Here is a 57,671-nt window from a genome sequence, read left to right as displayed (position 1 = left end):
TGAGTAAATACTGTATTCCACGTTTCATTTTGGTAATCTCAAGCAGAATGAAGGCATAGCTTAACGTCTTTTAGGGGGCATTATGAAGTTATTTGGCAGTTATACCTCACCATATGTGCGTCACTGCCGTATTGTGTTGACCCAGAACAATGACAAATTTGAATTTATTCCAACCGATTACACGCAAAGCGCGCAACAATCACCCACCCAACGTGTGCCGTTTTTACATGATGGCGCGGTGCAACTGACCGACTCAGCATCTATTTTGCGTTACCTACGCGAGCGTCATCAACAGCCATTTTGCGACGATGTTGCCGACTTCGACTTATTTTGTCTCGCAAATACGGCGCTTGATGCCACGGTGAATTTATTTTTACTCGAGCGTGATAATATAACTACCGAGAACAGCCCATATTTGCAGCGCCAAAAAGATCGAGTTCACTCCATCTTAACGGAGCTCGATCAGCGTGACTGGCCACAGCGAGAAACATACAGTGATGGGCAATTACGTCTCGCATGTTTTTTAAGTTGGGCACAATTTCGAGAGCGTATAAACGTTGCCGATTACCCAAGATTACAACAGTTTTTACTAGGCATGAATCATCAGCCTTGGTTTGCAAATACGCATCCAGCGCTGAGTTAAAAAATAATAACGAGGGGAGTTAAACCACACATGAAATATCTAGCAGCTGTGGCTGGCGTTGCATTACTAAGCGCCTGTTCGCCACAACAAGAATCACACACGGAGACTGCGGTGGATGCAAATATCAGCTATCCAATGACAGTGCGCGGTAATGTTACCGATGAGTACTTCGGTACCGTTGTCGCTGACCCATACCGCTGGTTAGAAGATGACCGTTCGGCTGAAACCGAAGCGTGGGTAAAAGCGCAAAACGAAGTAACCTTTGACTATCTGGAGCAGATTCCTTATCGCGACCAAATTAAAGACCGTTTAGCTGAGCTTTGGAACTACGAAAAAGTTGGCGCACCGTTTAAAGAAGGTAAATACACCTATTTCTATAAAAATGATGGTTTGCAAAACCAGTACGTGGTGTACCGCACTGATGAAGAAGGCAACACTGAAGTATTTTTAGATCCAAATACCTTTAGTGAAGATGGCACCACCTCATTGGCAACCTTGAGCTTTTCAAATGATGGTTCACTTGCTGCTTACGCTATTTCGGAAGGCGGAAGCGACTGGCGCAAAATTATTGTGATTGACGTTGAAACCAAAGAGCAACTTGAGCCGACATTGGTTGATGTGAAATTTAGCGGTATCTCTTGGTATGGCAACGAAGGTTTCTATTATTCAAGCTATGACAAGCCAGAAGGTAGTGAGTTGTCAGCGAAAACCGATCAACACAAGCTTTATTATCACAAGCTAGGTACTGACCAAGCCGATGACAAGGTTGTATTCGGCGGTACTGAAGCTGAGAAACATCGTTATGTTGGCGGCCAAGTTACCGACGATGACCGTTTTTTAGTGATCACCGCAGCAGTTTCAACTTCTGGTAACAAGTTATTTATTAAAGACTTAACGAATCCAGAAAGTGACATGGTCACAGTTCTTGACCACACTGATTCTGATACTTACGTATTGGATAATGTGGGTACCAAACTCTATTTGGTAACGGATTTGAATGCGCCGAACAAGCGCGTTGTAACGGTTGATGCAGCGAATCCTCAGCCTGAAAACTGGGAAGACTTCATTGCCGAAACTGAGCACGTGTTAAGCCCTTCAACAGGTGCTGGCTACATTTTTGCCGAGTATATGGTTGATGCAATTGCAAAGGTAGAACAATACAACTACGACGGCGAGCGTATTCGTGAAATTGAATTGCCAGGCGTTGGTAGTGTTGGCGGCTTCAGTGCGAAGCGTGAAGACGACGTGGTGTATTACACGTTTACCAACTACAACACCCCAGGTACCATTTATGCGTATGAGCCAGACGCTGGTGAATCTGAAGTATATGCTGAATCAAAAGCACAATTTGACAGCAACGCTTATGAATCGAAGCAGGTGTTCTACACGTCAAAAGATGGCACCGAAGTACCGATGATCATTACCTATAAAAAAGGTATGGAACTGGACGGAACCAACCCGACCATTTTGTACGGTTACGGTGGCTTTAATGTTAGCCTTACCCCAAGCTTTAGCATGACCAACGCAATGTGGCTTGAGTTAGGCGGGGTTTATGCAGTTGCTAACCTTCGCGGTGGTGGTGAGTACGGTAAAGATTGGCACAATGCTGGCACCAAAATGCAAAAGCAGAACGTGTTCGATGACTTTATTGCCGCGGCTGAATACCTCATTGAAGAAGGTTACACGTCAAATGGTAAACTTGCCGTACGCGGTGGCTCAAATGGTGGTTTGTTGGTTGGTGCGGTGATGACTCAACGTCCTGACTTAATGCAAGTGGCATTGCCTGCAGTGGGTGTACTCGATATGTTGCGTTACCACACCTTCACAGCTGGCGCTGGTTGGGCATACGACTACGGCACCGCTGAAGACAGCAAAGAAATGTTCGAGTACTTAAAAGGTTACTCACCAGTGCATAACGTTGAGTCGGGTGTGCATTATCCCGCAACGATGATTACCACGGGTGATCATGATGACCGTGTGGTTCCAGCACATTCATTTAAGTTCGCAGCTGAGCTTCAAGCGAAAGACTCGGGACCGAATCCACAGCTGATTCGCATTGAGACCAATGCAGGTCACGGTGCCGGTACCCCAGTATCGAAAACCATTGAGCAGTATGCTGATATCTATGGTTTCACCTTGTGGAATATGGGCATTAAAGAACTGAATTAATTGCTAAGAGAGGCAAAACCCCGAACGTCTAGCGGCGCTCGGGGTTTTTTATTAGGGTTTTGGTTGTTCTGGGCCGTGGAGAATTTCGACACTGATGGCATCTTGCTCAATGGCACCAGGTAAGTCGGTTTCAAGTAGCTTTTGCACTTCGGCGAAAGGCTTGTTGAGCGCCATGACACCCCACGCCTGATTGCGGCCGTGAACTTTACCGGCATAAAGAACCATATCGGCAAGCTGCAATGTTTCTTCCCAATCCATTTGATTCTCATGCAAATCAGCAAACGGGTAACTAATAAAGCCAGCCGTTGCAGTTATCCAGATTTCACGGTCACCGGACTGAATTGGGGTGGAACCAATCACGTCGAGCATGCGTTTTGCCATTGCTGGCAGTTTGCTTTGCTCGGTATTGGTTAAATAAATCAAGAATTCTTCACCACCCCATCGAACAACGAGATCAGACTCTCGAGAAACTTGCAGAAGGCGTTTTGAAACTTCAACGAGCACGTCATCGCCAGCGGCATGGCCAAGGTTATCGTTAATACGTTTAAAGTGATCAACATCGAGTAATAACATCGCGTCGTGACCAACTTTATGTGGCGTTCTTAGTTTATTCTGTAAAGCGCGTCGATTTAAAAGACCGGTTAACGGGTCGCGCACGGATTGCTCAGCTAGCTTACTGTTTGCCACTTTTAATTCCCGGTTACTACGCTGCGCGGCACGATATAACAGGACAACTAAAATCATCGCAAAAACAGCAACAACAACGAAAAGCGTTAAAATGGTGCGCTTTTGACTTTCATTTTCAATAAGCTGTTGGTTGAGTTCATTTTTTTGCGATAGCAGCTCGATCTGCATGGCTTTGTCTTTGCTATCATACAGATTCTGCAATTCAGCAATGCTCTTTTGCTGATCACCCTTGTATGCTTCTTCTCGCAATTCGCGCTGCTCTATCAATACATCGATTGCTTCGTCATGTAACCCAACATGAATAAGTGCGTCGGCATACTCGCCGAGTAGCTCTTCAAATTCAGATGGTGCCCACGCCTCGCGAGCAGCATCCACAATCTGACGCATTTCATTTAAACCCTGTTCGATCTCACCCAGGAAAACATCAACATAACCTAAATTAAATTGAATAATATCGGGTTTAAATTGTTGAGGGTTCAACTTAGCAACGGTGTAAGCTTCCTCTAATACGCGTCGAGCATCTTCGTAGCGGCCGATACGAATATCGACATCGCCCATATTATTGAGGACGGTGAGATAGCTCGCGACGTTATCGGGATTGTCTTTAAGTTGATCACGCAGGCGTGCGTAAATTCCTAACGCGCGGTCGAAGTTTTTACGATCGCTTTCAATATAGGCGCGCTGCAACATGATATCCGCACCCACTTGCTTCATGAGGTCGTTTTCGTTTGCTAACTTTTCCGCATCATCGAGTTGCTCGATAGCTAAGTCATAACTTTTTTGCTGTGTGTAGAGATTCGCAATTTGCAGCTTAGTGGAAACCAGTCGAATTAGGGTTCGCGAATCATCTGTTTCAGCGACAGCATCGGCCGCATAAATGAGGTGTTCAAGTGCGCGATCAAACTGACTACGTTGCTGATAAAGATAAGCCGCGAAATTATTTACAAAATACTTCACACGAGGTATTTGCGCACTTTCAAGCGGAATTAAGGCGTCATTGAGATTTGCCATGGCTTGCGAAATTTTACCCTGCATGGCCACAATTAAGAGTGCCGTTGCTTCAACTTCAGCTATCGCGTCAGGTAAACCGCTTCGCTCAGCAATGCGACGAACCTCCTCAATTTGTTCTAATGCTTTTTCTTGGTCGCCAAGGTATGCGTAATCAAGGGCAATATAACTGAGGGTACGAACACGCGTCATTACCGGTGTTTCAGCAGTAAGGTCGTCGCGAATTTCGGTTAACTGCTGGAGTGATGTTTCTGTATTGGCGGCATTAAGCACTGCATCGAGCCGATCTTCGATGGTTTGGTCTACAGCAGGAACAGTCGCTTCTTGGGCTGAAACGGTGGTAAACGACAGACCCAACAACAGTGCTATCAGAAACAAAAATTTAGGCATCCGCCCTCCAACTAGATGTTAACTTTGCCTAAAACATCGTCAGTTTGACACAAGTGGTCGGACGTGTGTGCCCAATTGCGGCGAATGGCGCGCTATGAACGTTCGTAAGATGGCATGTTAATCTTATGTGTTATACGCTCGATGATACCTCATTTTTTGAGCAAGTGTAACAACTTGTAACACTGATTTGTTGCGCATTTAGAAATGCGCCGTATAGTTAAATTTCCATCTCCTTCGGAATAACAACATGGCTTTAAAAAACCGTTTATATACAACTAGTTTAGTTCTTTCAGCGCTCTGGTTGGCTGCGTGTAGCCCAGCTTCACAAAATACTGCAACGAACGATACGACCGCACAACCACCGATAGCGGAACAACGCCCATATGTGGTTGAGTCACCACAAGGGAATCGTCAAGATCCATACTACTGGCTACGTGATGATAGTCGCACCGACGCTGATGTACTTGCGTATTTAGAAGCTGAAAACACGTACTACGATGCTTATCGTGCGGACTACACTGAACTGACAGACACGCTCGAAAGCGAGATTATTGGCCGTATTAAACAAGACGATACTTCGGTGCCCTACCAGAAAGGTGACTACCTGTATTCGGTGAAATACGAAGCCGGTAAAGAGTATCCAATTTACGTGCGTGCTGACCAAGAAGGCACCGAGCAAGTCGTGCTCGATGTGAACAAGCTGGCTGAAGGCCAAAGCTATATGAACGTTGGCAACTTGGCGGTTAGCCCAAATCAGCAATTGATGGCGTACATGGTCGATAACACCGGCCGTCGCCAGTATGAATTGCGTATTCGTGATTTAACAACGGGTGAAGATAACGCTCAGACTTTAACTGGCTTATCCGCTTCAATTGCGTGGGCGAAAGACAATGAAACATTATTCGTGATTGAAAATGATCCGCAAACCTTATTGTCTACTCGCGTAATGAAATATCGCATTGGTGAGCCGGCAGATACCGCTGAACTGGTTTATGAAGAGAAAGACAACACGTTCTACATGTGGGTGAACAACACCACGGACGGTGAGTACATTCAGATTAACTTGGATCAAACGGTTTCAACAGAAGTGCATGTATTGGATGCGGATGAGCCTGATGGCAAATTCCAAGTATTGGCGCCGCGAGAGCGCGATTTTCAGTATAGTGCTGATCACCTCGATGGTCGGTGGATTATCCGCACGGATTTAGATGCACCGAACTTTCAAGTCATGCAAGTTGCACATGAAGAAATTGGCGATAAGACAAAATGGCAGCCTCTAGTCGAGCATCGCGATGACGTATTCATTCAAGACTTCGCCGTGTTCAGTAATTACCTCGCCATTAACGAGCGTAGCGATGGCTTGCGTCGCATTCGCATCGTGCCTTGGGATGCACCAGACGAAGCGAAGTTTATTGCTTCCGACGAAGAAGCGTACGTCACCGTGTTTGAGCGTAACGTGCAACAAGATACCGACACCTTGCGTTATACCTACAGCTCATTAACCACACCGTCGACGGTATATGCTTACGATATGTCGACCGGTGAGCAAGAGCTATTAAAGCAAAACGAAGTACCAAACTTTGATGCAAGTCTTTATGAAACTGCACGCACTTGGGCAACCGCAGAAGACGGTACAAAAATTCCGGTGTCGCTGTTGTACAAAAAAGGCTTCAAGCAAGATGGTTCTGCGCCATTATATCAATACGCCTACGGCTCATACGGTAGTAGCTCTGACCCTTATTTCCGTTCCACCATTTTCAGCCTTGTCGACCGTGGCTTTGTTTACGCCATTGCTCACATTCGAGGTGGTCAAGAAATGGGTCGTCAATGGTATGAAGACGGTAAGCTTCTGAAGAAAATTAATACGTTTACCGACTACATTGACGTAACCAAGCACCTTGTTGCCGAAAAGTATGCACACCCAGACAAAGTTTTCGGCATGGGCGGCAGTGCGGGTGGCCTATTAATGGGCGCCGTGGCGAACATGGCACCGGAACACTATCGCGGCTTAATGGCCCATGTGCCGTTTGTTGATGTGGTAACCACCATGTTAGACGAGAGCATTCCGCTTACGACCAATGAGTTTGACGAGTGGGGTAATCCAAAAAATCAACCGTATTACGACTACATGCTGTCGTATTCACCGTATGACCAAGTGAAGAAGCAGGACTATCCGGCAATTTTGGTCACCACCGGATTACACGACTCGCAAGTTCAATACTTCGAACCAGCGAAGTGGGTTGCTAAATTGCGTACCCACAAAACCGACGCAAACCCGCTGATGTTCAAAACCAATATGAGTGCAGGGCATGGTGGTAGTAGCGGTCGGTTTGCGCGAATGAAGGAAATTGCAGAAGAATACGCCTTCATCCTAAATCTACTGCAAGAGCGCAATTAGCTATTAGATATTAGCTATTAGAAAAAACGCCGAAACGAAAAAGGCGAGCTTAGAATTTCCAAGCTCGCCTTTCTTATATCCAATATCTAATAACGAATATCGTCGTTGCTCTTTACCACTGGGCGTTGTGGTAGACGTTTTGAACGTCGTCACAATCATTCAGCATATCCAGCAACTTCTCCATCTGCGCAATATCTTCCTCACTTGTCAGGTCAGTCATCATTTGCGGCAGATACTGAACTTCGTCGACTTCAAACTCGATACCGTCGAAGGCGTCTTGTAACGCAACTTTCGCTTTATGTGATTCGGTGTGCGGTGTGAATACGGTAATAAAGCCTTCGTCTGTTTCAATGTCGGTCACATCAACATCGGCCATCATCAGGGTTTCAAGCGCCGCGTCTTCATCGTCGCCAGCGAATCGCAAGATAGCGCAGTGATCAAACATGTGGGAAACGCTACCCGGTGCGCCGAGCTTGCACTTGGTTTTGGTGAAGCAGTTACGTACTTCACCAATGGTGCGGTTCGGGTTATCTGTAAGTGCGTCAACCATAACCATACAATTGCCTGGACCAAAGCCTTCATACATGGCTGGCGAGTAATCTTCACCGGCACCGCCTTTGGCTTTATCAATCGCTTTTTCGATAACGTGTGCGGGAACTTGGTCCTTCTTGGCGTTATCAATCAAGCTACGTAACTGCAAGTTCGCATCGGGGTCGACTCCGCCTTGCTTTGCCACGACATAAATTTGACGACCGTACTTGCTGTAAACTTTGCTTTTTGCAGCGGCCGTTTTGGCTATCGAATCTTTTCGGTTTTGATACGCGCGACCCATAAATTGCTCTCAATCATGTTTGGTTATAAATGAAGTTGGCAATTTTATACCCAGTTACAGGTGATAATCCAGCTTAAACCAGAAAGTACGACCTGGTTCGTTGACCTGTGTGGTTTGTTCGAACCCGGCAACCATGGCACCGGCAGTGCTTAAGTGCTCGGCATAAAGCTTATCCAGTACGTTATCAACACCAAAGCTAATCCGCCAACTGTTCGAAATGCGCCAGTGGGCATTGAGTGCTAAAGTGCCAAAGCCCGCTGTTTCTTTGAAGTCATTGCCAACAATATTGCCCTGGCCAATGGCAACTCGGTGTTGATTATCAACCACGCGCCACAAGCCAGCAAATGTCCAATCGTGGTATTTGTATTCTGCGCCAAGCTTTAGTTCTAGCGGTGGCTGCTGTGCCAACGGGCGTTCATCAGTTAAATTGCTACCGTGAGTGTATGCAAAGCTTGCATCCAGTAACCAACTTGCTGACGGCCGGTAAGTGATCATGGCTTCACCGCCCCAGCTTTCGGCGTTAATTGCCCGAACCAAATCAGGGTTCATCATCATGCCGTTTTCAATCAGAATAAAATCATCGACGCGGTTATAGAAGCCACTGAGAATCCATTCAACTTCACTCTGGCGGTAGTGGTAACCCACGTCGAGCTGATGGGTAAGCTCCGAGCTAGTATGAAAAGAGCTGGCGCTCGTGGTGCTCATGTTTTGATTACCGATCAGCTCCCAGAAGTCAGGAAACCGCTCGGCACGACCAATACCGGCATACCACTGATGCGCGTCAACGGTATATTCATAGCGAACAAAGGCACTGATTAAGTCATCATCGCGACGTTCGTCCATGGTCGGATTCGGACGTGGTGCATGCATCATGCCTAAAAACTGGCGTTGATCTTGTGCCTTCCAATTATCTAAGCGCACGCCACCAAACAACTTGCTACGGACGGTTGGCGCAAAACTTGCTTCGGCAAACAGCCCGGTTTGCTCAATAACGGCATCGGCAAGGCGCGAACGTTCTTCATAAGGTTTAACTGGTTGATTCATAGTCATGCGTTCGCGATGACTATGATATTGGTGGTCGATACCAAGTTGAAGCTTCGACCAAAAATCGCTGTCAATAGTAGCCACCATGCGACCGCCGCGGGTATAGCGGTCTGGGTTTTTCACGCTTGGATTAGGCATTGCCATGGTTGGCGTAAAGGTTCGTAAACTGTAGTTATCCATTACATGGTCGACATAACCAAAGTACACTTGCGTATCGAGTTCGGCGAGCCAGCTCACAGGGTAACTTTCGCGCCAACGCAAACTGGCGCTGGTGCGGTCGAATAGCGCACCATCCATAGCACGGTCCGCGTAGGCGGCTTCTGCGCCGCTTTGGCCAAGGGTCAGCAAAACCACTGTATCATCATCCGGTGTCCAACCAACTTGCGTATCAACGCCCCAACGTTGATAAGCGCTATTCACTTCAACACCAGCACCATCTTCGTAGTTGTCGGCTTCACTGTAACTGGCGTTGAGGCGCCAAAAACCATTGTCATTGCCGGCGGTATAGTCGGCAGTGCCTTCGAGTCGCCCCCAAGAACCACCGACGACACTGACTTGCCCTGGGCTCTGGTTAGGCTCAAATTGATAGCTGGTGCGTTCAAATAACACTGTGCCTGCCGCAGGACCATACAGCACGGTTTGCGGCCCTTTAATGATGCGGATCTGATCATAGTTTTGTGGATTGATATAGGCTGTTGGCGGGTCCATACGACCAGAGCAGCCACCAAGTACCATTTGGTCATCGCTATTAATGGTTAAGCGTGAACCGGCCGCGCCCCGAAAAACTGGGTCGCCACTAGTTCCGCCTTTGCGAATCAGCGAAAAGCCAGGAATGGCCTTTAAATAGTCTCCGCCATCATGCGCAGGTAAAGGCTGCTGCGGCGCTTTCGGATCTTTTACCAATTCAGTTGAGCTTAACGGGCGAGCGCCGGTAACAACAATGCGCTCTAGTTCGGTTTGGTCAACGTCTTGTTGGCTGAGTAACAACATTAAGGAGAGTGTGGTGAGCATAACGGCATTCCTTGTAAATAGTGAATGCGCGAATTATCAACTGATTGATTTCAAAAAGGATGTGGCAAAGTGTCGCAGCTGGAATTCTTGTCAATCTGATGCATACTTAAGAGGTACTTAAGAAGGAGCTAAAACATTTGACCATACGGGATATTTTAACGGCATTCATATTACTGTTCATCACAATGCTCGCTAACAGCTTTATCTGGCTGAATGGCGCGGCAACCAACCCCTACGCCGTATTGATTCTAGTCCCGATGGCGGCTGCCATGTTGCTATTACCTTTTCGTTTAGCCTGGTTGGTCATTGTTGTAGGCGTGGTTGGTCAACTGATGCAACTGCAGGCGCCACTACCCACTCATCATCAGATGGATACCCACTATAGGGCAATGGTGTATGGTCAAATTTTCGCTGGCTTGCTCCTTGGGGTGACCTTACATATCTTGCGCGTGCGCATTGTGCGTCAGCAACAAGCCTTACGAGCCTTGCATCAGCGCCAACATCGCGACGAACAATTGGTAACTATTGGTACCGCTGCGGCGCAATTCAGTCATGAGGTTGCCACGCCCATCCAGACCATACAGTTTATGCTTGAAGATGTGCGGCAACGCTATCCAAACGATGAAGACTTGCAGCGAGCAGAGCAGCAAATTAAGCGTATTCACAACTTGCTATTAGATTGGCGGCAAGTGGCCGAAGATGTTCGGACTCACCGTGTACTTGAGCTGCAAGTAAACGAACTCGTTGAGCAGGTTCGCGATGCATTGCTGATTGCCCGTCCCGATATTCGTGTGCATTGGCATGACGATGAACAGCCTGGCTGTGTTATTCAAGCAGATCGAACATTAATCCCAGCCATTTTAAGCTTGTTGCACAACGCTGCCGATGCAGCGCCGCTCGATTCGAAAATCGACGTTAAAACGCAAGTTGTTGAGAACACTTGGCAGATGATTATTCGTAATGAGGGCGAGCCACTTGATGCTCCTCGAAAGCGTGGGTTAGGGCGAGAGCTGCTGCCAAGTAGCCGTGGTGTTGGCGCTGGCGCGATGTTGAGTTATGCAACCTTTGAGCGGTTCGGCGGTACTGTAAGTTGGCATGTTGAGTCGGGGCACACCGTGACTGAGATTTGTATGCCAGTGGAGGCTCGTCATGGCTGACACCGTGCTGATTATTGATGATGACATTAACCTGCTGCAGGCGCTGAGTAGTCGGCTGGAACGTGCGGGCTATCAAGTGGTGACAGCAGCGACGAAAGCCGAGCTCGATATGCAGCCTTGTGCGCAAGTCGATCATATTCTTTTAGATTTAAAGTTCGGTGAAACGAACGGTTTAGAGCTAATCAAACCATTGAAAATGCGGTTTAATCCTAAGAATCTAGTGATTTTAACTGGCTATGCGAGCCTTGCCACATCAGTAGCAGCGATTAAGGCTGGAGCGACCGATTATCTTGCCAAGCCAATACAAACGCAGGTTTTGCTGCAAACCCTGGCAACAGACGAGGAATTGCCGCCTGAGTTGAGTGACCAGCCACTGACCCCAGCCCAATTAGAGTGGGAACACATTCAACGTGTTATGCAAGAACACCAAGGTAATATTTCTGCCACCGCAAGGGCGCTCGGTATGCACCGCCGCACTTTGCAACGCAAATTAAGCAAGCATTCACCCCTAAAGCAGTGAGGTACCGATTATGAAACGAACAATCTTAGCATTAGCCGTTAGTTTATTGAGCACCACCGTGCTTGCCGATGATCGTCAAACGATTGAAAAGTCGCGTCAATTATCACAAGCATTGCAGCAACAACTTGGCGCTGAGCTAATGGCAGCTATGAAAGCACAAGGGCCTGTTCATGCCATTCAAGTTTGTAATGAAAAAGCACCTCAAATTGCTCAATCACTAAGTACTGAAAGTGTTATTGTTGCTCGTACTGCATTGCGTGTGAGAAACCCAAAAAACGCGCCAACCGGGGAACAAAAGGCCGTGATGAAGTACTTTGCTGAGCGACTAGCTAAAGAGCCAAGCCAAGTACCAGAAGTGCTTTACACCACAAGCAACGGTGAACAACAGTACATGCGTGCAATCGTTATGCAACCCCAGTGTGCCGCGTGCCATGGCAGCGCAGTTAATCCTGAGGTGAAACAGGCGGTGCTTGAGAACTATCCGAACGATGCGGCAACAGGTTTTGAAGTTGGTGATCTGCGCGGCTCGTTCGTCGTAACTTGGCTTGAGTAGTATCTGAACCAAACGGGTTTAACCCGCGTAAAAAGTAGTTTAGTATTTACTAAATTAATCAATTTTCTTGATGAGGTTGAGTGATGTCAGCAGTACAAGTGAAAGCATTTTTGGACGATGACAGCGAAACGTTTAGCTATGTGGTTTACCGTGAGGATGAACGAAAAGCCGTTGTTATTGATCCGGTCTTAGATTTTGACTACAAGTCGGGTCGTACGAGCACACGCGGCGCTCAACGCTTAGTTGATTTTGTCAAAGCTGAAAAATTGCAAGTAGAATGGGTGTTGGAAACGCATGCGCATGCCGATCACTTATCTGCAGCTCCGTTTGTGAAAGAGCAGGTTGGTGGCCAAATTGGCATTGGCGAGCACATCAAAGATGTGCAGAAAATTTTCAAAGATGTGTTTAACCTCGAAAAAGAATTCCTACCGAATGGTCATCAGTTTGATCATCTATTCAAGGATGGTGAAACGTTTAAAGTCGGCTCGATGACGTTTCGTGTCATGCATACTCCAGGGCATACCCCAGCAGATTTGTGTTACATCGTCGATGAAGAGAAAATTTTTGTGGGCGATACGTTATTTATGCCTGATGTTGGTACCGCGCGTTGCGATTTCCCTGGCGGAAGCGCAAGCACACTGTATCAATCGATTCAGAAAATTTTGGCATTACCTGAAACAACGGAAATTTATATTTGCCATGATTATCCGACACAAGGGCGCGAGCATGAGTTTAAGACTACCGTGGCGCAGCAACGTCAACACAGCAAGCACGTTCACGATGGCGTGACGGAAGCTGAATTTGTGAAAATGCGTGAGGAACGCGATGCGACCTTAGAGATGCCGCGGCTGATTTTGCCGTCAATTCAGGTTAATATTCGGGCGGGACACATGCCGCCAGCAGACGCAGACGGCAAAGTGTATTTAAAATTGCCGATTGACCAACTCTAAGCAAGCGTCAATCTCCACCGCAAAGGTGAGTTGTGACTCATATTAAACCGGCATTGTTTTGGCTTGTCGGCATTCTAACGTTGACGCCTTGGATCAGTGCGCCGGTTGCTTTAATTCTCGGCGCGCTGATGGCCCACTTCAGTGCCATTCCGCCGTATATTCAACCAAGTATATTGGTGAAAAAGCTACTCGCAATTGCGATTGTGGCGTTGGGCTTTGGTGTGCAACTCAATGTGGCTTGGCAGGTGACCAGTGATTATTTTGCATTGATGGTCACTAGCATTGTGGTGACTTTGCTGTTGGCGCTGGGGCTCGGTCGACTATTTAAAATGGACACCACCACGAGTCACCTGTTGGGTTCAGGCACGGCCATTTGTGGTGGTAGTGCGATTGCGGCAGTGGCCCCAGCCATTCATGCCAGAAACGATCAAATGGCTCTAGCGCTGGCCAGTGTATTTACTCTCAACGCTGTTGCCTTGTTAGTTTTCCCAATCATTGGCACCGCTTTGGGTCTCAACGAACAAACATTTGGTGTGTGGGCGGCCATTGCCATTCATGATACCAGTTCGGTGGTCGGCGCGGCACAAGCATACGGCGACCACGCATTACAAGTGGCGACAACGTTAAAACTGGCGCGAGCTCTTTGGATCATTCCATTGGCACTCATTTCGGCGCTTGTCTACCAGCGCATGACGAAAACCGAAGGACAACGCAACATCACTGTTCCGTGGTTCATTCCAGGCTATATCGCCGCCATGTTGTTTGCGTCATCGCTGCCGCAATTCGATACTCTATACGCTGCTACGTTTAGCGTTGGTAAGCAGTTACTGGTTTTCTGTTTGTATTTGGTGGGGGCGAGCATTACCGTCGAACGGCTTAAAGCAGCTGGCTGGCGTCCGCTGCTTTTGGCCGTTGTGTTATGGTTAGTTATTGCGACGCTATCGTTAGTGTGGCTTACAGTACTGACTGGCTGAGTACAAAAATAGCCATTAAAATCAGAAACACAGCAAATGCCTTTTGCAGTTTCTGTCGCGGTAAACGAGCGCCAATCCACGCACCCGCATAGCTTCCGACAATGCCGGCGATGGAAATAATCGCAATAATGACCCAATCGAATTCATAGCCTTGTGCACTAAGAGCCGCATAGTATTTGGCAAAGCCAACAAAGGATTTCAGCGCGATAATCATCAAACTGGTACCAATAGCGAGAATCATCGGTACGCCACCTAACAGTACCAACGCGGGCACAATTAAAAAGCCGCCGCCAACACCAACAAATCCGGTTATTGCTCCCACCACGAGACCGTCAATAATCACGCGAACAACTTTCACATCATTTGGTGTATCGGTCGTGCTGCGACCGCGCCACATCATCACCGAGGCAATAGCCATCAGCACAACGAATACTAAGAGCTGAATGCGGCTATCAACCGCCGCACCGCCCCATGCGCCAGCGTAGGCACCAATCATGCCCGGTATACCGAACAACCAAACGTGTGGCCATGAGACGATCTTCTTGCGAGCACTTAATAACCCGCCAAACAAACTGATGAATGCAACAATCAACAAAGACGATGCAATGGCGAGATTGGCAGGCATGTTCACAAGATAGAGTAAGACAGGAACCGTAAGGATAGAGCCACCCGATCCAAAAATGCCGAGGCTTAAGCCGATTAGTATCGCGCCAATAATCGCTTGAATCATGAAGCCTTCTCCTACTTGTTATGTCGACTATGAGACACTAAAAACAACAATCTTTCAATCGAGTGAGCCGATTACGAAAATCGACCATTGCAACTTGCGAAATATCATCATAGCACTTACTTTAGGAATATACGAAATAAGGAGGGTGTTATGAAAAACATGATTCGTTTTAGCCCATCAACTGGCTCTAACTCACCAGATGTCTGGGGTGTTTATGAAGCCGACACTGGTTCAATTCAATATGTTGTTGCTGATCCAGCAACGCGCAAAGCTGCTTTAATCGATGTGGTACAGAATTTTGATCCGCGCTCAGCGCGAACCGACTTTTCAAGCGCAAATCAGGTGCTTGAGTTAGTGAATGAAAACAATCTCGAAGTGCAATGGGTACTGGACACACATCCGCATGCTGACCATATGATGGCATCGTACTACTTGAAAGAGAAAACTGGCGCACCGAATGCCATCGGCGAAAAAGTTAACGAAATTGCGAAGCTTTGGAGCGACTACTATAACTTACCTAACCAATTTTCACCCCGTGATGACTTTGATTATCTCTTCAATGAAGGAGACACATTCAAAATCGGTGAACTCGATGTGCAAGTTTGGCTATCTCCGGGACACACTTTAGGCTCAATTACTTATATTGTTGGTGACGCAGCGTTTGTGCATGACACGTTCATGTATCCAGATAGCGGTACCTCGCGAGCAGATTTTCCTGGAGGCACGTCCAAAGATCTGTGGGCAACCTTGCAACGCATTTTGTCGTTACCAGAGAACACGCGCTTATTTGTCGGGCATGACTATGGCAAAGATGGTCGTGAGCCACAATGGGAAGCCACAGTCAAACAGCATAAGTTAGAAAATATTCATCTTGCAGGGAATGTAACCGAAGCGCAGTATCGTGAACAACGTGATGCGCGGGATGCCACGTTGGCTTTGCCAGACCGCATGTTACACGCGCTGCAAGTGAACTTACGCGCCGGTAAACTGCCTAAGCCAGAGGCTGACGGTGCATCGTACTTTAAAATACCAGCGAATAAGTTTTGATTGGTACTTAACAGAAAAGAGGAAATGAAAATGGGATTACGTATTGGCGATATCGCACCTAATTTTAAAATTGAAACCACCAAAGGTGAAATTGATTTTCATGAGTGGTCAAAAGGTTCTTGGGTATTCTTTTTTAGTCATCCTGCCGACTATACGCCGGTGTGTACCACAGAAATGGGACGTACATCGCAACTTGCAGGTGAGTTTGAGAAGCGTGGTGTGAAACCTTTGGGTCTTTCAACGGATACCGTTGAAGAACACTTAGGTTGGATTAACGACGTAAATGAAACACAAAACACCAACCTGCAGTTTCCAATTGTCGCAGACAAAGACAAGAAAGTAGCCGCGCTGTATGAAATGATTCATCCAGGCGAAAGTGAGACCGCGGCGGTGCGTTCGGTGTTTATCATTGATCCGAACCACAAAATTCGTCTAACCATGACCTACCCAATGAGCGTTGGTCGTAACTTCACCGAGATTCTACGTGTGATTGACGCATTGCAAACCGGCGACCAATTCGGCGTGGCGTGTCCGGCTGATTGGCAAGTGGGCGGTGATGTGATCATTCCACCTAGCGTATCGATGGAAGACGCAAAGAAAAAATTCCCACAAGGTTTTAAAACCGTGAAGCCTTATTTGCGTTACACTAGCGTAAACAAATAACCTTCAATTGATGAATGATTGCGACCGCCTACTCAACAAATTTTGATACGTTACTCCCCGCGCTTGAGGCATGGGTAACTGAAGCTGAACGCGAGGCGGCGCAAGCTTATCGACAAGAGCCACGTCAACAGCAATTTCTTGCTGGGCGTGGCTTATTACGTTGGCTTGTCTGCACTACTTGGCATTGTGCTGCTGGCGCTGTATCGATAACCCGCCAAGAAAACGGTGCGCCGTTACTCTCCGTTGGCGGTCAAACATGGCAGTGCTCGATTAGTCATACCAGGGGTGCCGTTTTAGTTGCCGCAAGCCCTGAATATGTGGTTGGTGTTGATGTTGAACGCATTAAACCTCGCAAGCGTTTAGCTGAACTTGTCGCGAATTACCAAGATGGTTTTTTTGCCGATTTGTCTGCTGAGCATTGGCAACGATTTTTTGAACGGTGGACTCTTGCTGAGGCGGTGACAAAGGCTGAGCAGGGGCTGCTGTTACAAACACTCAAACGACCAGTTGCGAACTACCAAACTGATGCGACACATGAACATCACGATGATTTTATGTTGTGTTGTTACACGCCGAAATTTACCGACTCAGTCAGTTTTCAACGCTTTCCCAGCTAAGCCTTCAATGGTAATCTTGCTTTCATAATCCTTTATACGATCTACCATTAACGAGAGCGCCATGACTCCAGAACAAGCAAAGCAATTGGTTGAAATGCAAATTGCGTTTAACCAAGTCATCGATCCGTCTTATCCGGAAAATCCGCAAGTAAAACGCGACGACGTGAAAGCAATATTGGTCGAACTCGGCGAGTATTTTGAGCATACAGCGTACAAATGGTGGAAGAAGCAATCAGCCGATTGGGCGCAAGCCAATATGGAGCTCATCGATATCCTGCATTTCGCCATATCTGATGCGGTCGAAAATGCCTGTGCGCGAGGCTTGAATCATGAACAGGCGGCAGAAGAAGTTGCTGCACTGGTTCTTCAAGGCGCCACTGGCGGGGCAACGATTAACGATGGTAAAGAAATCGTCGTCGCCCTTGCGAAAGATGGCGATGCGACCAAAGCGTTACAGTGCGGAAGTGCTTTTTTCGCGACGTTATTTGCCGCGCTCATTGATGCTTATGGTGATGCGAACACAGTTTACCTGACCTATATTGGTAAAAATGCCCTTAATAACTTACGTCAACAACGCGGATATAAGCAGGGTACTTACATTAAAATGTGGCAAGGTCGTGAAGATAACGAAGTGATGATGGAGTTGCTTGAGGCGCACGAAGAAGCAATTATTAATGCGCCTCAACCATTACAACAAGCTCAGCAGTTGCTTCTTAGTCACTATGACGAGCAAGTCGCTTAAGATGCTTTAACGAAGCGCAGCAACGTTTCATTGTTATTGCGCAATTGCAACGTGTTGCCATTGTCACCCACTTCGAAACCGGTCACTTGATCAAGCGCTTCAAATAGCGCTTGCTCGGCTGACATCTGTTCCTGCGAGCACATCATTTTCGTAGCGGCTAACGGATTAAAGCTGAGCCCCTCACCACTTAATTGAAAGTTACCTTGAAAACGATTGCAGCCACTGTAACCAAATACCGAATTGTCACTCATAAACTGAATGGTCGGCGGCTTATCGAGCTCACTAGCGTGTAACTGCCACGATGCCCCCGAAAGGAGTCGTTGTGGCTCACCCGCACAGCCACTGAACGATGTATCATCACGGGTTAATTTTGCTGTGTATGGATAAGGCATGCCGGACATGGAGTCGCGACAAATAGCGTCTGAAATTTGCAGTACTTCGTCAGTGCGTAGTTTTATTTCCCAAGTATTTCGAGAGGTATCGTTCAGTCGAGACGTTTCTATTTTCGGGTAATCACGATCCCCAGTAGGCTGACGTAGCGATGCGCTACCATTATTGACGTGCACAAGCCAGAAGGGCTCGTTGCCGCGCGCACTAAATTGTTGCGGAAGGCCTGCTTTGTCGATACACAGCGGATAAGGCTGCCCAGCGATGGTTAACTGTGCTTGTGAGCCTTTATTCCAAAACTCAAGCTCTTGTTGTTGGTTAACGTATAGCGCGCCAGATGCACTCGTTTTGGCATCGAGCGCAACACGTTGATCGCCAAACCGAAGTTCGACGTTTTGATTTGAAAAGGTTGCTTCTACGTCAAGTGCACCGCAACCGTACTCAACTGTGGTCGATTGCGGTGCGTTATCACAACCTGTTAAAACAATGATGCTACCAAGCGCTGATAATGCATAAATCAAACGCATCTTAGAATCCTTCACCTAACTGACGCCCATGTTATCTGTTATGACCGTGTTTCAAGTGAATGATTCCATTTTTTAATAATCGTCTTTTTTATCTCTATTCTTCCGTTTATCGTTCTCTTTCATGCGATCTTTCATTGCCTTCGCACGGTCTTTTTCAGACTTTTCCATTTGTTTATACGCTTCGCGCTCTTCCTTATGCATTTCGCGCATCATTTCCATCTCTTCTTTGTGCATTACACGCAGCGTTTTTTCTTCGTCCTTATGAATTTCACGCAAGAGCTTACTATCCTCTTTCATCATTTGAGCTTGGGTCTTGCGATCTCGTTTCATCATCTCCATTTCCGCCTTACGTTGTTCACGCATGGCTTCCATTTCTGCTAGGCGAGCTTCTCGATGTTGCTGATCCATCATTTTAGTTTGCTCGCGCATTTGCTCAGAATCTTGGCTTTGTTGTGCCATTGCTGATGAAGAAAGTACTGCCATTACAATAAAAACTGAAAGTTTAACGTAGTTCATAATCAATTCTCCGTAATTACAGGTCATCTGCACTGCTCGCTGAGTATAGTTCAACTTTCAAATAGCAAATTGAAGCTTTACCTTTTCTTGATAAGGCACAGATATTTTCTTTCCTTTGAGCGATCTATTGACTACTTTCTTTAGTAATAACTAAAAAACATCGGAGGCTTTATGGTCAACGTCGGAACACCGGATCGGATTATTCGAATTATCATTGGAATCGCACTGATTGCATGGAGCGTTTCTGCGGGAAATCTGTGGTGGATTCTTGGTGCAGTCGTACTTGCAACGGGTATCTTTCGTTTTTGTGGATTGTACAAAGTATTGGGTATCAATACCTGTTCAGTAAAATAAGCTGTTTCAAGGAGAAAGTAGTTCCATGTTAAATATGGATTTCTCACAACGAATTGTGATTCGAAGCGCTGAGTTCGATTGGGTCAAAAGCCCAGCTGGAGGTGTATTGCGCAAGCCACTTGAACGCGAAGAAGCAGAACGTGGCCGCGCAACCAGTATTGTAAAGTATGAGCCCGGCGCTTCCTTTCAAACCCATCAACATCCGTTGGGCGAAGAGATTTTTGTACTCGATGGCGTCTTCTCCGATGAGCATGGCGACTACCCAGCCGGTACCTATATTCGCAACCCTCCGGGCTCATCGCATGCCCCATTTAGTGAGCAAGGTTGTACATTATTCGTCAAGCTCCACCAATTTTCTGATACTGACCGTAATGTGGTGCGTATTGATACCAAAAATACGCCTTGGCTACCTGGGCAGGGAAATTTAGAGGTGATACCACTACATAGTCATGAAACTGAACATTGCGCGTTGGTGAAATGGCCAGCCGGCGAAGTATTCAAACCACATCGGCATTTCGGCGGAGAGGAAATCTTGGTGCTAAGCGGCGAGTTTATTGATGAGAACGGGCGCTACCCAACTGGAACATGGATACGCAGCCCACACCTAAGTATGCATACGCCATTCGTTGAGCAGGAAACAATCATCTACGTAAAAACCGGTCACTTACCGTTATCACCAACCTAAAATGCGCGGCCAAATTTCGCGTTGATGTTGCGTGGTTTCCACCACGTAATGTTGGTGCATGGCTGCAGTCGCACACGCGTGGTTTGGCAATACACGTAGCTGGGTACCAATGGGGAAGTCTTGCACGGTGAGACTATCTGGTAGCGCAATAACCCCATGTTCTTGATTAACTTTGGTGACGCAAACATTGTCTAGCGGAACGCCGTTGCTGTCGCAGACAAGGCCGTAACCAAAATCTTGGTTTTGCGATGCCGTGCCACGGTCGCGTGACAGAGCCATCCAACCGGCATCGACCAATACCCAGTTTTTTTCTGCGTTATGGCCAATGATCGTCGTTACAACCGACATGGCGATATCGCTGAGAGTGCAGACGCCGAGGTTATACATAACCAAATCAAATGTGGTATACACCCCAGCGCGAACTTCGGTGATGTTGCTTAGATCTTCGGCAAAATGCGCTGTTGGTGTCGAACCGACGCTGAGAATCGGGCAATCAATGCCAAGCTCACGAGTTTGTTCTGCTGCTAGACGAATTGCCGCGCATTCTTGTGCTGCGGCTTGCGCAATCTCTGCCGTTGTTGTTGCAGCATACGAGCCGCCCGAATGCGACATAACACCGGTAACAATCATGCCATTATCGTGAAGTAATTGGGCTATACGACCGATGAGTGCGCTGTGCGGAGGCAACCCACCGCGATGGTCGTCGCAATCAATTTCAATGAACACAGAAAATGAAACACCATGGTTTCGACCATAATCGACGACCGCTTCGGCTTGCGTAATGCTATCAAGCAATATATGTAACTGAACGCCACGTTCAAGCAGCGCTCGAACTCGGCTGAGTTTATTCGCACTGATACCTACGGCGTATAGCAAGTTGCTATAACCCGCATCGGCAAAAGCCTCGGCTTCTGCTAAGGTCGATACCGTTGCCGGTGAGGATAAATCTGGTAATAAATAGCCCGCTGCATCTATCGAGCGTAAGGTTTTGAGATGCGGCCGTAGCTGACACCCAAGCGCCGAAATATGTTGTTGTAATCGCTCAACATTACGAAGGAAACGTTGCTGGTCGATCAATAAAAAAGGCGTTTGTTCAGTTTCAAGCCACGGCACAACATCAGTCATGGATACAACCTATAGGTAATCAAAATTGGTTACGAAGATAACTCCGATGTACAAGCAGGGCAGCGTTTTGCCGCTAACGGAATGCTTGTTGCACAAAATTCACAGGTTTTTGTAGTGACCGGCGCAGCCTCTTCTTTCGTGCGTAGTGTGTTCATGCCTTTCACAAGGAAGAACACAGCAAATGCTACTATCAAAAAGCTAATGGTGTTGGTAATAAATAAACCATAATTTATTGTTACCGCACCGGCAGCTTGGGCATCAGCAAGCGCCACGTAAGGGCCCGCATTCTCGACACCTTCGCGTAAGACAACAAACATATCGGTGAAGTCGACACCACCGAGCAACAAGCCAATCGGTGGCATAATAATGTCTGAAACAAAGCTTTTCACAATTGTACTAAAAGCTCCGCCAATAATAATACCTACAGCCATATCGACAACATTACCTTTCATGGCAAATTTTTTGAATTCATTCAACATAAGCGTCATCTCACTGTAAATAGCCGTAACCCATTGTTGCGGCAGTGTTATATGTTATAGGCGATATTTGGGATAAAAGATATGTTCAGAGCCAGATTACACACTACGGCGAAACACTAACTTTTTCTGAAAGCGATAACTCAGCAGAAAAACAATGATTTCTGCAACGGGTTTCCCAATAAATGGGGATAATCCAACAGCGTAAAGGGTTTTCGTAAATAGATAATTTGCGAAGACAAGCACAATAGCGAGTGTGGTGTATTTCAACGCATCAGTGGCGAGCGAACGGCCTTTACCAAATACCCATTGTCGGTTGAGTGTGAAGTTAAAAATGCCGGAAACAAGTCTTGCGGAGGCAATTGCGAATAGAATTTCTCCAGTCAATCCATAAACGAGAGCGAATAAACCATAGTCTAGCGCTGCCGATGCAATACCGACACCAGAAAACTTCAGGAATTTTTTATAAATTAGGATGGAGTCTTGCACTGGGCGAAAGTGACTGCTGGCGTTACCTTGTTCATAAACGGTCGTGATCTCAATCGAGCGAAATGGAACCTCTTCCTGCTTAGCTAAAATCAGCATATCAAGTTCAAACTCATAGTGATCGCTTGGCGTGCGAACCAATGCATTGAGCAACTTGATTGGAATGCCACGTAATCCGGTTTGGGTGTCAGGGATATGAATACGCAAGCCCAGACGAAAGGTATAACGAGCAAACGTATTGCCAAGCCATGAACGAAACGGAATACCTCGGCGTTTGAAATTTCGGCTACCAAGCCAGAGCTCCTGAGGGTTCTGGCGAAATTGATCCAGAACCCGAATAATATCTGTCGGTAAATGCTGGCCATCTGCATCGGCAGTTATCGCGCCGAGACTGTTGGGTTTATTATCGAGTATCCACTGAAAACCAGATTTCAGCGCGGCACCTTTGCCACGATTATCGTCATGGGTGAGTACATGCAAATTATCAATTTGCGGTAATCGGGAAAAAACATCAGCGCTGGCGCTACCGTCATTGATGACGACAATACTGTCATAGTGTTGGCGAAATTCCTGCAACGCTTCAATTAAGTGCGGTAGTTCGTTATTTGGATTGTATGCAGGTATTACAATGACTGGCTTTGACACAAAGTCCTCATCCTTTGGTTTGTGGTTATTAAGATAATGACCACAAACCGGGATGAGCGCAATATAAGAGTCGTTTGCTAAAGGCCTATTCAGCTGAACTTAAGTAGCGATCAATCACCTCAGTGATACGTTTATCCATGGGTTCTACTTTGCTTGGAAAACTCGTTACCTGTTTTCCATCTGCCGAAACAATGTATTTATGGAAGTTCCAGCCAGGGGCTTGCTCGGTAGCTTGAGTCAGTGCTTTGAAAATTGTATTTGCTTCGTCGCCTTTTACCGACGTTGTTGCCATCATTGGAAACGTGACGCCAAAATTAACGAAACAAACTGTTGCTGTCTCTTCCTCTTCGTTATGCTCTTGGCGAAATGAGTCGGAAGGGAATCCTAAAATAACGAAGTCTTCGTCTTTGTAGGCTTGATAGAGCTCCTCAAGCCCTTCGAACTGACCTGTGTAGCCGCATTTGCTTGCCGTATTTACCACCATCACGACGCGATTCTTTGTTAGCTCGCATAAGTTGTGATTATCTTTCGAGTGTAACGCTCGCATACTGTGGTCGAACGTTGCTAAACATTCTTTATCCGTTGTAGCAAAGCTCTGTGCCGCACGCTGCGCTGTTGTCACCTCTTTTTGCGTGCCACCGGCAACAGCTGAAAATAAGGTAACACCAGCAATGCCTGCTGCCGCAATTAGCGCAATGCGCTTGCCAATTTTAGTTTGAACCGGTTGCTTCATTGTAAAAAGCTCCACAACAATTTGATGAAAGATGAACTACAACATACGACGATCACCAAGTAATAGCGATATCGTGATAAAAACGATCACTTTGATCGCGATGACATATGAGCCATATCAAGTTAGCGCCGCCACGAGGCTTCACAGTAATCTTCGTTATAGCTAATTTCAAACTTTCCATCATAAGCTTGTTCTAGCGCATGACCAATTCGCTTTGGATGGTGACCATCCGTGAAAGTAAGCACTGTTTCATCAGCATCAGAGTGCAGATCAATAAGTCGGTTCAGAGGGTGTTGTTTGGTTTCGACTTCGATGACGTGTCGAACAAGCCCGAGCACTTCATCTCGGTGCGCTTGAAAAAAATCACCGGCAAGCTTCAAGCGACCGTTTGACTGCCCATTTTGAATTAATTCGCATGCCGGGCAGATTACCTCTGCGGCATCAGGTTCTGGCCGCTCGAGCCACTGCCAACGAGAGTTTTGATACACCACACCACACTGTGAACAAACCGACGGACTCTTTAATTTGTGTGGCGATAATTTGGGTTGCCAAACGCCTCGTTGACCAAGCGTTTTTTGCGGATCTTTGGGAAAGTGAGAGCTCATGATTGACCTCCTCGATACAACTCGCTGTACCAATAGTGAACGAAGTATAGTTAGTGATTGTGAGACTGTCGAACTTCCCTCTCGAAAACAAAATTAGTTAGTAATAATGCGTTGAATCACATGATGTTTGCGTTCGAGGAAAACGGCCAGTTGTAAAATTGTGTTAACTTGATAACAACAACTAAAGACAACAAAAAGGCATTGTTTATGAACAAACCTTCCGCATTGAATGCATTGGTATTAGCGCTGGGGCTTGGCTCGTTTTTGTTAAGCTCAGCACCGATTAATGCTAATCCAGTTAAAATTGATTACCAGCAGCCAAGTCAGGGGCTAATTGATATTGTTGATGCTGCTCCGTCACCTGGCGGTAGTTTGAGTCCAAATGGTGATTTGCTGATGGTGATGAACTATCCGTCGCTGCCAACTATTGCGGACGTTGCCGCTGACGAGCTGAAACTGGCCGGACGTCGCATCAATCCGGCCAACTATACAGTTAGCCAAGCTCGATACATAAGCTCGTTAGGGTTCGTTGATGTCGATTCAGGCGAGAGTCTGCGCATTAAAGGGTTACCTGAAGAATTGAAAATTATTGGCGCCAGTTGGGCGCCTAATGGCGACTATGTCGCGTTTGCACAAATGACAGCTGAAAACGTTGAACTTTGGCTTGTCGATATTGAAAAAACTCGAGCGAAGCGTTTAACCAAGCAGTCGTTGAATGCCGTTTGGGGGCCGATGCTAGAGTGGCGCCATGATAGTGCAGGATTGTATACCTACACCGTAGCAAGTGGGATGAAGAAACCAGCGCTGAAGACAGTACCGACCGGCCCAGTCATCACTGAGAGTATGGGGCGTAACGCTCCTGGTCGTACCTATCAAGATTTGCTGCAGAATAAACAAGATGAGTTGCTGTTTGATTATTATTTCACCAGCCAAATCAGTTTTGTTGGCGTGAATGGTCGTACGAAAGAAGTCGGTGAGCCGGCTATTTATCGTAGCGTAAGCACCTCGCCAAACGACGAGTTCTTGCTGGTTGCGAATATTGAACGCCCATACTCTTATGCCGTGCCTTGGTACCGCTTCCCAGTCACAACAAAAGTCTGGAATACGAGTGGCAAAGCGGTTTATACCGTTGCTGAGCAACCGTTGGCCGATAACTTACCGATCGCTTTTGACGCGGTTGAACAAGGACGCCGCTCGATTAGCTGGCGTAACGACGCGGATGCCACCTTAGTTTGGGCAGAAGCCGCCGACCAAGGCGATCCAGCTGTTAAAACTGAAATTCGTGACCGCGTGTATCAACAAGCAGCGCCGTTTAACGAAGAGCCGCAAAAACTACTCGATTTAAGCAAGCGATACTCGCGTTTATTGGCTGCTGATGCTGACACCATGTTGGTGTGGGAACGTTGGTGGGCGGACCGCGATGAGAAGCTCTGGTTGGTGGATGGTACAGGCGCAGCCGAGCCGAAACTTGTTTGGGAACGCTCGTGGGAAGATCGCTATAACGATCCAGGTCAACCGTTCACCGTGCAACAAGATGGTCGAACGTTACTGTATGTTGATGGCGACAATATGTTGCTAAGAGGTGCTGGCGCTTCCGACGAAGGCGACCGTCCATTTGTGGACAGCTACAGCCTTGCAACCGGCGAGAGCGAGCGTTTGTGGCGCAGTGAAGCACCATATTTTGAGCAGCCGCGTGACATCATTGATGCCGAAGAGCTTACCTTCTTGACGCAACGTGAAGGTGTCGATGATCCTGCAGACTTCTATGTTCGCGATCTCGATGACAACAAACTTCGCGCTTTGACAGAAACGCCGCACCCTATGCCACATACATTAGGCATTACGCGCGAACTGATTACTTATAAGCGTGAAGATGGCTTGCCAATGTCTGCGGAGCTGTATTTACCCGCTGGTTATGACAAAGACCGCGATGGTCCATTGCCGACTATGGTTTGGGCTTATCCACGCGAATACAAGAGTTCAGCTGCCGCAGCGCAAGTTTCGGGTTCGCCATATGAATTCGTTCGCATTAGTTATTGGGGTCCGCAATACCTCGCGACGCAAGGCTATGCGGTGCTTGATAGCGCCACCATGCCAATTGTTGGGGAGGGTGATAAACAACCGAATGACACCTTCATTGAGCAATTGGTGATGAACGGTAAAGCGGCGATTCAAGCGGGTGTTGAGCGCGGTGTGACAGATCCAGAACGTGTAGCACTTGGCGGGCACTCCTACGGCGCCTTTATGACAGCAAACATGCTGGCGCACAGTGATTTGTTCACCACCGGTATCGCTCGAAGTGGCGCGTACAACCGCAGTTTGACGCCATTTGGCTTCCAGCGTGAAGAACGTACTGTTTGGGATGACCCTGATTTGTACATTCGCATGTCACCGTTTTTCCATGCGCATAAAATCAACGAGCCATTGTTGATGATTCATGGTTCTAACGATAACAACTCAGGTACTTTCCCGATGCAGTCTGAGCGTCTGTATCAAGCCATTAAAGGCTTAGGTGGCAGTTCGCGCTTGGTGATGTTACCGCATGAGTCTCATGGCTATCGTGCACGTGAATCAATTCTGCACATGTTGTGGGAGCAAACACGCTGGCTCGATACCTACTTAAAAGAAGAGAAGTAAATTTTATTTTCGGTGACTTTAAAACCCCAATAATTGCAAAGTTATTGGGGTTTTTTGATGGTCTATTTTCCCGCCTGCTTCGATTTAAAGTGCTGCGCAAGGTAGTACGCCACAATGCCAATCAGTAACCCCCAGAATGAACTATTAATTCCGAAAAAATGTGTCCCGGATGCGGTGGTTAAGAAAGCCAAAATGGGCGGAAGTTGATTATTAGCGTCGCTAAAAGCTTTAAACATGTTCGTACTTAGCACCGGTAATAACGCTAGGCCGGCGATGGTGGCAGTAACGGCGGCAGGTAACATTAGAAACAACCCAACAATTGCCGAACTTGCTAAACCAGCAAGGAGATAAAATATACCGCCGGCTACGGCTGCTTTGTAACGCTGAGAGCTATCTGGATCAGCGTCTGACGATTGGCAAATAGCGGCTGTAATTGCTGCGAGGTTTATTGCAAAAGCTCCCAACGGCGCAAGAATTAAACCAGCTAAACCGGTTGTTGTAAGAAGTGGCGACATGGGGGGTGTATAACCATTGCTACGCAGCATCATTATGCCTGGTAGGTTCTGCGACACCATTGTCACAACAAATAATGGAATACCAACCCCAATCATTAATGACAAATCAAACTCAGGCCAAACCCAAACCCATGCCGGCATTGAAAATGTTAATTGGGAGAAATTAAGATCTTGCATGAAGGCTGGTAAACCGATCGCCAGCAAGAGAACCCAGAAAAATACAAACCGTGGGGTGAAATAACGCAACACAAAGAATGCAATCACAAGCGAACCAGCGATAATCGGTTGCTCATAAACTGCCGGCATGACCGCCAATACAAATTTCAACAAAATACCGGCGAGAATCGCCGCGGCTACCGATACCGGAATGTACTTTATCAGGCGATCTGAAATGCCGCTTAAACCAAACAGAACAATAAGCGCAGACGAGAAAATAAAAATACCAACAGCCTGAGATAGTGATACGCCCTCGAGTGCCACAATGAGTAACGCAACGCCGGGTGTTGACCAAGCCGTAAATATGGGAGCTTTATAACGCAACGACAAAACAATACTGGTCATGCCCATAGCGAGACCAAGTGCAAGTAGCCACGAACTTTGCACCGCAGGCGAACCATTGAGCGTTTTCACCGCTTCAAGTATCAGTACCACGGCACTGCTATAACCAACAAATACGGCTGTAGCGCCGGCAGAAATGTGTGATAGAGAAAATTTCATGCATTTGTTTCCAAAACGGGACATCGATGAACTATTGTCATATTAAGCATATTGCCGTTTTTAGGGAACGACAAAACCGAATGAAGTTACCATTTAAAAATCGTCGAGAAGCCGGAGAACAACTGGCAAGCGAATTAGCATCGATGACCAGTCTCACCAATGTTCTTGTCTTGGCACTGCCGCGCGGCGGTGTTCCAGTGGCAGAGCCAATTGCGCAGCTGCTCGGCGTGCCGCTTTCCGTTTTACTTGTTCGAAAATTGGGTGTTCCTGGTCAACCTGAGGTAGCGATGGGCGCAATTTCAGAGAACGGTGTTCGTGTACTTAACAATGAGATAGTGGAAACTTTGGCGATTGATACGCGCGAGATCGCCCGTATCGAGCAACGTGAGCGCCAAGAACTAGAGCGCCGTCAACAACTCTATCGCTCGGGAACGCCATTACCCAAAGTTACGGGAAAAACTGTCATTTTAGTTGATGATGGGCTGGCGACAGGAGCAACAATGAAGGCAGCGATTAAAGTGCTTAAACGAGAGGAAGCCGGCACTATCGTGGTGGCAGTTCCCGTTGCCGCCCGCGAAACCGCGCTGGAAATACGAAGCGATATTGATAGGTTGGTCTGTTTGGCGAAACCGTATCCGTTTGCTGCTATCGGTTATTGGTATCAGGATTTCTCGCAAGTAAGAGACGATGAGGTGCTAGAAATTATTCAGCGACATTCATCTAAATTCGGAAACGCAGTATAAGCGTTAATTTTATTTGCTGAAACCGCAAACTTCCTTTGTGTTTTTCGTCCAAACCACGTAGATTACGCGCCTATTTTTTGTTCGGGTGTTTAAACGTGATTTCTGCTGCAAATATCACCATGCAATTTGGTGCAAAACCTCTTTTTGAAAACATTTCTGTTAAGTTTGGCGAAGGTAATCGCTATGGTTTGATTGGCGCAAACGGCTGCGGCAAGTCAACGTTCATGCGTATCCTTAGTGGCGAGCAAGAGCCATCAGCCGGAAACGTTTCTATTGAACCAAATATGCGCGTGGGTAAATTGCGCCAAGATCAGTTTGCCTACGAGCAATACAGTGTCATTGATACGGTGATTATGGGCCATGAAGAATTATGGCAAGTAAAAGCCGAACGCGATCGCATTTATGGCATGGCAGAAATGAGCGAAGAAGACGGCATGCGGGTGGCTGACCTTGAGGTTGCCTTTGCTGAAATGGATGGTTACACCGCTGAGTCACGTGCAGGTGAACTTTTATTAGGCGTTGGCATTCCGTTGGAATCTCACTTCGGATTAATGAGCGAGATTGCGCCGGGCCTAAAGTTACGTGTGCTATTGGCGCAAGTGTTGTTCTCTGACCCAGACATCATGTTGCTTGACGAACCAACCAACAACTTGGATATCAACACCATTCGTTGGCTGGAGAACATTTTGAACGATCGCCAAGCTACCATGATCATTATTTCGCACGACCGTCATTTCTTAAACAGTGTGTGTACGCATATGGCGGATATTGATTATGGCGAATTACGCGTTTATCCCGGCAATTACGACCAATACATGTTTGCTGCGACGCAAGCGCGTGAGCAATTGCTCAATGATAATGCGAAAAAGAAAGAGAAGATTGCCGAATTACAACAATTTGTGAGTCGCTTCTCGGCAAACGCCTCGAAGGCAAAGCAAGCCACGTCACGTGCAAAGCAAATTGAAAAAATCCAGCTTGCCGAAGTAAAAGCTTCAAGCCGAGTTAGTCCATTTATTCGCTTCGAACAAGAAAAGAAGCTCTATCGATTAGCGCTTGAAATGGAAGGCGTAAGCAAATCATTCGACGAACTACAGGTGCTTTGTAAGTTGAGCGCCATGATTGAAGTCGGCGAGAAAGTCGCGATACTCGGTGCCAATGGTATCGGCAAAACCACGTTGCTCAAATGCTTGGTTGGGCAACATCCAGTTGATAGTGGCATGATCAAATGGTCTGAAAACGTCAATATTGGTTATTACGCACAGGACCATGCCGATTGGTTTAAAGAAAAAATCACTGTATTTGACTGGATGAGTCAGTGGAAGCAGCCGCACCATGATGAACAAGCGGTGCGTGGCGTGCTTGGCCGTATGTTGTTTTCTCAGGACGACATTAAAAAGCCGGTCACAATTTTGTCGGGTGGCGAAAAGGGCCGCATGATTTTCGGAAAGCTGATTATGCAGCGTCCGAACATTTTGATTATGGATGAGCCGACCAACCACTTAGATATGGAATCGATTGAAGCGTTGAACCTCGCGCTTGAGCATTACGACGGTACGTTACTGTTCGTGAGTCACGACCGTGAATTTGTGTCATCGCTCGCCACGCGCATCATCGAATTGACCGAGAGCGGCATGCGAGACTTCTCAGGCACTTATGACGACTATTTGCGCCAGCTAGCTGTTGATTAATGCCATAAATATGAGTGCGGCAATTGATTTCTTAATTGAAGAATCTTGCCGCATTTTCGTACGTGATCTTCCTTCTTTGTCGCTCGGATAAAAACTCAAAGCTTTCTAGACGGTCACGTATAGCTGTCAATGGCATGTTATCCGTTCCCAGCATTAATCGATCTTCTAACCCTGCATCAATAAAGCTCTTGAGGAGCCTACGGTGAAGTGCGACCGGCATCACACTATTGAGAATTGACATGTCCGCGTAGACGTTTGGAAATTCTTGCATTAACTCGATAGCTTCTTTGTGAAAACGAACTTCGCCCGCATGCATTAGCCAGATCTTCAATTGAGGATGTTGCTCGAGTACAGGTTTTAGTAAAAGCGGATTACCTAACTCGGCACTGAAATTAGGGCAACATCCTTCTGGGCGCTCTCTGGGAGGTGGGCCATCTGCCGCATGAATTCCCACGGGAATCGCCATTTTTTCGGCAAGAGCAAAGTATGGTTGAAGCTGTTCATCGGTTGGTGCCATGCCGTAATAAACGTAGAGCAACTCTCCCATAACTGTCATACGGCCACTAGTAAATTGCTCTTCTAACCAGTTGATATCCGGCCAACCGTTATTGTCAGCAAAGCATGGATACATTCGTGGATAAACACCGTCGGTACAGGGAAAAGATGCGCCCACTCGGAATCGCGACGGTGCTTTTTGTTGCCATGCATAGGCGAGCTCCTTATCTGCACCCGAGAGGACTGCAAATTGAATATTGTGTTCATCCATTTCTGCTAAAACAGAATCAACCGTAATCCCTCTCTCATTTGTCGCATGCAAATGCGCATTGATGATAGGTGGTGGTTCGCCAGTGCGATTGCTTTGTTCTTGCGACGAAGCCGCTAGCACCGAAAAAGTTGCGAACGTTAGCATTCCCAAAAGGGTCAATCGTAGCCACATAATCAAGGCCTCGTCATCATGGTTTTGGAATAACAGTTCAACTATAGCCCATTCTCAGCAAAGCAGAATGAAGAGGTTTTCATTACCTATAAGGCAGGGCATTATGTCACTCTGACTATCGGTAAAATGATCACACTCTCTCGAGGTATTGAATTGAAATATTACCTATCAGCATTGGTTCTTGGCCTATCGGCTTGTGCGACAACGCCGCAATTCAGTCATTTTGAATGTTTTGAATCGCGTGAACAGGCCCAGCAAGTTGGTAGTAATATTTTTCATGCAGGATTTACCGAACATGTTGGTCATCGGCTAGGGCTTTCGTCGAATAGCAGCGTAAAGGGGCTAGGGTTAACATGGGGCGGAATTGAGCCGACTGATTACTGTGAGTCGGGACATCCGTTAATTGTCATGTATGACTCGAGTGATTCCGATTATGACTCAGAGCAGGTGATGTTTTGGAGTAAGATAATTTTTCGGGAAATGATTTCTGAAGTTAAGAAGGCAGAACAATGAAAAAATTAACGAGCGTTGCAGTTTTTCTCTCTTTTGGGTTGCTTGGACAAGCTCAAGCCAGCACCGAGAGTTCGCATGAATTAACACTCACTGAGGCGGACAAGTTAATCACGTTGCCACTGCACTGTGTTGAAACACCTTATCCTTACAAAACTGGGATTGTGCTCGGTAGCGCGGAAGATCTAAAAGAACCTTCACAACATCACCCAATATTTTATGGTTGCTTTGATTGGCACAGCGCTGCGCACGGTTATTGGTCGTTGGTAACTTTGCTTCGCCAGTTTCCAGATATGGCGCATGCCGAGCAAGCTCGCGAAGTATTAAAGCGCAATATCACCAAAGAGAATGGCCTGCGCGAAGCGGAATTTTTCAGCAAAGACATCAATAAGGCCTTTGAACGCACGTATGGCTGGGCTTGGCTACTTAAGTTGGCCGATGAACTCGAAGCTTGGGACGATCCGATGGCAGCAGAACTCTCTACCAACTTGCAGCCACTTGTTGGTGTCATTGTGCAGCGCTATATGGAATTTTTGCCACAATTGCTTTACCCAGTTCGTGTCGGTGAACACACGAATACTGCATTTGGCCTGAGTTTCGCCTATGACTACGCAGTGAATCATGAGCTAACAGAATTTGAGCAACTCATCGAAACACGAGCAAAAGCTTATTTTCTGACCGATAAAAATTGCCCAATTAGCTGGGAGCCAAGTGGGTATGACTTCATTTCGCCATGCTTAGAAGAAATTGGCCTGATGCAACGCGTTTTACCGAAGAACGAGTTCTTGCCTTGGCTATCTGACTTTATGCCGCAGCTCGCCGATAAAAATTATCAGCTTGAGGTAGGTAAAGTTAGCGACCGTAGTGACGGTAAACTCGTTCACCTTGATGGCCTAAACTTCAGCCGAGCGTGGAATTTATATGCGCTAGCGAATGCCTACCCACAATACGCGCATTTGCGTGACGTGGCCGACAAACACGTTGCTTATTCGTATCCAAATTTGATTGGCGATAGCTATGAAGGCGGGCACTGGTTAGGTAGCTTTGCTATTCAGGCATTAAATCAATCGAGAGATTAGCAGACGTTTGAAAAAGGTGGCTATAGCGAAACAATCTAACTTAGAAAGATTCGTTCGTTCATAAATTAAACGCAACAACATATATTGAGCGCCAATACCTTTATGGGAGGCGCTCATGAACGCTGCAACATTACCGATTATCTCTTTAACATCGCTTGATTCTGATGAAGGCTTGGCGCATTTGCTCCAAGCTGCCAGTGAGGTCGGTTTTTTCTACCTTGTTGATCACGGTTTAAGTCACGATGCGCAACAAGGCTATTTGGCGTTAAGTAAGGCATTTTTCCAACTCTCCACTAAAGAAAAGCAGTCGGTTGACATGATTCATTCGCCGCATTTTCGCGGTTATAACGCTATGGGAAATGAAATGACAGCCGGTCGATTTGATGCACGCGAGCAATTCGACTGGATGAATGAAGAGCTTGCCCTTTCAGCCGAACAAGTGCGATACCCTTGGCAAAAACTAATCGGACCTAATCTATGGCCAAGCGCGATGCCTAAACTCAAGCCGACATTAACTAAGCTGCAAACTAAGCTAAGTGATATCACGGTTGAGTTATTGCAGAAGCTCTGTGAATCATTGGGTGTTGACGGTCACGCACTTGACCATACCATTGGTGCGCAGCCATACACTCATGCAAAACTAATTCGTTATCCAGCGCAGCAGTCGCCCCAACAAGGCGTTGGTGCGCATAAAGATCCGGGCTACCTGACATTGGTCATGCAAGATTCACAGAGCGGACTCAAGGTTGAGCGTGGCAATGAGTGGGTTGATGTCGCACCAATTCCGGGCGCTTTAGTCGTGAATATTGGTGAGTTATTGGAGCTTGCTTCGAACGGCTTTTTAAAGGCAACCAATCACAAAGTTGAAAGCCCTACTCAAGGTAGCGAACGTTATTCCATTGCTTTCTTTATGGCTGCACAATTATCCGCGACAGTACCGGTACTCTCATTGCCGCCAGAACTGAAATCGCGTGCCTTAGGTCCATCGGTTGATCCGAGTAACCCGCTACTGACTGATGTTGGCAATAACGTGCTGAAAGGGCGTTTACGCTCGCATCCTCACGTAACACGGAAGCATTACTGCGATGAACCGTTAAGGCATCTACTTGAGAAAAGCTTTGCCCACATGCCAACCGCTGACATCTGTGATGAGTGCCGCGTATAGGCCCCATTTTGGTTAAAATGATACTCTAGGGTTGCAAAGTGATACCCTTAGGTTATATTATGAAACCTAAGGGTATCATTGTGATGCCTCAAAGAGGATTACTTTATGTCAAAATGGACAGCAGAAGCTCAGGCGAAATCGCTCAAATATGGCGCTTATATCTCGCTTATAAGCGGTGTTTACTTCACTATTATGTTGATATCGAAATGGTTAGAGCTTGCAGGAAAAGATGTTGGTGAGTGGCCAAGTATTTTGATGGTTCTAGTGGCACTACTATTTGTTGGTGTTGTGACACGAATGAGTACAGGTAGTCATAAACTCGCTGGTGGCTGGCGGGAAATGTTTGGCATTTATAGTGACGAATTCACGCGTGAAACAAGTCGTAAAGCCAATGCTCGAGCGTTTGTTGGGTTAATCATTGTATTGATTCCTGGTGTGTTGATTGGCGAGAATCTAGAAGCAACGCATATTGGAAGTTACGTAACGGTGAGCACCTATAGTTTAACGCTCATCGTCGTCGGAACTTTAGTGTGGTCATTGTCAGTGTTGTGGGAAATGCGAGATCAAGGAGACGATGACAATGGATGATCAGGTTCTGAATAATTTGCCAACATTTCGAGCAAAGCACAGCATGTCGCAACAAGAGCTGGCTGATGCTATCGGGGTATCGCGCAAAACTATCAGTACCATTGAAACACGTCGGTTCACGCCGTCTGTAGTAATTGCTTTGAAATTAGCGAATTTTTTTAATGTGCCTGTTGAAGAAATTTTTACTTTAGAGGTTAGTTCATCATAATGAATCGATTATGGTAGAAAACGTTAATTCGCATAAGGAAATCAAAATGAAAGCAATAGCATTAGCACTGACGTCAGTAAGCCTGTTATCAGGCTGCGTGGTCTACGCGAATATACCAGGTGATGGTGACTCATGGAGAAACAGTGAGCTTCAGCATGAAACAAGAAGTCTGTCGTTAGAGCTTACTGACATTGATGAGATGAAAGCTGATACAGGCGCCGGAAGTTTAGAAATTATCGGTGAAGCGGGTCGTACTCGAATTGATGTGGTTGCAGAAGTTTATTATCGCGATGCTGAAGACATTCGATTGTCACTTCAGAAAACGGGCAGTGACGCAGTTTTAATTGCGGATTTTGACCGAAATTCATATCGCGGTAACAACCCATATATCAATTTGACAGTGCGCGTACCGGCCGATCTGAGTATTGATTTGAATGACGGATCAGGCTCAATTGTATTGCGCGATGTGATGGGTGATCTCAACATCGAAGATGGCTCGGGTAGCATCACGATTGAAAACGGCGGCAATGTCGATATTGACGACGGTTCAGGCTCGATCACGGTACGTTATCTTCGTGGCGATTTAACGATTGAAGACGGCTCAGGTTCAATTGATATTGAACAAGTGGATGGCAAGGTGACTATTGACGATGGCTCTGGTGGCATCAATGTGCGCCAAGTTGGCGACCTAAATATCATTGAGAGTGGTTCTGGCAGCTTGCGCATTGAGGGGGTTGGTAACTCGTCGAAAATGTAAGGTTGGAGCGCAGGCGAATACGCCTGCGCATTATCGCAATGAAGCGTTTTAGGCCGGACAAGCCACAGTTTCACCATATTTTGCGAACTATTGCTGAACAACAGGTTTTTCGCAACAGTTTTAACCACCGTTAACCGGAACCCACGGAAGAGAATAAGGCTGCTTTCTGACCTCAATGAAGTTTCCAGACTCATGATCAACGATGCGGGCAACTGTTCCCTCTGAATAAGAGCCTTTTTGTTTTGCCGAATCTTGTATATCACCAACTAAAGTTAGCTGAACTGACAAATCTTCCCAAACTTGATCTTTAACAGCATCACAAGATAGCCGGCAGTCAATAATCGGGCCGTCGAAATCAACGTCAGCAAAGTAGCTGCCTGAAGCATGATTTGAATAGTTAGTTTTTGATACTGAGTTTTGCTTCGCCGAAACGTAGCGATTCAAGCGCAATGCAAGTGTCAGTGTGCTATCAAACGTTCGGTAAAACTGGCGGAATTTCTCCGCATCAACGTCAGCTCGAGCTGCTAACAATTCGGTTTCGATTTCATATCGCTTCGCAATTAACATCAGGTGTTCGGTTTCTATATTCGCATAGGGCTCTGCTTCCAAATTAACTTTGGCAAGTACCTCTTCATCTGAGAGAGACTCAAGTTCCGAGAGAGCAAATTTACGCGACTGAAAATCGGATATGACGCTAAAAGATCGGTTCAACTCATCGCGCGAGAGACCCACTGTCGATGCTATGAGAAGGATGACTTCTGCGCCTAGATCTGGTCGTTGTTTGTCATTGGCATTGACCGGTTTCGCGTTTAGCAATGACAGCAAGGTCAGGAAAGCTATAGGTAAGAGAAATCGCATTGCAGGAACTCCCAGATATTTAGTGTCATTACTTTATGGATGAACACCTAATTAAGATTCACGTAATATGTTACATAAAAGTTAAAAAATAAACCGTAAAAACATACCTGTCAATTTAAAGTCAGTTTATCGATATCGTTAACGCTTCTGAGGTGATTCCGCAGGTTGATAATCATGGCGAACTTCATGATCGTCGCATAAGCCAAATTAGGTTTCGTCAAACCAGAACACTTCAATAAGACTTTTGTTGAAAACTTTGGCAATACGAAAAGCAGTTTCAAGGGACGGTGAGTAGCGGCGTTGTTCAATTGCCGCTATCGTTTGGCGTGTTACACCAACGAGATCGCCTAATTCGCCTTGCGTCATATCGCCATTTTCTGCTCGTAATTCTCGTACGCAGTTTGCGATTGGCAACATGATTAATAACCTCGGCGGAAGCTAGCAATCTGGACAGCGTATTCGGTGACTTGTGCCACAACTAAACTGAGAAGACAGCTATAAAAGAGTAGGTTACCATCGTTCAAGAACAAAAAATGTAGTAACGAAGTGACAACACCAACGGCTAATACACCGCCTGCCGCAGCTTGACCACGACGGATAAATAGCTTTTCTCTCTCGTCAGTTTTTTGTTCAGCCTGTTTACGATTGGTGATAGCTAGAACTATTTGCCCAATCACACTTAGAACAATTAAGGTGATTGTGAGTTGAATAAATACAGGTAGTACCGCCGGAACCTGATGTTGCTCCGCGTAGGTTTGCACGACAACGTACGTCATGTAAAGCCCGACGCTTAAGGTTGCCAACAACAATAACCAAGCTGATTTTTCCTTGAAAGCCATGTTTCAATCCTAAAGTTAAAAATAATTAACATGCTTAGTTTATATACAAAGCTGCCAATGTCAAATATCTTTAACATTGGTTGTCGTTAAAAGCTATCTAATATAAATGACGCATCCGGCAGAAGTTGAACCTGATATACTCAAATAGTGTCTGATTTGATGGCGAAAGCAGTGTAATTAGAGTGCGGATTTTCAAAAGGCGGATGTGTGCTTAAACCCAAGGTTGTGATTCCTCAGCAATTTATCCATGAACATCCTATTGTTCACGGTGAAGAGTTCGGTGTGCTGTGTTGGAACACTCAGAAACTTACCGAGACACCGCAGTTTCAGCGCGCTTTAGCAAGCGTTCTAGCCGACTACCCATGCCTATTTTTATTGCTGCAAGAGGCGAAGTTGAGTGCGAAAGAGAATTGGCTACTCCCACATTGGTCGTATGCTGTTGCTCCGAATATGCAGACGCGACGCTCTAGCTATGGCGTACTTACTGCAAGTCAGTATGCTTTTACCGAAGCCCAAGCTCGACTGAGCAGGAGGCGCGAAGGTATGTTCGCCACACATAAAAGTTATATGTTGTCGTATCACTCGCTGGCAGAAGGTGGTTCATTGTTAGTCGTCAATGTGCACGCAATCAACTTCGTTCGCGCACATCAGTTTTCGCAAGAAATAGAGCTAATTAAAGAAGAGATTCTAGGTCACAAAGGGCCGCTTATTGTGGCTGGTGACTTTAACGTGTGGAGCCGCCAGCGCCGCTTGCGCTTACTGCAATTCTGTCGAAGCATTGGTCTTCGGCGGGCGATTATGGTGGACCCACATCATATTAAAACTTACCGCCAACACCCTTTGGATTTCATCTTCTACCGCGACCTGTCGCTTCAAGAGGCGTCCGCGATTGATACTAATACGGTGTCTGACCATAATCCTCTTTATGCTCGGTTTAAGTTATAGCGGTTTAAGTTATGATTCTGCAACCCAATAAAATTATTGGGTTGCAGAATTACCGATTAGAATTCCGCCTTGTAAAACTTTGCAGGCTAATTACTTTGCGAACTGTATGGGATTGAATACTTTCCATCCGTCAACTCGTCAATTCGTCAATTCGCCAATTTCAATGTAATCGTTGATTGTTTCATCGAAACAACTGCATGTCTTCTTTCCTGAGCTATTAGGGGGCGTCGAGCTTCCGTAATAACCTTTATCTAAGCAAATCTTCGCACATTGTTCGCTAAGCGTTTTGGGGCGAAGTTCGCCGCGTATTAAAAACAGAGTGACCGAAAGAGCCATAATGCCAGTGGCAGTAATAGAATAGATTAATTGAGTCTTGAAAGAAGAAGAACGGGTATTTTGTTTACAGCCGTGTTGAAATCCAGCATAAATGGTGAGTAACCAGACGCTCAGAAAAACAATGAGTGCAACACTACCAAGGAAATAATCTGACCAATCCGGCCAAGGATTGTCGCCATAAATAAAGAGCCAGAAAATACCAGCAAGCAATGCGACAGTCGCCATCGCCGCAATAAACGCCACCACAAGACCGGGTAATCCAAATAAAATTGCGTAACGATAAGTGGTTTTCATGATTGTTGAGAGACCCAGTTTATTAGTTCAGAGCGCACCATAACTTTAAATTTAGCTGGAAGGCTACAAATTATCCATACAGGCGCTACCACAGGCATCACCGACCGCGCTGGGTTATAACCGACGTCATTGAAGTGGAGTTGGATTTTTTACTTATAACTGCTCCGATTTTTCGGGGGGATTACAATAGCAAAGAAGACGTTGTTCGAATAACACTCAATCCGGTTTATAACAGTAGACTCAAAATTGTCGGTTATTTTGATCGGACAGGTCAAATGGAATTAGTCTTTCAAAAGAAAGAAGAAGAAAGTCTTTTTGACTCGGACCTTTGGGTATTAAACTACCCTAGTGTCCACAAAGAAACAGTAAAGACCACTTTTAAAGAAAATCGATTAATAAGAATTGAATATAAGAGAAACTTCTTTTCTCCCTGACATTTGAAATGTTGCTGTGTTGTCGCAGGCGACGAAGACTGAACCGAACGTTATTCTCTAATTGAGATTTTCGCATCCAAAGCCTCGCCCTCGCAAGGTTTTTTGGTGCGTAATGCAGTAGGCTTCAATAATTAAGCTATATTGCTAACGCACTGTATTAGTTTAATTTTATTGATGCTTTACTATGGCTCGTAGTGTCGATTAATGTATATGCAGGCACGATACTATGATCTGGTGATTGGGCGGTTTTATTCGAATGATCCTGTAGGTGCATTAGATCACTTAAGCACTCCAAACGACATACACGGTTTTAACAGATATGCTTACGCCCACAATAATCCATACAAATATAAAGATCCCACAGGTAAGTCTTCGGAAAAAGCTAATATGTGGGCTAAAATGCTCGGGTTTTCATCCGCTGATCACACAACAACAAAGATCAACAATTCTATCGAGCGTGGCCGACAGGCGATAGCGAATTCTACTTCTCCTGAAAATTTAAGCGCGACATCTGATGCTCTTGCCGGTGCTACTGTTGTTGCTTTGATTGCTGGTTAACCTGAGCTTGCGGCTGTAACAGGGGCAGGCTCATTCTTAGCTGGAGTTGGATCTGCACTTCAGAGAGATGAGCCTGTCGCTGGTGTAGTGATAGAAACAGCGCTACAAGTAACAGGTGCTAAATCAATTGGGAACTATGGCCAAGATTGCTAACTGTGCATTAGATAGCGCCCTCGCTGTTAAAAATGGAATTGACGCAGCATCTGATGCGACTCAAACAGTCATCAAAAATGAAATAAAAGAAGAGATCAATGATGAGTAAAAGAACTCGTTTAGTTGTCTATTTGGACAAAAGGTATCTGCTTGCCTTTAAGATTTGTATGCTTTTGGTATCACTTCCTTTTTTGTATGACGTATTCATCATACTTTCTTCGGGTATAGCGGACTCAGGGGAATATGTAGTTAAACGTGGTGAAGGATGGGGATATTACGCATACTTGTTTAAGAAATCAGCATTTGGATTTTTATTTGTTTGGTTGGGAACTCTAGGCTCTAAAGAGAAATTAAACACTCCTGAAGATTAATGATTTGAATCCAAAGCCCCGCCCTCGCGGGGCTTTATTTTTTGCTTACATCAAGGCAAGTAGCTGCTCAATATTCAGATGAAACGGTGCAAGATTTCGTCTCAATGCCATGCTTGGTGGCAAAAGCCATCAGTTTCTTATCGTAAAAGTTCATATCCCGTTGGTAGCGGCAGAAGAACTTTATTTCTGCATTTTCTTGGTCATAGATAGCCCGAATATCGTTTTCCCCAGCACCAGCCGGAAAAGTACCATCGTCTAGCAGATATCGGAATTGTCTCTAACAATGCTCCTTTGGCCAATGAAGAAGGCGCGTCTTTAATTTTATTTAAAACCGGGCTAACCGTTTAATCAGCTCTGGTGGTATAACCTATCAATATGATGGTCATGGTCGACGCGTGTCGAAAACCTCGGGTGGAATTAAGACCTATAGTCTGTATAACCAACAAGGGACGTTACTTGCGACCTACAGGAATGGCAATTACATTGAGTATTACCATTTAGGCTCGCAACTAGTAGCGCGCTATAACGATGCGCCACAGCAGGCGGATGGTCTCGGCTACACAGGTCATTTGGAAGACGGTGATCTTGAGCTGACGTATATGCAGGCACGATACTATGATCCTGTTATCGGGCGGTTTTATTCGAATGATCCAGTTGGTTGGACAGCTTCCAACCCAGTAATGTCATTCAATCGCTACTTGTATGTTAATAATAACCCTTACAAGTATACCGACCCAAAGGGTGAGTATTTAGAATCTATTTGGGATGCCGCAAGTCTTAGTGTTGGCTTAACATCACTTGGAAGCAATCTGGCTAATGGAAATTGGGCTGCTGCTGGATTAGATGCACTCGGCGTAATAGCTGATGGAGCTGCACTGGCTCTACCCGTGGTTCCCGGCGGTGCAAGTATGGCAATTTCGGCCTCCAGAAAAGGGGCAGATTTTATAGCTACAGCAGATGGAGCAGTCGTCCACAACTCAACAAGTGGAGTAAGAAACTCCCTTGAAGAGGCAGGTATGAGCGGTACGACTGTGACAAATAAAGCTGGAACTGAATCGGGAACGATACACAATGTGCCTGAAATGAAAACGGATGTGCGGGTAATGGATGGGGGCCAAACCATCCCCCAAGAGTGGTGACTTCACGAGAGGGATCATCACAAGCAGTTAATCCAGCGAACGGCTCAAATTTTGGTAATATTCCAAAAACTGAGCAACGAGCGCGAAGTCACATTGAATTAGAGAATTAAAATTATGGATATAGCACTGCTAGCTCTAGCCAATAAAAGGGCAAATGATCATCTTCTTAAGTGTCAGTTGGATAGGTTGATTGTTTCAAGTATCGAGTTGCGCCTATGCTTCTTGACAGAATCAATTCCAAAAAAAGAAATTTGGTTAACTGTTTCAGGTGCTGCATGGGTCGATGATCAATCAGAAAAAGAGGATAACTTTTTCTTGCAGCGAGGTAGGTTTTTATCCCAAATTTATATGCTTATGGGGGAAAGTGTAACAAGTGTAGAAGTTCACAAAGACGGACAGCTCTTGCTATCCGTTGGGCAGCAAAATCTCGTTGTAGAACCTGACGAAGAAGGCTTTGAAGAGGTTTGGTCAATTACTCCAGATAACAGTTCTCAGTTCGCCGAGTTTGACTGGTATGTAACTTACACAGACAGTCGTGAGTTACAAGTTAAATAGACAACGATTCGAACCTCTGGCCTCTGCCTCCGGAGGGCAGTCACGGGTTCGGTGGTAAATCGTTAAAGCTATATTGAGCAGGGGATTAAGCGGTGTTTTGGTTCTCAAGCTAAACATCCGTATGGAACTTAAACGCTAATAAAGCATTCCGCACCATTAATGGTTGCGGGGTAACGCTTTATAAACGTGAGCCATATTATTTCAGGAAAATAAAAAAGGAATTTAAGGAGCCCTTGGCAATGCGTCATAAGTTAATTTTATTGGCAGGTTTGTCAGCATTGTTTTTTATCGCTGGCTGCGCTGTACCAATAGTCTACTTAAACGATTATGAGCTTGAAGAAAGCAACTTTGAAAAGGTGAAAAACGCATTAGAAGAGAAGGGCTTTAAGGTAAATCGAGTGTCGTTAAAAGCGCCTAGTAACATCCATGAATCTACAATCATAACCGGTTCGAAAGCGACCGTTGAACAGAACTATAATCAGATTATGCCGATTCTTGCAAGCTTAGGGTATTCAAACACGGATATTACATTCGTTGAGTCGGGAAATCACTGGTACCGTGGTGATAACATAGGTGTATACCTTTTTGATGATGGGGTTGGTGAAAAGCCCGAGAGGGAAATTATTGGTGAATACTCAAGCGATAATTGTGAATCGATGAAATCACTAATATTAAAAGCGGATGGCAATTTTAATGTTGCTTATACTTTTGGCGGTGAACTGTCCGGCGAATGGCAGATCATCTCGATGCCCTATGTGAATCTTTGGAATAAACGTACGGGTTTAAATTTTTACTATCAGATAGAGATAGAAGAGCAATCAGATTTCTCAGGTAAAGTAGATGTCATTACTTTAGTACCTCTTGATGATCAATCTCAGATTCGAGATTGTATATTTTACAAAGGTATTAGAAAGGGTAAAGCAATATGATTCTCTCCCACAGGAATCGAGCCCGTGACCTCTGCTATCGTGATAGAGCATTTTTCAGGCATGATTAAAATCTCAGTTTAGAGGTAGAAAAAATGCCATCTAAGAAATCGTTCAACTACCGCTGGGGATTAAGCTGATGTCATGAGTTTCATCAGGCGAGGATTCACAAATAGCTTTTCTTTACCTGAAGTTGTCTCTTCTAATATGCCAATTTCAACGAGCTGTTTAAGGTATACAGAAGCGGTTTGACGCTTGGCGATATCGCGTTCCACTAAATTACTAATGCGACAATAAGGCTGCTCAAAAATCACTTGAACAAGCTCATAGCTGTATATTTTCGGTAATTGCTCGCGAATCCTGTTTGTAGTCTGCTCCATTAACGCTCGAATAGCGGCGATCTTCTCACAAGTCCAAAGCGACGTTTGCTCAACACCGCGTAACATGAATACAAGCCAGTCTTCCCAAGCTTGATTCTGGGTCACCTGGTTCAGTAATCGATAGTAATCTTGCTTGTGCGCAACAATGTACCGGCTGAGGTATAAAATCGGCAGTGTTAGGAGCTTCTGCTCAATCAAATAAAGAACATTTAAAATTCTGCCAGTACGCCCGTTGCCATCATAAAATGGATGAATTGCTTCAAATTGATAGTGGCTCACCGCCATTTTTATCAGCGGATCGATAGTATCGGTATCGTGCAGAAACTGCTCCCAGTTACTGAGTAAATTGCGAATAACCTCCTCTCCCACCGGTGGTGTATAAATCACCTCATTGGTTGTTTGATTACCAATAATGTTGCCAGGTAGCTTCCGTAACTCCATTGCCGTATTTTTCAATGTGCTACAGACCTCAATAGCTGTTGTTGTGCACAAAGGTCTTTGCTCTAGCTGCATAAAGCCTTGATGAAGTGCAGTGCGATAGCGAAGTGCTTCTTTGGTTGCTTGATCAGCACCACTGTATTGTTGTGCATATCGAAATAGCTGATCGGTTGTGGTAACGATATTTTCAATTTTTGAACTGTCTTTTGCTTCTAAAAGAGGGAGCAAATTGATGAGCATACTTTGATTAGGGAGTAAGGCACCAGCTTGTTTCAACTCGGCAAGCGCAGCGCGAGCAGAGATGCATGCTTTTAACACGTTATGCGTTTCGATGAGTTCTAATTTGGGAGGTAACCTCGGCAAATCGTTGTAAGGTTGGTTAGCTTGCCACGTCATGTTTAAATATCCATGTAATTTCGACACATTATCAAATTAACCTAAGTGTATGTCGATTCGATCGACACGACAAGTTTATTTGTCGATTATTTATTGTTTTATCGACACGACTCATTTCGAGACTGTAACGGGTCAATTACTCGAGTTTGAATACGGAAACGGGTTGTTGTTTAACCAGAGCTTGGACGCAAAGTTTCGTCCTGACATGCGGTCGATCAGCAATAGTACGGCACTTTTTGAGCATACTTACCACTACGATCTGAATAGCAATTTACTGGCAGTCACAGACATTCTAATGCCTGTCAACACTCTGACGCTCGGCTACGACCGTCTTGATAGATTGACAAGTGCCGATGGTGCATGGGGTAGCGGTTATTTTAGTTATGATGCGCTTGGCAACATCATCAGTAAGACCGTGGGGAACGAGAATATCAATTACCACTACAATAGCTCGAATCGATTGGCTAGTGTGTCGGGTGCAGTTTCGCGAACCTTTAGCTATGACAGCCGTGGCAGTGTGACTTCAAATGGAACGCGTAGTTTTAACTATAATCGGGCTAACCGTTTAATCAGCTCTGATGGTATCACCTATCAATATGATGGTCATGGTCGACGCGTGTCGAAAACCGAGGGTGGAATTAAGACCTACAGCCTGTATAACCAACAAGGGACGTTACTGGCGACCTACAGGAATGGCAATTACATTGAGTATTACCATTTAGGCTCGCAACTAGTAGCGCGCCATAACGATGCGCCACAGCAGGCGGATGGTCTCGGCTACACAGGTCATTTGGAAGACGATGACCTTGCGCTGACGTATATGCAGGCACGATACTATGATCCAGTCATAGGTCGGTTCTACAGTAATGATCCGGTTGATGCTTTAGGGCATATACAGCGTGGTAACAGCATTGCACATGGTTTTAACCGCTATGCTTATGCCAATAATAATCCATATAAATACACTGACCCTGATGGGGAATTTGTTTTCCTAGCAATCGCTGCTGTTGGAGCTGCGATCACCGCTTATGATACTTATCAAACTTATCAGAATGAAGGTGCTGGTGCAGCAGCCAAGTCTCTTGCTGTGGGCGGACTTATAACAGCCGCTACTGGAGGAGTCGGAAAGCTTGCTCATTCAGCCTATAAAGCCTATAAAGGTGCTAAGGTTGCCAGTGGAGCTGAATCTGCTGTTCAAGGTGTCAAACTAGAAAAACAATTAGCGTCTGAATCCCAGTTAACAGAGCTTGCTGAGGGAGGAGGCACCGTAATCAGTCAACCTGCTAAGCAGGCAAATCGTATCGCTGAACAACATGGCGTTGATGCCGTAAATGTACAGAAAGTTAGTTCTTCTGCACATACCGCAAAAGACGGTTCTCAAGTGCAAACCCATGCTTTTAGAGATGCCTCTAGTAATAAAGTTATTGAGCCTAAGTCAATAATTGATGAAAATAATTAGTGAGTGAAGAGTTATGACAAAAATTAAACGTATCTCAACAGAAGATGGCAAAGAAAGTGTTGAAATACACCAGTCAAAAGAAGGAGCATATGTACTTCATAAATATGTTCAGAAGTATGACTTTGAAGAAGAGGTGTATTATGAGGTGCGAGTAACACCAGATCCTGCTGGATTGTTTGGTGACGCAGATTCAGCCACCCAAGAAGCAAAACTATTGCTAGGGTTGGAGTGATGTAAGCCTTTTGTAAATACCTGTAACTACCCCGTAAAATAATACAGCTCACTCGTAGAATTTCTTTTAAACTAAAATAAAGGAGTTTTACGATGAGCAAACGCATGACTGAAAGCCAAATTGTGGCGATTTTAAAAGAAGCCGAGGCCGGTATGCCGGTGAAAGATATCTGCCGTAAGTACGGTATCGGTAATTCAACGTTTTACAAGTGGCGCGAAAAATACGGCGGCATGGAAGCGTCTGATGTGCGCCGCTTAAAAGAGCTTGAAGAAGAGAACCGTCGACTTAAGCAGATGTATGCTGAGTTGAGCCTCAAGTCACAAATGCAAGAAGACATAATAAAAAAGCTCTAGCACCTGTGGCAGAACGGAAAATCTGGGCACGCGAGTTGCAGGTGCAATATAACGCGAGCGTTGTAAAGTGCTGTGATGTAGTTGGCATTAGCCGTACCGCTTACTATTACGAGCCAAAGTTGAGCGATGATGACGAAATCATTGATGCCTTGAATGCTTTAATCGACAAGCACCATCGGTGGGGTTTCCCGAAGTGCTTTAAACGCCTCCGAAAGCTAGACCATCGATGGAACCACAAGCGTGTTTATCGCGTTTATACTGAGCTAAAACTGAACCTGCGACGCAAAGGCAAAAAGCGATTACCCAACCGCAACCCAGAGCCATTGGCTGCACCGAATGCATTGGGTAAGTCCTGGTCAATAGACTTTATGAGTGACAGCTTGCACAACAAAGTCAGGTTTCGCACATTTAATGTCATTGATGACTTTAATCGCGAAGTTTTAGGTATCGATATTGCGACCAGCATGCCGTCGTTGCGCGTCATACGCTATCTTGACCAACTTGCTGAGTGGCATGGTTACCCTGAGAAAATTCGGGTTGATAATGGCAGCGAATTCACCTCGGAAGTGTTTGTAAATTGGGCAAAAGCACATGACATTATGATTGATTACATTAAACCCGGTTGCCCATATCAAAACGCCTACATTGAACGATTTAACCGAACTTATCGTGATGATGTACTCGATTGCTACATCTTCAACAACCTGAACGAAGTGAAGCAAATAACCGAAGACTGGATTGAGCTATACAACAACGAACGACCGCACGATTCACTCAATGACATGACGCCACTTGAGTACCGAAATGCGGCATAAATACTCTACGAGATGACTGTGTTATAAATGGGGTATTTACACACCATATTTATAGAAAGAATGATCTAGTCCCAACAGTGCCGCTTAGAAAGATGGGCTTCTCTGATAGCAGCAAAGAGTACGAGATCACTGATACAGGCTCGATTGCATTAACAGAGCGTACCGACACATTCGGACTGGCAGGCCACGCTCCAAAGCTGCTTTCAAGCATAAAGGCACACTCAATAGAAGGCTATGCAAAGCTGTTAGCTCTAGCAACTGGTATAGAAAGACCGTGATTGTATTTAGAATTGTTCAGCGTACCAAGGCGTTCCTGAATGTCCGCAAATGGCACAAGGCAGAAGGTCCCCAAAGAGCGAACAGCGGACCTTCTGACTTTCAGCCAACTCCAACTAGCGAATAGCCGTCCCGTTATTCGTAAGTGTGGGTGTCGCTAGTGGTGCACGGCACATTCACGTCGGCAATACTGCGTGTTTTATTGTTGTGTTGTGTATTTAAACCGTTTACTGTCAATGACATAAGAAAAAATAAAGATTAGATATTGTGCGCTAGATAGAGTGTAATTGAATATGCTCAAATTGCCTGTGCTAACTCGGAACCTTTCAAGGCAGCAATGCTAGCTTGAACAGTAAGTTAAGATCCGAAAACTGCCAATTGGACGAGTTTCTAAATGCGCACGCACAATATACAAATGTTAGGCTTCTACGAGGATACGATGGAAGAATTTATAGACCTGGGAGATGTTGCGGACTCTCTGTCAGAAAGGTTTCGTAACATTAAAGGATTGTACATATTTGGTTCGAGAGCATTTGGTACGGGGAGTCCTCGATCTGATATTGATATTCTTGTTGAGTATGATGGTCATCTAAGGCCAGCAGATATGAGAGATTTTATATCTATTGAATGTAAGGCTTTAGACCTTTTTCTCGTTAAAGATGGTAAGGCAATTAGCACTCAAAACGAAAGCTATGTTGAAAGCAACAATCTCCCAGATTTGGTTTCAAAATTAAATGCCAAGAAATTTTGGGATGGTGAAAGTGGAAGATTACAGGTAGATATTCCATGGAAGCAGAGGGTGAGAACTGATATCGAGTTTACTCCATCGTCTTTGCCAATGCAGCCAAAGCCAAAGTCACAAAATTCAATCGACCCAGAAAAATTAACCATTGGTCAGCTATTTAGCGCCCTAACTATCAAGCAAATTGTTAGCCTTATTTCAGTCGTCGTCGTTTCTCTATGTGTAGCCTTTGGGGCCGGTCATTGGGTAGGAACTAATACGGTCATAATTAAAAACACAGAAAAAGCTAACGACGAAGCTGGAGAGACAAAGCCTAACAATTCAAGCAAGCGGGACGCCGCAAGCGGCGCCCCTTCTTGAGGCGTTAAAGGACACACAAAGTTATGGATTATCCGTATTTTTCAGATCAGTCTTTTTTTCAATTGCTTTCAGATGCAATCCATTTTGAGATGCTATCGAAGGAGACCTCTGATCAGTACGAATCACAGAGATTTTCACGTGCGTCAATTATAAATTCTATACTTACCATTGAATCAGCAGCAAATTGTTGTGTATCTAGTATCAGTGGATCACCTAAATTTCTTGGTGATATTGAAAAGCTCCCGTCATTTTCCAAGTTTGATATTTTTTCAAAGTTTCGTGAATCTGACTATATCGATAGAGGGAATCATAAGTATCAAAAAGTGGCAGAGTTAAAAAAGGTACGGGATGCTTCAGTTCATCCTAAGAAAATAAAGATTCCTGTTGAGTTGTCACTAGATCATAAAAAGTATGAGGATTTAGTAGAACTTGGGCTTAGTTTCGACGCGTCACCTATGCCACAGACAAAAATCGATAAGTCATCCATGTTTTGGTTTTCCCGAGATGCTAAAGCAGCCCTGGAGGCTATACTTGAATTCTTCGACTATTATTTCCTCGAAATACTTAAGCTAAAGCATGAAGAAATTCTAGGACTGCTTGGTAACTCCCTATTTCTCAAAGAAGACTACTGTATGCTTTTCCATCAACAGTTCTTAGAAAGAGAACTGGAGTACGTTGCAAGCATAGGCATTAAGCAAAACTTCATAAATTTAAAATGCATGCGTCAGCTAAATGTGCCATGGCCTTTAACAAAGCCATCAAATTGACCGCACTACGCTGCGTTTCGTGCGGCAATTTATGGCGGCGTTAACGTCCGCTCTTGGCACATAACGGACAAAGATTTGCGGTTAGCTTCAATTAAAAACTGCTCTTTAAATCTGATTGTAGCCTCTAATCTTCTTTATGTACTCTAAAGCTGTGAAGTGAGGGATTACATTAAAGAGTATTTGAACCATTAAGTCGCGATTCTCTGGTCGTCAATAGCGATTTCTGGCTAAAAGTCGTATTTAAAGAACAGATTTTTGTCAGTGAATTTTTTTGGCACAGATATGGCACGAGAATGTCACAGGATTTTGTTTGTAAGTGCTTACTATTCTTCATGGGCTTGTAACCGTGGCGCACCCGACAGGAGTCGAACCTGTGACCTCTGCCTCCGGAGGGCAGCGCTCTATCCAGCTGAGCTACGGGTGCGTATTGATTCACTAAGGAATCGAAATGAGCCGGCATTATAGTGACCGTCGGCGTTGCTGTCCAGCCGGAATAACGCCAACTAAGGTTGGCGTTTTAACTCTAAATTATGAAAATCGAAGCTGAAATCGGTAAATGGCGCAACGGCTTCCATTTTGGCACCGGTGACCTCGTTCGAGCGATTCACTTCGAAATCTATATAAGCATCGGCTTCTAGCAATGGCTCGTCCCAGCGCACCACAAAAGTATCGCCGTTGTAGTGCTCTAGTGTTCCTTTCAGCATTGGCGTGTGGGTAAAGTTAATGCGTAACTTTTTGTCTGTCATGCCAATATCTACGGCGCCGTACCATGCATCGACGTAGCTACCCACGTAGCGCGCTAATGGCAACGCTTTGCGCGCAACATCAGGCGTTGGCATTTTGAAGTCGGCTTTGGAGTTCATAAACTCCCGGTATTTCTCACTTTCTTCCGCCACCCAATCACGATCTGGCAAATCGAATAAATCTTCCAGCGCTTCTTGAGTGATAGCTGTTAACGCACCGAAGGCTTGTTGGTTGCTCATCACGGTAATGGCGAAATTGCGCTCTGGAATGATAGTAGTGAGCGAGAGCATGCCTAAAATGCCACCGCTATGGTAAACGTGCTTTACGCCATGCTCGTTCTTCACGAACCAACCAAGTCCGTAGCCACGATAATGCGTGCCGTTCTCTGCAGCGCTGGCGCTTACCGACAGTGGCGTCACAACCTGCCACATGGCACGTTGCGAATCGGCACTGAATACTGATGAACCTGAAGAAGTTGAACCTTGAGCGACCTGTGCCAATAGCCATTTTGCGAAGTCATTGGCGTTGCTAGCCATCGCACCTGCCGCTGCAAAATCTTCCAGATAATCCAGCGCGAAGCGGTGCAATTCATCATTCATTTCAATGGTACCGACGGCGACATTAGAAACGTCTGACGGGATATTCGAATATCCTAGCACCGTATCAGTCATGCCCAACGGCTCAAGCAGTGTTTCAATTACATAATCGTTATATGGCATGCCACTTGCGCGAGCGATCACTTCACCGGCGGTAACAAACATTAAATTGTTGTAGGCGAAACGCTCACGTAGCCCAGAAGCAAACGGCACATGGGCAAGTCCAGCCAGAATGTCGGCTGTGGATTTGTCGGTGTTTGGCCAAATCATCAAATCGCCAGCCCCTAGGCCCAATCCAGAGCGGTGGCTCAACAAGTCACGAATGGTCAGTTCGGCGGTAATCGTAGGGTCTGACAGGCGAAATTCCGGAATATACTGAATGACTTTATCGTCCCAACGAAGTTTCTTTTGCTCAACGAGTGTGGCAAGCGCCGCTGCCGTAAACGCTTTGGTATGTGAGGCAACGCCAAATAGGGTGTCGGCAGTTACCGGTTCGCCGTTACCAATATCACGTATCCCGAACCCTTCCGCTAACACCACCTCGTTATCTTTCACCGCAACCACGGCAAGCCCAGGAATGTTAAATGCGCTTAACGCCTCTTCGGCGGTTGCGCGAATTTCATCGGCAGATTGACCGAACGCTGGCGCGGTTGAAAAGAGCAATGCACCGCACACGAAACTGGCTATAGGTTTGAAAGATAACGTCATGATGGTGTCCTAATTTTTGTTCTATTTGTTGCTTGCCAATCTAACCTCATCGCAGAGTTTAGGCAACTTGCCCGAATAGACTAGTGAACCGAAACGGTTAGGATAAACTACATAACGATATATTTCTTAACGAGGAAGAATGATGAAAGCAATGAAAGTTGTTGCGATACTTGCAGCCTTGATGTTGTCAGTACAGGCGTTTGCTTCGCAGTTTTTAATAGAACATAAGTTCAGCGAAGCGGCGAACAATGATAGCAAGGTGATGGTTGTATTTGCCGCCGAAGATCAGACCGTGGCGCTAGAGTCGTGGTCAAGTGCAACGCAAACCATGGTAACCACAGCGTTAAACGCGAAAGAGTTCGCGGGAAAACATGGTCAAATGGTTGAAGTATTGGCGCCTACAGGTTTAACTGCAGAACGTTTAGTTGTTGTGGGTGTTGGCGCGGCTGAGGCGTTTAATCGTGTGAAAGCTGAACAAGTCGGCGCAAAACTCTTGAGCTCATTACCAAGTGATAGCGCCGTGGTTTTAAACGCTAGCCTTATCAATGACGCTGCGGCTGTTGCTGCCATTGCGCATGGTATGGATTTAAAGAATTACCGTTTTGATCGCTACAAGAGCGATGCAAAAGGTCGCGAAACAGTTGCCTATCACTGGCAAGTGGCCGACGATTCAGAGGCACAGCAACATTATGCTGAATTCCAAGCCATTGCTAAGGGTGTTTTCTTATCGCGCGACATTATTAATTTACCTGGTGGTGACGGCTATCCCCAGGCCATTGCAGAAATGGCTTCGAAGGCACTGAAGCCGCTTGGCATTAAAGTGACCGTGTTGAACCCTGAGCAAGTGCGCAAAGCTGGCATGGGTGCGCTATACGGCGTAAGTAAAGGCAGTGAACACAAGGCTTATTTACTGGCGGCGCACTGGGAAGGTAGCGACGATCAACCGATAGCATTGGTTGGTAAAGGCAATACGTTTGATACCGGTGGTTACAACCTTAAAACCTCGTCAGGCTCTATCTTGCGCATGCAGACAGACAAAGCGGGCGGTGGTGCCGTGTTGGGCGCAGTAATGGCATTAGCTGGTCAAAAAGCGCCAGTAAATGTTGTTGCCGTGGTGCCGTTGTCGCATAACTTAATTTCAGGTTCAGCGTTGTTGCCAGGTGATGTGGTCACTGCTGGCGATGGCACCAAAATTGAAGTGGCGAACACTGATGCTGAAGGTCGTCTGATTCTTGCTGATGGTATCTGGTACGCTCGCGACAAATTCAAACCACGCGCCATTGCTGACATTGCAACGCTAACCGGTTCAAAAGTAGGTGCCTTGGGCACAGCTTACTCAGCTGTTTTCACTGAGCACGACGATTTGCTTGCAACAATGAAGCAAGCGGGCGAAGCAACCGACGAGCTGGTTTGGCAACTGCCGTTGGGCCCGTATCCAGGCATTATCAGTAGCACCTTGGCGGATATTAAAAACGTCGGCTCTCCGGGTGCGCAAGCTGGCGCCGTGTTTTTACAGCAATTTGCAAAAGACACCCCATGGATTCACATCGACATGGCAGGTAATGCTTATAACACTGGCGCTAGCGGTATTCACCCAGCTGGTGGTAACGGTTACGGCGTACGTTTACTCACCGAGTGGGTGAAACTGTACTCAAGCCAATCGAACTAGAGTAATACTGCTCGAATAAGGAGGCCGACCAGGGTGATGGTGATCACCCCGGCGGCCCATATACCGATAAACCATAACCAGCGCTGCCAAGTTGGTTTAGTCATGGTAGCCACTATCCTCTTTCACTTTTCCGCGAAATACCCAGTAGGTGTAGCCGGTATAGGCAAATATAATCGGCAGTAAAATCACAGCGCCAACTAACAAGAACGCCAAGCTATTATCAGGTGCTGCTGCTTCCCAGAGCGTGATTTCAAATGGAATTAGGTACGGGAAAATACTTACGGCAAACCCAATAAAAGCAATTAGAAATACGCCAAGCGCCCATAAATAGGGGCGGCCTTCTTGTTGCTTAGTGAGTGAGTTGAGTAATCCACCGCCAATCACAGCCAAGGCAAACGGCACCACCCACAGCGCTGCTGAACCCGGCCAAGTGAGCCAGCGGTCTGCCACATTCTCAAATGACGACACCAGATAAATACTGACGGCGGCAATGGCAAGAATTAACAAGATGGCGCTATTACGTCCATAGTTATAGGCTCGCGCTTGCAGCGGGCCGTCGGTTTTCATTACCAACCAAGTTGCGCCCAACAAGGCGTATCCCACACAAACGGCAATACCGGCAAAGATAGTGAACGGGCTGAGCCAGTCAAACCAGCCGCCCGCATAGGCGCGGTCGGTTACCGCAATACCTTGCAACATAGCGCCGAGCATGATGCCTTGGCTTAACGCCGCCACCATAGAGCCGAGCATGAAGGCGCGGTCCCACCAATGTTTGTTGGCTTTACTCTTAAAGCGGAACTCAAACGCCACGCCACGAAAAATTAGCCCCAATAACATTGCAATCACCGGCATGTAGAGCGCTGGCATTAATACCGAGTAGGCTAAGGGGAAAACGGCAAGTAAGCCGCCACCGCCAAGTACTAACCAAGTTTCATTGCCATCCCATACAGGAGCAACGCTGTTCACCATACGGTCACGATATTTTTCTTCAGGCACCCAGGGGAATAAAATCCCCATGCCTAAATCGAAGCCATCGAGTGCGACATACGCGAACACAGCAATGGCAATAAGAGCTGCCCAAATGAGTGCATAATCCATGGCTTAGTCCTCCTCGTGATAGAGACGTTCAGCGGCCATCGGCACGCGCGCGTAATCAGGGATGTGAGTGTGTTCAGGACTGCCCGCCATTTTCCGTAAAATGTAAACGGTACCTGCGCCAAACACTAAGAAGTACACCACAATAAAGGCCACTAAGCTGGCGCCAACACCTACCGCGTCAATCGGGGATACCGCATCATTGGTGCGCAACAAGCCTTGAATGACCCACGGTTGACGACCGACTTCGGTAACAACCCAGCCAGCGATAACCGCGACGAAACCAAGTGGTCCCATGAGAACTGCGGCACGATGAATCGGGCGCGATTCATAGAGTTGTTTGCGCAAACGCAAATATCCTGACCATAAGCCAATAAGCACCATCAGCACGCCAATGCCAACCATGATTCGAAACGACCAAAATACAATTGGAACTGGAGGCCATTCGTCGCGTGGAAAAGCGTCTAAACCAGTCACCGTGGCATCAATGTCGTGCTTCAATATCAAGCTGGCGAGACCGGGGATCTTAATCGCGTAATCCACTTCTGCGGTTTCTTCGTTTGGCCAGCCAAATAAATACAGTGGTGCTCGGGCTTCCGATTTGAAGTGCCCTTCCATGGCAGCGACTTTGGCCGGTTGATGCTCTTGGGTGTTCAATCCGTGCAAGTCGCCAACGAATACTTGCAGTGGTGCGACAATTAACGCCATCCACATTGCCATCGAGAACATTTTACGCGCCGCTTGTGAGCTCTTGTCTTTCAACAAATGCCAAGCGCCGACAGCGCCCACCACAAACGCAGTGGTCAAGTAAGCAGCTAGTAACATGTGCGCGAGTCGATATGGAAACGACGGATTAAATATCGCTTCAAGCCAGCTCGTTACAACGTATTGACCTTGTTCATTCATGGTGAAGCCGGCAGGCGTTTGCATCCAGCTATTCACGGATAAAATCCAGAACGCACTGATAGCGGTTCCTACCGCCACCATTAAAGTTGCAAAGTAGTGTAAGCGCTCACCAACTTTGTTCATACCGAACAACATGACGCCCAAGAAACCGGCTTCTAGGAAGAAAGCGGTCAGAACCTCGTAGCCCATCAATGGACCGATGACGGGACCGGCTTTATCGGAAAACACCGACCAGTTGGTGCCAAATTGGTAACTCATGACGATGCCTGAAACCACGCCCATGCCGAACGCGACAGCAAAGATTTTCAGCCAGTAACGATAAAGCTTTTGGTACACTGGGTTACGAGTTTTTAGAAATAAGCCTTCAAGTACCGCCAGATAACTGGCTAAACCAATGGTGAAGGCAGGGAAGATAATATGAAAGGCAATGGTGAATGCGAATTGAAACCGGGCGAGCAACACCGCATCTGCCTGTGAGAACCAACTTTCGAACATCGTTCACCTCGTGGGTAGTATGTACCTTAGTCAAAATAAGTATAGGTGTTATTTTAGCTCGTTACGAACGATAACCTGCTGCAGAGCAAGATAATAACTAATCATGCCCATACAAAATGTATGGCATAAAACCTGAGAATTCATCATGTACGTCACACTTTTTATAGCCGCATTGTTATCAGCCACGCTGTTACCCGGCTCATCAGAAGTTTTGCTGGTGACACTGCAAACGCAAAGTTATGCCGTTGGGTGGTTGTGGTTGGTGGCAACACTTGGGAATACATTGGGTTCATGTGTGAACTATGGGCTTGGGCGCTATGCGTTGCACTGGCAGCATCAACGTTGGTTTCCGGTATCACCGAAGCAGTTAGAGAAAGGTCAACAGTGGTTTGGGCAATACGGGAAGTGGAGCCTGCTATTAGCTTGGTTGCCCGTGGTGGGTGATCCTATCACTTTGTTTGCGGGCATTATGCGGCTTCACTTTGGCGTGTTTTTCATGCTTACCGCCATCGGTAAAGCCGCACGTTATGCGGTTATTCTTGGTTTACTGCTCAGTCTCGGTTAATTCGGCGTAAGCTTTTGCAATGTCGGCTAAACGCGCATCGATGGTCTCTCGATCTAGCCATTGCCCCGCCACCATTACCCCAGCATGCTCAGCAAGAGTTTCCGGCGTGATCAGTGGGTTCTCGTTAAGCAAGATAAAATCAGCACGCTGGCCCTCAGCAATAGCACCGAATTTGTCTTTGTTGGCAAAATATTCACCAGCAGCAACCGTTGCACTATGCAGAATGCCTGCCGTAGGAATGCCAGCGTCACGCAACATGCGAATTTCATGCATGGCCGAAAAGCCCGGAACACTAAATAATTGGGGTGCATCGGTGCCAAAAATCATGGTTACACCACCGTCATACAGGGCTTTGATTAGGCGTTGACGATTTTGCTGCTGCACCATGGCGTTGTCTTCATTGAAGTAGCCAAGCGTCGGCTCAGTGAGATAACCAAACCAGCCATCACGAACTTGTTGTGGCACATAGTTAATCTCAGGATAAGCACGTAAGGCTTCTTTGTCCGCAGCGCCGATAATGGTTGCCCATAGTGCTTGAGTTGGCACCACTGCAACGTTATGGCGCAAGGAAAGTGCAACCAAATACTCAAGCTCATATTTTGACGCCGCTCGATTGGTTGCATCAATGGCTTCAAGGTAACCGTCAAGGTGGTCAATTGTGCGTTGACCAGCCTTTAAGGCTTCTTCTAAACCAACATCAGTCGGCACATGGCCACCGAAATCCATCTTCGCATCGCGCGCCGTTTTCGCCATCGCTTGGTATTCAGCCAGTGTTAACCCCGGGTGAACTTTGAGTAAATCCCAGCCTTCGTCACGTTGATCAATGACGCGCTGCGTTGCCTGCTCTGGCGATTCAATGCTATTGCCATTGAAGCTTGGGCCCGCTAAATAAAGCGTTGGGCCAATACGCTTACCGTCGGCGATATCTTGTTTTAATTGCAGTTGATGCGGGTAACCGAGCATACCGCGCACGGTTGTCACACCGTTGGCGACATACATAAACAATACATCATCGAGGTAACGGTCAGGATATTGTCCGAAGCCACTCG

General features: G+C 46.2%; 60 protein-coding genes and 1 tRNA gene (2 of these 61 running past the window's edge). 37 read left to right on the top strand and 24 right to left on the bottom strand.

From position 1 onward, the window contains the following. Positions 1–28, bottom strand: partial view of a DUF502 domain-containing protein gene (locus LG272_RS01640; protein WP_126759753.1) — the 5' end (the start) only. Its footprint begins 584 nt before the window's first position; the window shows 28 of its 612 coding nt (coding positions 1–28); it begins with the start codon at positions 26–28; its stop codon lies beyond the left edge, outside the window. 54 nt (positions 29–82) lie between these two features. On the opposite strand from LG272_RS01640, the gene LG272_RS01635 reads away from it, so the two are divergent. Further along, positions 83–643: a glutathione S-transferase family protein gene (locus tag LG272_RS01635; RefSeq protein WP_404409217.1), complete on the top strand. Its 561-nt coding sequence runs from the start codon at positions 83–85 to the stop codon at positions 641–643. Positions 644–673: 30 nt separating this feature from the next. Beyond that, the gene (locus LG272_RS01630) at positions 674–2,812 is read left to right on the top strand and encodes a prolyl oligopeptidase family protein (RefSeq protein WP_404409215.1); all 2,139 of its coding nucleotides are present in this window, start codon (positions 674–676) and stop codon (positions 2,810–2,812) included. A gap of 51 nt (positions 2,813–2,863) precedes the next feature. Here the strand turns inward: LG272_RS01630 and LG272_RS01625 are convergent, their stop codons facing one another. Continuing rightward, complete coding sequence (locus LG272_RS01625) at positions 2,864–4,897, bottom strand: diguanylate cyclase domain-containing protein (protein ID WP_404409213.1); 2,034 nt, start codon at positions 4,895–4,897, stop codon at positions 2,864–2,866. A 247-nt stretch (positions 4,898–5,144) separates the two neighbouring features. On the opposite strand from LG272_RS01625, the gene LG272_RS01620 reads away from it, so the two are divergent. Beyond that, positions 5,145–7,295 (top strand): S9 family peptidase, encoded by a 2,151-nt coding sequence (locus LG272_RS01620; protein WP_404409211.1) that lies wholly within the window; start codon positions 5,145–5,147, stop codon positions 7,293–7,295. Between the two features lie 112 nt (positions 7,296–7,407). Here the strand turns inward: LG272_RS01620 and LG272_RS01615 are convergent, their stop codons facing one another. Beyond that, on the bottom strand, positions 7,408–8,127 hold the full coding sequence (locus LG272_RS01615; RefSeq protein ID WP_404409209.1) for a YebC/PmpR family DNA-binding transcriptional regulator: 720 nt from the start codon (positions 8,125–8,127) through the stop codon (positions 7,408–7,410). A 54-nt stretch (positions 8,128–8,181) separates the two neighbouring features. Further along, positions 8,182–10,182 (bottom strand): TonB-dependent copper receptor, encoded by a 2,001-nt coding sequence (locus LG272_RS01610; protein ID WP_404409207.1) that lies wholly within the window; start codon positions 10,180–10,182, stop codon positions 8,182–8,184. A 137-nt stretch (positions 10,183–10,319) separates the two neighbouring features. On the opposite strand from LG272_RS01610, the gene LG272_RS01605 reads away from it, so the two are divergent. From LG272_RS01605 to LG272_RS01585, 5 genes are all read left to right on the top strand, one after another. Then, positions 10,320–11,339 carry a sensor histidine kinase gene (locus LG272_RS01605; RefSeq protein ID WP_404409205.1) on the top strand — a complete coding sequence of 340 codons (1,020 nt, stop codon included), beginning with the start codon at positions 10,320–10,322 and terminating at the stop codon, positions 11,337–11,339. Beyond that, positions 11,332–11,859, top strand: coding sequence for a response regulator transcription factor (locus tag LG272_RS01600; RefSeq protein ID WP_404409203.1), 528 nt, complete (start codon positions 11,332–11,334; stop codon positions 11,857–11,859). Before LG272_RS01605 ends, LG272_RS01600 begins: the two co-directional genes overlap by 8 nt. Before the next feature lie 10 nt (positions 11,860–11,869). Beyond that, a complete protein-coding gene (locus LG272_RS01595) occupies positions 11,870–12,412 on the top strand; it encodes a DUF3365 domain-containing protein (RefSeq protein WP_404409201.1) in 543 nt (180 codons plus the stop codon). Positions 12,413–12,495: 83 nt separating this feature from the next. Next, positions 12,496–13,362: an MBL fold metallo-hydrolase gene (locus tag LG272_RS01590; RefSeq protein WP_126759745.1), complete on the top strand. Its 867-nt coding sequence runs from the start codon at positions 12,496–12,498 to the stop codon at positions 13,360–13,362. Positions 13,363–13,394: 32 nt separating this feature from the next. Beyond that, complete coding sequence (locus LG272_RS01585) at positions 13,395–14,336, top strand: YeiH family protein (protein ID WP_404409198.1); 942 nt, start codon at positions 13,395–13,397, stop codon at positions 14,334–14,336. Here the strand turns inward: LG272_RS01585 and LG272_RS01580 are convergent. After that, positions 14,317–15,066, bottom strand: a complete 750-nt coding sequence (locus tag LG272_RS01580; protein ID WP_233340165.1) for a sulfite exporter TauE/SafE family protein — start codon at positions 15,064–15,066, stop codon at positions 14,317–14,319. The two genes, LG272_RS01585 and LG272_RS01580, sit on opposite strands and share 20 nt — an antisense overlap. A 150-nt stretch (positions 15,067–15,216) precedes the next feature. On the opposite strand from LG272_RS01580, the gene LG272_RS01575 reads away from it, so the two are divergent. From LG272_RS01575 to LG272_RS01560, 4 genes are all read left to right on the top strand, one after another. After that, the gene (locus tag LG272_RS01575; RefSeq protein WP_404409196.1) at positions 15,217–16,113 is read left to right on the top strand and encodes an MBL fold metallo-hydrolase; all 897 of its coding nucleotides are present in this window, start codon (positions 15,217–15,219) and stop codon (positions 16,111–16,113) included. Positions 16,114–16,143: 30 nt separating this feature from the next. Beyond that, positions 16,144–16,776: a peroxiredoxin gene (locus tag LG272_RS01570; protein WP_126759743.1), complete on the top strand. Its 633-nt coding sequence runs from the start codon at positions 16,144–16,146 to the stop codon at positions 16,774–16,776. Positions 16,777–16,790: 14 nt separating this feature from the next. Then, on the top strand, positions 16,791–17,393 hold the full coding sequence (locus LG272_RS01565) for a 4'-phosphopantetheinyl transferase family protein (protein WP_404409194.1): 603 nt from the start codon (positions 16,791–16,793) through the stop codon (positions 17,391–17,393). 61 nt (positions 17,394–17,454) lie between these two features. Beyond that, positions 17,455–18,135, top strand: a complete 681-nt coding sequence (locus LG272_RS01560; protein WP_126759741.1) for a dUTP diphosphatase — start codon at positions 17,455–17,457, stop codon at positions 18,133–18,135. On the opposite strand, the gene LG272_RS01555 is transcribed toward LG272_RS01560, so the two are convergent. Both LG272_RS01555 and LG272_RS01550 read right to left on the bottom strand, forming a co-directional pair. Continuing rightward, a complete protein-coding gene (locus LG272_RS01555) occupies positions 18,132–19,049 on the bottom strand; it encodes an META domain-containing protein (protein ID WP_404409192.1) in 918 nt (305 codons plus the stop codon). The two genes, LG272_RS01560 and LG272_RS01555, sit on opposite strands and share 4 nt — an antisense overlap. A gap of 72 nt (positions 19,050–19,121) precedes the next feature. Further along, the gene (locus tag LG272_RS01550; RefSeq protein WP_404409190.1) at positions 19,122–19,565 is read right to left on the bottom strand and encodes a hypothetical protein; all 444 of its coding nucleotides are present in this window, start codon (positions 19,563–19,565) and stop codon (positions 19,122–19,124) included. Between the two features lie 171 nt (positions 19,566–19,736). On the opposite strand from LG272_RS01550, the gene LG272_RS01545 reads away from it, so the two are divergent. Both LG272_RS01545 and LG272_RS01540 read left to right on the top strand, forming a co-directional pair. After that, complete coding sequence (locus tag LG272_RS01545; protein ID WP_126759738.1) at positions 19,737–19,919, top strand: DUF2892 domain-containing protein; 183 nt, start codon at positions 19,737–19,739, stop codon at positions 19,917–19,919. A gap of 25 nt (positions 19,920–19,944) precedes the next feature. Next, positions 19,945–20,604 (top strand): cupin domain-containing protein, encoded by a 660-nt coding sequence (locus tag LG272_RS01540; RefSeq protein WP_404409188.1) that lies wholly within the window; start codon positions 19,945–19,947, stop codon positions 20,602–20,604. On the opposite strand, the gene LG272_RS01535 is transcribed toward LG272_RS01540, so the two are convergent. The 5 genes from LG272_RS01535 to LG272_RS01515 all read right to left on the bottom strand — a co-directional run bounded on the left by LG272_RS01535 (position 20,593) and on the right by LG272_RS01515 (position 24,674). Beyond that, positions 20,593–21,729, bottom strand: coding sequence for a DSD1 family PLP-dependent enzyme (locus tag LG272_RS01535; RefSeq protein WP_404409186.1), 1,137 nt, complete (start codon positions 21,727–21,729; stop codon positions 20,593–20,595). The genes LG272_RS01540 and LG272_RS01535 overlap by 12 nt on opposite strands. A gap of 29 nt (positions 21,730–21,758) precedes the next feature. Next, positions 21,759–22,208: a large-conductance mechanosensitive channel protein MscL gene (mscL, locus tag LG272_RS01530; protein ID WP_126759735.1), complete on the bottom strand. Its 450-nt coding sequence runs from the start codon at positions 22,206–22,208 to the stop codon at positions 21,759–21,761. A gap of 96 nt (positions 22,209–22,304) precedes the next feature. Beyond that, on the bottom strand, positions 22,305–23,336 hold the full coding sequence (locus LG272_RS01525) for a GtrA family protein (RefSeq protein ID WP_404409184.1): 1,032 nt from the start codon (positions 23,334–23,336) through the stop codon (positions 22,305–22,307). An 85-nt stretch (positions 23,337–23,421) separates the two neighbouring features. Next, a complete protein-coding gene (locus LG272_RS01520; protein ID WP_233340166.1) occupies positions 23,422–24,069 on the bottom strand; it encodes a glutathione peroxidase in 648 nt (215 codons plus the stop codon). Positions 24,070–24,191: 122 nt separating this feature from the next. Further along, positions 24,192–24,674 carry a BCAM0308 family protein gene (locus LG272_RS01515; protein WP_130202361.1) on the bottom strand — a complete coding sequence of 161 codons (483 nt, stop codon included), beginning with the start codon at positions 24,672–24,674 and terminating at the stop codon, positions 24,192–24,194. Positions 24,675–24,881: 207 nt separating this feature from the next. Here LG272_RS01515 and LG272_RS01510 point away from each other — a divergent pair, with 207 nt between their 5' ends. Further along, positions 24,882–27,311: a prolyl oligopeptidase family serine peptidase gene (locus tag LG272_RS01510; RefSeq protein ID WP_126759732.1), complete on the top strand. Its 2,430-nt coding sequence runs from the start codon at positions 24,882–24,884 to the stop codon at positions 27,309–27,311. A 62-nt stretch (positions 27,312–27,373) separates the two neighbouring features. Here the strand turns inward: LG272_RS01510 and LG272_RS01505 are convergent, their stop codons facing one another. After that, positions 27,374–28,543, bottom strand: a complete 1,170-nt coding sequence (locus LG272_RS01505) for a benzoate/H(+) symporter BenE family transporter (protein WP_404409181.1) — start codon at positions 28,541–28,543, stop codon at positions 27,374–27,376. Positions 28,544–28,623: 80 nt separating this feature from the next. On the opposite strand from LG272_RS01505, the gene LG272_RS01500 reads away from it, so the two are divergent. Together LG272_RS01500 and LG272_RS01495 are read left to right on the top strand one after the other, a co-directional pair. Beyond that, the gene (locus tag LG272_RS01500; protein WP_404409179.1) at positions 28,624–29,286 is read left to right on the top strand and encodes a phosphoribosyltransferase; all 663 of its coding nucleotides are present in this window, start codon (positions 28,624–28,626) and stop codon (positions 29,284–29,286) included. Between the two features lie 95 nt (positions 29,287–29,381). Then, on the top strand, positions 29,382–30,974 hold the full coding sequence (locus tag LG272_RS01495) for an ABC-F family ATPase (protein ID WP_404409177.1): 1,593 nt from the start codon (positions 29,382–29,384) through the stop codon (positions 30,972–30,974). Between the two features lie 31 nt (positions 30,975–31,005). On the opposite strand, the gene LG272_RS01490 is transcribed toward LG272_RS01495, so the two are convergent. Next, on the bottom strand, positions 31,006–31,911 hold the full coding sequence (locus tag LG272_RS01490; protein ID WP_404409175.1) for an amidohydrolase family protein: 906 nt from the start codon (positions 31,909–31,911) through the stop codon (positions 31,006–31,008). Between the two features lie 153 nt (positions 31,912–32,064). Here LG272_RS01490 and LG272_RS01485 point away from each other — a divergent pair, with 153 nt between their 5' ends. The 6 genes from LG272_RS01485 (at position 32,065) to LG272_RS01460 (ending at position 36,218) form a co-directional block, all read left to right on the top strand. Next, positions 32,065–32,424 carry a hypothetical protein gene (locus LG272_RS01485; RefSeq protein ID WP_404409173.1) on the top strand — a complete coding sequence of 120 codons (360 nt, stop codon included), beginning with the start codon at positions 32,065–32,067 and terminating at the stop codon, positions 32,422–32,424. Then, positions 32,421–33,500, top strand: coding sequence for a DUF2891 domain-containing protein (locus LG272_RS01480; protein WP_404409171.1), 1,080 nt, complete (start codon positions 32,421–32,423; stop codon positions 33,498–33,500). Before LG272_RS01485 ends, LG272_RS01480 begins: the two co-directional genes overlap by 4 nt. 115 nt (positions 33,501–33,615) lie before the next feature. Beyond that, positions 33,616–34,665, top strand: a complete 1,050-nt coding sequence (locus LG272_RS01475; RefSeq protein ID WP_126759727.1) for an isopenicillin N synthase family oxygenase — start codon at positions 33,616–33,618, stop codon at positions 34,663–34,665. A 105-nt stretch (positions 34,666–34,770) separates the two neighbouring features. Beyond that, positions 34,771–35,253 carry a hypothetical protein gene (locus LG272_RS01470; RefSeq protein ID WP_404409169.1) on the top strand — a complete coding sequence of 161 codons (483 nt, stop codon included), beginning with the start codon at positions 34,771–34,773 and terminating at the stop codon, positions 35,251–35,253. Next, the gene (locus LG272_RS01465; protein ID WP_126759725.1) at positions 35,246–35,461 is read left to right on the top strand and encodes a helix-turn-helix transcriptional regulator; all 216 of its coding nucleotides are present in this window, start codon (positions 35,246–35,248) and stop codon (positions 35,459–35,461) included. The genes LG272_RS01470 and LG272_RS01465 overlap by 8 nt, the downstream gene beginning before the upstream one ends. 46 nt (positions 35,462–35,507) lie before the next feature. Beyond that, positions 35,508–36,218 (top strand): hypothetical protein, encoded by a 711-nt coding sequence (locus LG272_RS01460; protein WP_404409167.1) that lies wholly within the window; start codon positions 35,508–35,510, stop codon positions 36,216–36,218. Between the two features lie 120 nt (positions 36,219–36,338). Here LG272_RS01460 and LG272_RS01455 read toward each other — a convergent pair whose 3' ends face one another. From LG272_RS01455 to LG272_RS01445, 3 genes are all read right to left on the bottom strand, one after another. Then, a complete protein-coding gene (locus tag LG272_RS01455) occupies positions 36,339–37,076 on the bottom strand; it encodes a hypothetical protein (protein WP_404409165.1) in 738 nt (245 codons plus the stop codon). Positions 37,077–37,283: 207 nt separating this feature from the next. Beyond that, positions 37,284–37,493, bottom strand: a complete 210-nt coding sequence (locus tag LG272_RS01450; protein ID WP_126759722.1) for a helix-turn-helix transcriptional regulator — start codon at positions 37,491–37,493, stop codon at positions 37,284–37,286. A 2-nt stretch (positions 37,494–37,495) separates the two neighbouring features. Next, positions 37,496–37,915, bottom strand: coding sequence for a hypothetical protein (locus LG272_RS01445; RefSeq protein ID WP_404409163.1), 420 nt, complete (start codon positions 37,913–37,915; stop codon positions 37,496–37,498). 207 nt (positions 37,916–38,122) lie between these two features. Between LG272_RS01445 and LG272_RS01440 the strand changes: the two genes are divergently transcribed. Then, positions 38,123–38,860: an endonuclease/exonuclease/phosphatase family protein gene (locus LG272_RS01440; RefSeq protein ID WP_126759720.1), complete on the top strand. Its 738-nt coding sequence runs from the start codon at positions 38,123–38,125 to the stop codon at positions 38,858–38,860. A gap of 138 nt (positions 38,861–38,998) precedes the next feature. On the opposite strand, the gene LG272_RS01435 is transcribed toward LG272_RS01440, so the two are convergent. Then, positions 38,999–39,490, bottom strand: coding sequence for a hypothetical protein (locus LG272_RS01435; protein WP_126759719.1), 492 nt, complete (start codon positions 39,488–39,490; stop codon positions 38,999–39,001). 638 nt (positions 39,491–40,128) lie between these two features. On the opposite strand from LG272_RS01435, the gene LG272_RS01430 reads away from it, so the two are divergent. From LG272_RS01430 to LG272_RS01405, 6 genes are all read left to right on the top strand, one after another. After that, positions 40,129–40,482 (top strand): RHS repeat-associated core domain-containing protein, encoded by a 354-nt coding sequence (locus LG272_RS01430; RefSeq protein WP_404409160.1) that lies wholly within the window; start codon positions 40,129–40,131, stop codon positions 40,480–40,482. Positions 40,483–40,618: 136 nt separating this feature from the next. Then, positions 40,619–40,744, top strand: a complete 126-nt coding sequence (locus LG272_RS01425) for a hypothetical protein (RefSeq protein ID WP_404409158.1) — start codon at positions 40,619–40,621, stop codon at positions 40,742–40,744. Beyond that, entirely contained in the window at positions 40,734–41,006 is a 273-nt protein-coding gene (locus LG272_RS01420; RefSeq protein WP_404409156.1) for a hypothetical protein, read from the top strand. Before LG272_RS01425 ends, LG272_RS01420 begins: the two co-directional genes overlap by 11 nt. 395 nt (positions 41,007–41,401) lie before the next feature. Further along, entirely contained in the window at positions 41,402–42,145 is a 744-nt protein-coding gene (locus LG272_RS01415; protein WP_404409154.1) for an RHS repeat-associated core domain-containing protein, read from the top strand. 114 nt (positions 42,146–42,259) lie between these two features. Continuing rightward, on the top strand, positions 42,260–42,700 hold the full coding sequence (locus LG272_RS01410) for a hypothetical protein (RefSeq protein ID WP_404409152.1): 441 nt from the start codon (positions 42,260–42,262) through the stop codon (positions 42,698–42,700). 239 nt (positions 42,701–42,939) lie between these two features. Then, positions 42,940–43,629, top strand: coding sequence for a hypothetical protein (locus LG272_RS01405; RefSeq protein ID WP_404409150.1), 690 nt, complete (start codon positions 42,940–42,942; stop codon positions 43,627–43,629). 128 nt (positions 43,630–43,757) lie between these two features. Here the strand turns inward: LG272_RS01405 and fic are convergent, their stop codons facing one another. Further along, positions 43,758–44,840: a protein adenylyltransferase Fic gene (gene fic / locus LG272_RS01400; RefSeq protein WP_404409148.1), complete on the bottom strand. Its 1,083-nt coding sequence runs from the start codon at positions 44,838–44,840 to the stop codon at positions 43,758–43,760. Between the two features lie 79 nt (positions 44,841–44,919). On the opposite strand from fic, the gene LG272_RS01395 reads away from it, so the two are divergent. The 5 genes from LG272_RS01395 (at position 44,920) to LG272_RS01375 (ending at position 49,844) form a co-directional block, all read left to right on the top strand. Next, a complete protein-coding gene (locus tag LG272_RS01395; RefSeq protein WP_404409146.1) occupies positions 44,920–46,299 on the top strand; it encodes an RHS repeat domain-containing protein in 1,380 nt (459 codons plus the stop codon). A 13-nt stretch (positions 46,300–46,312) separates the two neighbouring features. After that, complete coding sequence (locus tag LG272_RS01390; RefSeq protein WP_126759714.1) at positions 46,313–46,531, top strand: hypothetical protein; 219 nt, start codon at positions 46,313–46,315, stop codon at positions 46,529–46,531. 92 nt (positions 46,532–46,623) lie between these two features. Further along, a protein-coding gene (locus tag LG272_RS01385; protein WP_404409144.1) for an IS3 family transposase occupies positions 46,624–47,699 on the top strand; the annotation gives its coding sequence in 2 pieces (ribosomal slippage) (positions 46,624–46,873 and positions 46,873–47,699; 1,077 coding nt in all). 670 nt (positions 47,700–48,369) lie between these two features. Further along, positions 48,370–49,077 (top strand): nucleotidyltransferase domain-containing protein, encoded by a 708-nt coding sequence (locus LG272_RS01380; RefSeq protein WP_404409142.1) that lies wholly within the window; start codon positions 48,370–48,372, stop codon positions 49,075–49,077. 23 nt (positions 49,078–49,100) lie between these two features. Further along, the gene (locus LG272_RS01375) at positions 49,101–49,844 is read left to right on the top strand and encodes a hypothetical protein (RefSeq protein ID WP_404409140.1); all 744 of its coding nucleotides are present in this window, start codon (positions 49,101–49,103) and stop codon (positions 49,842–49,844) included. Between the two features lie 347 nt (positions 49,845–50,191). On the opposite strand, the gene LG272_RS01370 is transcribed toward LG272_RS01375, so the two are convergent. Both LG272_RS01370 and LG272_RS01365 read right to left on the bottom strand, forming a co-directional pair. Continuing rightward, a tRNA-Arg gene (locus tag LG272_RS01370) sits at positions 50,192–50,268 on the bottom strand. Between the two features lie 79 nt (positions 50,269–50,347). Further along, entirely contained in the window at positions 50,348–51,892 is a 1,545-nt protein-coding gene (locus LG272_RS01365; protein ID WP_404409138.1) for a serine hydrolase, read from the bottom strand. A 139-nt stretch (positions 51,893–52,031) separates the two neighbouring features. Here LG272_RS01365 and LG272_RS01360 point away from each other — a divergent pair, with 139 nt between their 5' ends. Beyond that, positions 52,032–53,561, top strand: a complete 1,530-nt coding sequence (locus tag LG272_RS01360) for a leucyl aminopeptidase family protein (protein WP_404409136.1) — start codon at positions 52,032–52,034, stop codon at positions 53,559–53,561. A gap of 96 nt (positions 53,562–53,657) precedes the next feature. Here the strand turns inward: LG272_RS01360 and cydB are convergent, their stop codons facing one another. Beyond that, on the bottom strand, positions 53,658–54,659 hold the full coding sequence (gene cydB, locus LG272_RS01355) for a cytochrome d ubiquinol oxidase subunit II (protein ID WP_404409134.1): 1,002 nt from the start codon (positions 54,657–54,659) through the stop codon (positions 53,658–53,660). A gap of 3 nt (positions 54,660–54,662) precedes the next feature. Next, positions 54,663–56,057, bottom strand: a complete 1,395-nt coding sequence (locus LG272_RS01350; protein WP_126759710.1) for a cytochrome ubiquinol oxidase subunit I — start codon at positions 56,055–56,057, stop codon at positions 54,663–54,665. 142 nt (positions 56,058–56,199) lie between these two features. Between LG272_RS01350 and LG272_RS01345 the strand changes: the two genes are divergently transcribed. After that, positions 56,200–56,622 carry a YqaA family protein gene (locus LG272_RS01345; RefSeq protein ID WP_404409966.1) on the top strand — a complete coding sequence of 141 codons (423 nt, stop codon included), beginning with the start codon at positions 56,200–56,202 and terminating at the stop codon, positions 56,620–56,622. Here LG272_RS01345 and LG272_RS01340 read toward each other — a convergent pair. After that, positions 56,602–57,671 carry the 3' portion of an amidohydrolase family protein gene (locus LG272_RS01340; RefSeq protein WP_241967983.1) on the bottom strand. Its footprint extends 313 nt past the window's final position, so 1,070 of the gene's 1,383 nt are visible here — the last part of the coding sequence; its start codon lies off the right edge, out of view; it ends in the stop codon at positions 56,602–56,604. The two genes, LG272_RS01345 and LG272_RS01340, sit on opposite strands and share 21 nt — an antisense overlap.

This window comes from Pseudidiomarina marina, assembly GCF_044807045.1.
GTDB classification, from domain to species: Bacteria; Pseudomonadota; Gammaproteobacteria; order Enterobacterales; family Alteromonadaceae; genus Pseudidiomarina; species Pseudidiomarina marina.
The sequence above is the reverse complement of the archived record's forward strand: the minus strand, read 5'-3'. Positions and strand labels throughout refer to the sequence as shown.

Bases quoted from the DNA above. Each gene is read 5' to 3' on its own strand.
- LG272_RS01635 (WP_404409217.1), top strand. From the start codon at position 83: ATGAAGTTATTTGGCAGTTATACCTCACCATATGTGCGTCACTGCCGT.
- LG272_RS01630 (WP_404409215.1), top strand. From the start codon at position 674: ATGAAATATCTAGCAGCTGTGGCTGGCGTTGCATTACTAAGCGCCTGT.
- LG272_RS01625 (WP_404409213.1), bottom strand. From the start codon at position 4,897: ATGCCTAAATTTTTGTTTCTGATAGCACTGTTGTTGGGTCTGTCGTTT.
- LG272_RS01620 (WP_404409211.1), top strand. From the start codon at position 5,145: ATGGCTTTAAAAAACCGTTTATATACAACTAGTTTAGTTCTTTCAGCG.
- LG272_RS01615 (WP_404409209.1), bottom strand. From the start codon at position 8,127: ATGGGTCGCGCGTATCAAAACCGAAAAGATTCGATAGCCAAAACGGCC.
- LG272_RS01610 (WP_404409207.1), bottom strand. From the start codon at position 10,182: ATGCTCACCACACTCTCCTTAATGTTGTTACTCAGCCAACAAGACGTT.
- LG272_RS01600 (WP_404409203.1), top strand. From the start codon at position 11,332: ATGGCTGACACCGTGCTGATTATTGATGATGACATTAACCTGCTGCAG.
- LG272_RS01595 (WP_404409201.1), top strand. From the start codon at position 11,870: ATGAAACGAACAATCTTAGCATTAGCCGTTAGTTTATTGAGCACCACC.
- LG272_RS01590 (WP_126759745.1), top strand. From the start codon at position 12,496: ATGTCAGCAGTACAAGTGAAAGCATTTTTGGACGATGACAGCGAAACG.
- LG272_RS01580 (WP_233340165.1), bottom strand. From the start codon at position 15,066: ATGATTCAAGCGATTATTGGCGCGATACTAATCGGCTTAAGCCTCGGC.
- LG272_RS01575 (WP_404409196.1), top strand. From the start codon at position 15,217: ATGAAAAACATGATTCGTTTTAGCCCATCAACTGGCTCTAACTCACCA.
- LG272_RS01570 (WP_126759743.1), top strand. From the start codon at position 16,144: ATGGGATTACGTATTGGCGATATCGCACCTAATTTTAAAATTGAAACC.
- LG272_RS01565 (WP_404409194.1), top strand. From the start codon at position 16,791: ATGATTGCGACCGCCTACTCAACAAATTTTGATACGTTACTCCCCGCG.
- LG272_RS01560 (WP_126759741.1), top strand. From the start codon at position 17,455: ATGACTCCAGAACAAGCAAAGCAATTGGTTGAAATGCAAATTGCGTTT.
- LG272_RS01555 (WP_404409192.1), bottom strand. From the start codon at position 19,049: ATGCGTTTGATTTATGCATTATCAGCGCTTGGTAGCATCATTGTTTTA.
- LG272_RS01550 (WP_404409190.1), bottom strand. From the start codon at position 19,565: ATGAACTACGTTAAACTTTCAGTTTTTATTGTAATGGCAGTACTTTCT.
- LG272_RS01545 (WP_126759738.1), top strand. From the start codon at position 19,737: ATGGTCAACGTCGGAACACCGGATCGGATTATTCGAATTATCATTGGA.
- LG272_RS01540 (WP_404409188.1), top strand. From the start codon at position 19,945: ATGTTAAATATGGATTTCTCACAACGAATTGTGATTCGAAGCGCTGAG.
- LG272_RS01535 (WP_404409186.1), bottom strand. From the start codon at position 21,729: ATGACTGATGTTGTGCCGTGGCTTGAAACTGAACAAACGCCTTTTTTA.
- mscL (WP_126759735.1), bottom strand. From the start codon at position 22,208: ATGTTGAATGAATTCAAAAAATTTGCCATGAAAGGTAATGTTGTCGAT.
- LG272_RS01520 (WP_233340166.1), bottom strand. From the start codon at position 24,069: ATGAAGCAACCGGTTCAAACTAAAATTGGCAAGCGCATTGCGCTAATT.
- LG272_RS01515 (WP_130202361.1), bottom strand. From the start codon at position 24,674: ATGAGCTCTCACTTTCCCAAAGATCCGCAAAAAACGCTTGGTCAACGA.
- LG272_RS01510 (WP_126759732.1), top strand. From the start codon at position 24,882: ATGAACAAACCTTCCGCATTGAATGCATTGGTATTAGCGCTGGGGCTT.
- LG272_RS01505 (WP_404409181.1), bottom strand. From the start codon at position 28,543: ATGAAATTTTCTCTATCACACATTTCTGCCGGCGCTACAGCCGTATTT.
- LG272_RS01500 (WP_404409179.1), top strand. From the start codon at position 28,624: ATGAAGTTACCATTTAAAAATCGTCGAGAAGCCGGAGAACAACTGGCA.
- LG272_RS01490 (WP_404409175.1), bottom strand. From the start codon at position 31,911: ATGTGGCTACGATTGACCCTTTTGGGAATGCTAACGTTCGCAACTTTT.
- LG272_RS01480 (WP_404409171.1), top strand. From the start codon at position 32,421: ATGAAAAAATTAACGAGCGTTGCAGTTTTTCTCTCTTTTGGGTTGCTT.
- LG272_RS01475 (WP_126759727.1), top strand. From the start codon at position 33,616: ATGAACGCTGCAACATTACCGATTATCTCTTTAACATCGCTTGATTCT.
- LG272_RS01470 (WP_404409169.1), top strand. From the start codon at position 34,771: ATGTCAAAATGGACAGCAGAAGCTCAGGCGAAATCGCTCAAATATGGC.
- LG272_RS01465 (WP_126759725.1), top strand. From the start codon at position 35,246: ATGGATGATCAGGTTCTGAATAATTTGCCAACATTTCGAGCAAAGCAC.
- LG272_RS01460 (WP_404409167.1), top strand. From the start codon at position 35,508: ATGAAAGCAATAGCATTAGCACTGACGTCAGTAAGCCTGTTATCAGGC.
- LG272_RS01455 (WP_404409165.1), bottom strand. From the start codon at position 37,076: ATGCGATTTCTCTTACCTATAGCTTTCCTGACCTTGCTGTCATTGCTA.
- LG272_RS01450 (WP_126759722.1), bottom strand. From the start codon at position 37,493: ATGTTGCCAATCGCAAACTGCGTACGAGAATTACGAGCAGAAAATGGC.
- LG272_RS01445 (WP_404409163.1), bottom strand. From the start codon at position 37,915: ATGGCTTTCAAGGAAAAATCAGCTTGGTTATTGTTGTTGGCAACCTTA.
- LG272_RS01435 (WP_126759719.1), bottom strand. From the start codon at position 39,490: ATGAAAACCACTTATCGTTACGCAATTTTATTTGGATTACCCGGTCTT.
- LG272_RS01430 (WP_404409160.1), top strand. From the start codon at position 40,129: ATGTATATGCAGGCACGATACTATGATCTGGTGATTGGGCGGTTTTAT.
- LG272_RS01425 (WP_404409158.1), top strand. From the start codon at position 40,619: ATGGCCAAGATTGCTAACTGTGCATTAGATAGCGCCCTCGCTGTTAAA.
- LG272_RS01420 (WP_404409156.1), top strand. From the start codon at position 40,734: ATGATGAGTAAAAGAACTCGTTTAGTTGTCTATTTGGACAAAAGGTAT.
- LG272_RS01410 (WP_404409152.1), top strand. From the start codon at position 42,260: ATGGATATAGCACTGCTAGCTCTAGCCAATAAAAGGGCAAATGATCAT.
- LG272_RS01405 (WP_404409150.1), top strand. From the start codon at position 42,940: ATGCGTCATAAGTTAATTTTATTGGCAGGTTTGTCAGCATTGTTTTTT.
- fic (WP_404409148.1), bottom strand. From the start codon at position 44,840: ATGACGTGGCAAGCTAACCAACCTTACAACGATTTGCCGAGGTTACCT.
- LG272_RS01390 (WP_126759714.1), top strand. From the start codon at position 46,313: ATGACAAAAATTAAACGTATCTCAACAGAAGATGGCAAAGAAAGTGTT.
- LG272_RS01380 (WP_404409142.1), top strand. From the start codon at position 48,370: ATGCGCACGCACAATATACAAATGTTAGGCTTCTACGAGGATACGATG.
- LG272_RS01375 (WP_404409140.1), top strand. From the start codon at position 49,101: ATGGATTATCCGTATTTTTCAGATCAGTCTTTTTTTCAATTGCTTTCA.
- LG272_RS01365 (WP_404409138.1), bottom strand. From the start codon at position 51,892: ATGACGTTATCTTTCAAACCTATAGCCAGTTTCGTGTGCGGTGCATTG.
- LG272_RS01360 (WP_404409136.1), top strand. From the start codon at position 52,032: ATGATGAAAGCAATGAAAGTTGTTGCGATACTTGCAGCCTTGATGTTG.
- cydB (WP_404409134.1), bottom strand. From the start codon at position 54,659: ATGGATTATGCACTCATTTGGGCAGCTCTTATTGCCATTGCTGTGTTC.
- LG272_RS01350 (WP_126759710.1), bottom strand. From the start codon at position 56,057: ATGTTCGAAAGTTGGTTCTCACAGGCAGATGCGGTGTTGCTCGCCCGG.